This window comes from Bacillus sp. AFS029637, assembly GCF_002584985.1.
Taxonomy (GTDB): Bacteria; Bacillota; Bacilli; order Bacillales; family Bacillaceae_G; genus Bacillus_A.
Genome location: NZ_NUPZ01000033.1, coordinates 1 through 57,671, shown reverse-complemented (window position 1 = coordinate 57,671; position 57,671 = coordinate 1). Strand labels below are relative to the sequence as shown.

General features: G+C 35.8%; 58 protein-coding genes and 1 pseudogene (1 of these 59 running past the window's edge). 40 read left to right on the top strand and 19 right to left on the bottom strand.

All coding sequences use genetic code 11. The features are described 5' to 3' along the window. A protein-coding gene (locus COE49_RS17545; RefSeq protein WP_000550210.1) for a pyridoxamine 5'-phosphate oxidase family protein crosses the window boundary here: on the bottom strand, window positions 1-135 show its 5' portion. It extends 282 nt beyond the left edge of the window; 135 of the gene's 417 nt are visible here — the first part of the coding sequence; it begins with the start codon at window positions 133-135; its stop codon lies beyond the left edge, outside the window. A gap of 179 nt (window positions 136-314) precedes the next feature. Between COE49_RS17545 and cax the strand changes: the two genes are divergently transcribed. Together cax and COE49_RS17535 are read left to right on the top strand one after the other, a co-directional pair. Continuing rightward, a complete protein-coding gene (gene cax, locus COE49_RS17540; RefSeq protein ID WP_140417424.1) occupies window positions 315-1,370 on the top strand; it encodes a calcium/proton exchanger in 1,056 nt (351 codons plus the stop codon). An 81-nt stretch (window positions 1,371-1,451) separates the two neighbouring features. Next, window positions 1,452-2,249, top strand: a complete 798-nt coding sequence (locus COE49_RS17535; protein ID WP_088231737.1) for a YfkD famly protein — start codon at window positions 1,452-1,454, stop codon at window positions 2,247-2,249. Window positions 2,250-2,285: 36 nt separating this feature from the next. Here COE49_RS17535 and yfkAB read toward each other — a convergent pair whose 3' ends face one another. Further along, complete coding sequence (yfkAB, locus tag COE49_RS17530; RefSeq protein ID WP_088231736.1) at window positions 2,286-3,413, bottom strand: radical SAM/CxCxxxxC motif protein YfkAB; 1,128 nt, start codon at window positions 3,411-3,413, stop codon at window positions 2,286-2,288. Window positions 3,414-3,626: 213 nt separating this feature from the next. On the opposite strand from yfkAB, the gene COE49_RS17525 reads away from it, so the two are divergent. From COE49_RS17525 to truA, 6 genes are all read left to right on the top strand, one after another. Then, window positions 3,627-3,809: an SE1561 family protein gene (locus COE49_RS17525; RefSeq protein ID WP_000513558.1), complete on the top strand. Its 183-nt coding sequence runs from the start codon at window positions 3,627-3,629 to the stop codon at window positions 3,807-3,809. A 204-nt stretch (window positions 3,810-4,013) separates the two neighbouring features. Beyond that, window positions 4,014-5,534 carry a class I fumarate hydratase gene (fumA, locus tag COE49_RS17520; protein ID WP_088231735.1) on the top strand — a complete coding sequence of 507 codons (1,521 nt, stop codon included), beginning with the start codon at window positions 4,014-4,016 and terminating at the stop codon, window positions 5,532-5,534. A gap of 126 nt (window positions 5,535-5,660) precedes the next feature. Beyond that, window positions 5,661-6,443, top strand: a complete 783-nt coding sequence (pdaA, locus tag COE49_RS17515; protein ID WP_088231734.1) for a delta-lactam-biosynthetic de-N-acetylase — start codon at window positions 5,661-5,663, stop codon at window positions 6,441-6,443. 60 nt (window positions 6,444-6,503) lie between these two features. After that, on the top strand, window positions 6,504-7,367 hold the full coding sequence (locus tag COE49_RS17510) for a DNA-3-methyladenine glycosylase family protein (RefSeq protein ID WP_088231733.1): 864 nt from the start codon (window positions 6,504-6,506) through the stop codon (window positions 7,365-7,367). A gap of 10 nt (window positions 7,368-7,377) precedes the next feature. Beyond that, window positions 7,378-8,757: a 23S rRNA (uracil(1939)-C(5))-methyltransferase RlmD gene (gene rlmD, locus COE49_RS17505; RefSeq protein WP_048563996.1), complete on the top strand. Its 1,380-nt coding sequence runs from the start codon at window positions 7,378-7,380 to the stop codon at window positions 8,755-8,757. Between the two features lie 56 nt (window positions 8,758-8,813). Further along, window positions 8,814-9,551, top strand: coding sequence for a tRNA pseudouridine(38-40) synthase TruA (gene truA, locus COE49_RS17500; RefSeq protein ID WP_088231732.1), 738 nt, complete (start codon window positions 8,814-8,816; stop codon window positions 9,549-9,551). A gap of 52 nt (window positions 9,552-9,603) precedes the next feature. Here truA and COE49_RS17495 read toward each other — a convergent pair whose 3' ends face one another. Next, window positions 9,604-9,807: a hypothetical protein gene (locus COE49_RS17495; protein ID WP_088231731.1), complete on the bottom strand. Its 204-nt coding sequence runs from the start codon at window positions 9,805-9,807 to the stop codon at window positions 9,604-9,606. An 80-nt stretch (window positions 9,808-9,887) separates the two neighbouring features. Beyond that, the gene (locus tag COE49_RS17490; protein ID WP_098945977.1) at window positions 9,888-11,291 is read right to left on the bottom strand and encodes a sigma-54 interaction domain-containing protein; all 1,404 of its coding nucleotides are present in this window, start codon (window positions 11,289-11,291) and stop codon (window positions 9,888-9,890) included. Window positions 11,292-11,573: 282 nt separating this feature from the next. Here COE49_RS17490 and COE49_RS17485 point away from each other — a divergent pair, with 282 nt between their 5' ends. The 3 genes from COE49_RS17485 to COE49_RS17475 all read left to right on the top strand — a co-directional run bounded on the left by COE49_RS17485 (window position 11,574) and on the right by COE49_RS17475 (window position 14,737). Beyond that, window positions 11,574-11,828, top strand: a complete 255-nt coding sequence (locus COE49_RS17485; protein WP_088231729.1) for a biotin/lipoyl attachment domain-containing protein — start codon at window positions 11,574-11,576, stop codon at window positions 11,826-11,828. A 103-nt stretch (window positions 11,829-11,931) separates the two neighbouring features. Further along, complete coding sequence (locus tag COE49_RS17480) at window positions 11,932-13,353, top strand: amino acid permease (RefSeq protein ID WP_088231728.1); 1,422 nt, start codon at window positions 11,932-11,934, stop codon at window positions 13,351-13,353. A gap of 109 nt (window positions 13,354-13,462) precedes the next feature. Continuing rightward, window positions 13,463-14,737 carry an acetylornithine deacetylase gene (locus COE49_RS17475; RefSeq protein WP_098357434.1) on the top strand — a complete coding sequence of 425 codons (1,275 nt, stop codon included), beginning with the start codon at window positions 13,463-13,465 and terminating at the stop codon, window positions 14,735-14,737. Between the two features lie 70 nt (window positions 14,738-14,807). Here the strand turns inward: COE49_RS17475 and COE49_RS17470 are convergent, their stop codons facing one another. Then, window positions 14,808-15,461 (bottom strand): DUF1232 domain-containing protein, encoded by a 654-nt coding sequence (locus COE49_RS17470; protein WP_088231726.1) that lies wholly within the window; start codon window positions 15,459-15,461, stop codon window positions 14,808-14,810. 129 nt (window positions 15,462-15,590) lie between these two features. Here COE49_RS17470 and COE49_RS17465 point away from each other — a divergent pair, with 129 nt between their 5' ends. Further along, a complete protein-coding gene (locus tag COE49_RS17465) occupies window positions 15,591-16,202 on the top strand; it encodes a manganese efflux pump (RefSeq protein WP_088231725.1) in 612 nt (203 codons plus the stop codon). A gap of 109 nt (window positions 16,203-16,311) precedes the next feature. Here the strand turns inward: COE49_RS17465 and COE49_RS17460 are convergent, their stop codons facing one another. Together COE49_RS17460 and glsA are read right to left on the bottom strand one after the other, a co-directional pair. Further along, the gene (locus COE49_RS17460; protein ID WP_000766602.1) at window positions 16,312-16,653 is read right to left on the bottom strand and encodes a DUF3969 family protein; all 342 of its coding nucleotides are present in this window, start codon (window positions 16,651-16,653) and stop codon (window positions 16,312-16,314) included. 171 nt (window positions 16,654-16,824) lie between these two features. Beyond that, entirely contained in the window at window positions 16,825-17,754 is a 930-nt protein-coding gene (gene glsA, locus COE49_RS17450; RefSeq protein ID WP_088231724.1) for a glutaminase A, read from the bottom strand. Window positions 17,755-18,075: 321 nt separating this feature from the next. On the opposite strand from glsA, the gene nagE reads away from it, so the two are divergent. From nagE to COE49_RS17380, 13 genes and pseudogenes are all read left to right on the top strand, one after another. After that, window positions 18,076-19,569, top strand: a complete 1,494-nt coding sequence (nagE, locus tag COE49_RS17440; protein ID WP_088231723.1) for an N-acetylglucosamine-specific PTS transporter subunit IIBC — start codon at window positions 18,076-18,078, stop codon at window positions 19,567-19,569. Between the two features lie 264 nt (window positions 19,570-19,833). After that, on the top strand, window positions 19,834-21,078 hold the full coding sequence (locus COE49_RS17435; protein ID WP_088231722.1) for a serine hydrolase domain-containing protein: 1,245 nt from the start codon (window positions 19,834-19,836) through the stop codon (window positions 21,076-21,078). An 86-nt stretch (window positions 21,079-21,164) separates the two neighbouring features. Then, a complete protein-coding gene (locus COE49_RS17430; protein WP_088231721.1) occupies window positions 21,165-21,980 on the top strand; it encodes a sugar ABC transporter ATP-binding protein in 816 nt (271 codons plus the stop codon). 166 nt (window positions 21,981-22,146) lie between these two features. Then, entirely contained in the window at window positions 22,147-22,548 is a 402-nt protein-coding gene (locus tag COE49_RS17425) for a DUF2642 domain-containing protein (protein ID WP_098357398.1), read from the top strand. A gap of 16 nt (window positions 22,549-22,564) precedes the next feature. Further along, window positions 22,565-22,759 carry a hypothetical protein gene (locus COE49_RS17420; RefSeq protein ID WP_088231719.1) on the top strand — a complete coding sequence of 65 codons (195 nt, stop codon included), beginning with the start codon at window positions 22,565-22,567 and terminating at the stop codon, window positions 22,757-22,759. Beyond that, a complete protein-coding gene (locus tag COE49_RS17415; RefSeq protein ID WP_098252944.1) occupies window positions 22,740-24,320 on the top strand; it encodes a glycosyltransferase family 2 protein in 1,581 nt (526 codons plus the stop codon). Before COE49_RS17420 ends, COE49_RS17415 begins: the two co-directional genes overlap by 20 nt. Further along, complete coding sequence (locus COE49_RS17410; protein WP_088231717.1) at window positions 24,310-25,554, top strand: nucleotide sugar dehydrogenase; 1,245 nt, start codon at window positions 24,310-24,312, stop codon at window positions 25,552-25,554. Before COE49_RS17415 ends, COE49_RS17410 begins: the two co-directional genes overlap by 11 nt. Next, on the top strand, window positions 25,551-26,516 hold the full coding sequence (locus COE49_RS17405; protein ID WP_088231716.1) for an NAD-dependent epimerase/dehydratase family protein: 966 nt from the start codon (window positions 25,551-25,553) through the stop codon (window positions 26,514-26,516). Before COE49_RS17410 ends, COE49_RS17405 begins: the two co-directional genes overlap by 4 nt. Next, on the top strand, window positions 26,509-28,053 hold the full coding sequence (locus tag COE49_RS17400; protein ID WP_140417432.1) for a glycosyltransferase family 2 protein: 1,545 nt from the start codon (window positions 26,509-26,511) through the stop codon (window positions 28,051-28,053). The genes COE49_RS17405 and COE49_RS17400 overlap by 8 nt, the downstream gene beginning before the upstream one ends. Beyond that, window positions 28,022-28,242, top strand: a pseudogene (locus tag COE49_RS28070) (hypothetical protein). Before COE49_RS17400 ends, COE49_RS28070 begins: the two are co-directional and overlap by 32 nt. Window positions 28,243-28,395: 153 nt before the next feature. Then, window positions 28,396-30,645, top strand: a complete 2,250-nt coding sequence (gene pflB / locus COE49_RS17390) for a formate C-acetyltransferase (RefSeq protein ID WP_088231713.1) — start codon at window positions 28,396-28,398, stop codon at window positions 30,643-30,645. A gap of 68 nt (window positions 30,646-30,713) precedes the next feature. Continuing rightward, a complete protein-coding gene (gene pflA, locus COE49_RS17385) occupies window positions 30,714-31,445 on the top strand; it encodes a pyruvate formate-lyase-activating protein (RefSeq protein WP_098252945.1) in 732 nt (243 codons plus the stop codon). A 412-nt stretch (window positions 31,446-31,857) separates the two neighbouring features. Next, the gene (locus COE49_RS17380; protein ID WP_088231711.1) at window positions 31,858-33,024 is read left to right on the top strand and encodes a diglucosyl diacylglycerol synthase; all 1,167 of its coding nucleotides are present in this window, start codon (window positions 31,858-31,860) and stop codon (window positions 33,022-33,024) included. 365 nt (window positions 33,025-33,389) lie between these two features. On the opposite strand, the gene COE49_RS17375 is transcribed toward COE49_RS17380, so the two are convergent. The 4 genes from COE49_RS17375 to COE49_RS17360 all read right to left on the bottom strand — a co-directional run bounded on the left by COE49_RS17375 (window position 33,390) and on the right by COE49_RS17360 (window position 36,566). Beyond that, window positions 33,390-33,509: a YfhE family protein gene (locus COE49_RS17375; RefSeq protein WP_002174739.1), complete on the bottom strand. Its 120-nt coding sequence runs from the start codon at window positions 33,507-33,509 to the stop codon at window positions 33,390-33,392. Between the two features lie 110 nt (window positions 33,510-33,619). Further along, a complete protein-coding gene (locus COE49_RS17370) occupies window positions 33,620-34,177 on the bottom strand; it encodes a GNAT family N-acetyltransferase (RefSeq protein ID WP_000914736.1) in 558 nt (185 codons plus the stop codon). Between the two features lie 241 nt (window positions 34,178-34,418). Further along, window positions 34,419-35,549, bottom strand: coding sequence for an amidohydrolase (locus tag COE49_RS17365; protein ID WP_088231710.1), 1,131 nt, complete (start codon window positions 35,547-35,549; stop codon window positions 34,419-34,421). A gap of 111 nt (window positions 35,550-35,660) precedes the next feature. Beyond that, a complete protein-coding gene (locus tag COE49_RS17360; protein WP_088231709.1) occupies window positions 35,661-36,566 on the bottom strand; it encodes a TIGR01777 family oxidoreductase in 906 nt (301 codons plus the stop codon). Between the two features lie 81 nt (window positions 36,567-36,647). On the opposite strand from COE49_RS17360, the gene recX reads away from it, so the two are divergent. Beyond that, window positions 36,648-37,460, top strand: a complete 813-nt coding sequence (gene recX, locus COE49_RS17355; protein ID WP_088231708.1) for a recombination regulator RecX — start codon at window positions 36,648-36,650, stop codon at window positions 37,458-37,460. A 9-nt stretch (window positions 37,461-37,469) separates the two neighbouring features. Next, on the top strand, window positions 37,470-37,787 hold the full coding sequence (locus COE49_RS17350) for a YfhH family protein (RefSeq protein ID WP_088231707.1): 318 nt from the start codon (window positions 37,470-37,472) through the stop codon (window positions 37,785-37,787). Window positions 37,788-37,850: 63 nt separating this feature from the next. Here COE49_RS17350 and COE49_RS17345 read toward each other — a convergent pair whose 3' ends face one another. Both COE49_RS17345 and COE49_RS17340 read right to left on the bottom strand, forming a co-directional pair. Further along, entirely contained in the window at window positions 37,851-38,003 is a 153-nt protein-coding gene (locus COE49_RS17345; protein WP_000122093.1) for a YpzG family protein, read from the bottom strand. Between the two features lie 37 nt (window positions 38,004-38,040). After that, window positions 38,041-38,199 (bottom strand): small, acid-soluble spore protein K, encoded by a 159-nt coding sequence (locus COE49_RS17340; protein ID WP_000517891.1) that lies wholly within the window; start codon window positions 38,197-38,199, stop codon window positions 38,041-38,043. Window positions 38,200-38,321: 122 nt separating this feature from the next. Here COE49_RS17340 and COE49_RS17335 point away from each other — a divergent pair, with 122 nt between their 5' ends. Beyond that, entirely contained in the window at window positions 38,322-38,588 is a 267-nt protein-coding gene (locus COE49_RS17335) for a YfhJ family protein (RefSeq protein ID WP_060629438.1), read from the top strand. A gap of 24 nt (window positions 38,589-38,612) precedes the next feature. On the opposite strand, the gene COE49_RS17330 is transcribed toward COE49_RS17335, so the two are convergent. After that, window positions 38,613-39,593: a metal-dependent hydrolase gene (locus tag COE49_RS17330; protein ID WP_088231706.1), complete on the bottom strand. Its 981-nt coding sequence runs from the start codon at window positions 39,591-39,593 to the stop codon at window positions 38,613-38,615. Between the two features lie 149 nt (window positions 39,594-39,742). Between COE49_RS17330 and mutY the strand changes: the two genes are divergently transcribed. Next, entirely contained in the window at window positions 39,743-40,840 is a 1,098-nt protein-coding gene (gene mutY, locus COE49_RS17325) for an A/G-specific adenine glycosylase (RefSeq protein ID WP_098945976.1), read from the top strand. A 34-nt stretch (window positions 40,841-40,874) separates the two neighbouring features. Here mutY and COE49_RS17320 read toward each other — a convergent pair whose 3' ends face one another. Then, complete coding sequence (locus tag COE49_RS17320) at window positions 40,875-41,099, bottom strand: hypothetical protein (RefSeq protein WP_140417422.1); 225 nt, start codon at window positions 41,097-41,099, stop codon at window positions 40,875-40,877. Window positions 41,100-41,224: 125 nt separating this feature from the next. On the opposite strand from COE49_RS17320, the gene COE49_RS17315 reads away from it, so the two are divergent. From COE49_RS17315 to COE49_RS17300, 4 genes are all read left to right on the top strand, one after another. Then, window positions 41,225-41,506 (top strand): gamma-type small acid-soluble spore protein, encoded by a 282-nt coding sequence (locus COE49_RS17315; protein ID WP_088231703.1) that lies wholly within the window; start codon window positions 41,225-41,227, stop codon window positions 41,504-41,506. A gap of 169 nt (window positions 41,507-41,675) precedes the next feature. After that, window positions 41,676-41,936 (top strand): YgaB family protein, encoded by a 261-nt coding sequence (locus tag COE49_RS17310; protein WP_000997587.1) that lies wholly within the window; start codon window positions 41,676-41,678, stop codon window positions 41,934-41,936. A 290-nt stretch (window positions 41,937-42,226) separates the two neighbouring features. Next, window positions 42,227-42,757 carry a nucleoside tri-diphosphate phosphatase gene (gene ntdP, locus COE49_RS17305; RefSeq protein WP_000506628.1) on the top strand — a complete coding sequence of 177 codons (531 nt, stop codon included), beginning with the start codon at window positions 42,227-42,229 and terminating at the stop codon, window positions 42,755-42,757. Window positions 42,758-42,812: 55 nt separating this feature from the next. Continuing rightward, window positions 42,813-44,573 (top strand): ABC transporter ATP-binding protein, encoded by a 1,761-nt coding sequence (locus COE49_RS17300; protein ID WP_098945975.1) that lies wholly within the window; start codon window positions 42,813-42,815, stop codon window positions 44,571-44,573. Between the two features lie 14 nt (window positions 44,574-44,587). On the opposite strand, the gene COE49_RS17295 is transcribed toward COE49_RS17300, so the two are convergent. The 3 genes from COE49_RS17295 to hemL all read right to left on the bottom strand — a co-directional run bounded on the left by COE49_RS17295 (window position 44,588) and on the right by hemL (window position 51,875). Further along, window positions 44,588-45,676, bottom strand: a complete 1,089-nt coding sequence (locus COE49_RS17295; protein ID WP_088231701.1) for an aromatic acid exporter family protein — start codon at window positions 45,674-45,676, stop codon at window positions 44,588-44,590. A gap of 258 nt (window positions 45,677-45,934) precedes the next feature. Further along, window positions 45,935-50,371 carry a glutamate synthase-related protein gene (locus COE49_RS17290; RefSeq protein ID WP_098945974.1) on the bottom strand — a complete coding sequence of 1,479 codons (4,437 nt, stop codon included), beginning with the start codon at window positions 50,369-50,371 and terminating at the stop codon, window positions 45,935-45,937. Window positions 50,372-50,570: 199 nt separating this feature from the next. Further along, entirely contained in the window at window positions 50,571-51,875 is a 1,305-nt protein-coding gene (hemL, locus tag COE49_RS17285) for a glutamate-1-semialdehyde-2,1-aminomutase (protein WP_088231699.1), read from the bottom strand. Between the two features lie 121 nt (window positions 51,876-51,996). On the opposite strand from hemL, the gene COE49_RS17280 reads away from it, so the two are divergent. From COE49_RS17280 to COE49_RS17250, 7 genes are all read left to right on the top strand, one after another. Then, window positions 51,997-53,010 carry an ABC transporter ATP-binding protein gene (locus COE49_RS17280; protein WP_088231698.1) on the top strand — a complete coding sequence of 338 codons (1,014 nt, stop codon included), beginning with the start codon at window positions 51,997-51,999 and terminating at the stop codon, window positions 53,008-53,010. Beyond that, the gene (locus COE49_RS17275; RefSeq protein WP_088231697.1) at window positions 53,003-53,794 is read left to right on the top strand and encodes an ABC transporter permease; all 792 of its coding nucleotides are present in this window, start codon (window positions 53,003-53,005) and stop codon (window positions 53,792-53,794) included. The genes COE49_RS17280 and COE49_RS17275 overlap by 8 nt, the downstream gene beginning before the upstream one ends. A 4-nt stretch (window positions 53,795-53,798) precedes the next feature. After that, window positions 53,799-54,584, top strand: coding sequence for an ABC transporter permease (locus COE49_RS17270; RefSeq protein ID WP_088231696.1), 786 nt, complete (start codon window positions 53,799-53,801; stop codon window positions 54,582-54,584). Between the two features lie 72 nt (window positions 54,585-54,656). Continuing rightward, window positions 54,657-55,061, top strand: a complete 405-nt coding sequence (locus COE49_RS17265) for a potassium channel family protein (protein WP_088231695.1) — start codon at window positions 54,657-54,659, stop codon at window positions 55,059-55,061. A gap of 43 nt (window positions 55,062-55,104) precedes the next feature. Beyond that, the gene (bcp, locus tag COE49_RS17260; RefSeq protein ID WP_088231857.1) at window positions 55,105-55,560 is read left to right on the top strand and encodes a thioredoxin-dependent thiol peroxidase; all 456 of its coding nucleotides are present in this window, start codon (window positions 55,105-55,107) and stop codon (window positions 55,558-55,560) included. Between the two features lie 298 nt (window positions 55,561-55,858). Next, the gene (gene perR / locus COE49_RS17255; protein ID WP_000237831.1) at window positions 55,859-56,287 is read left to right on the top strand and encodes a peroxide-responsive transcriptional repressor PerR; all 429 of its coding nucleotides are present in this window, start codon (window positions 55,859-55,861) and stop codon (window positions 56,285-56,287) included. 169 nt (window positions 56,288-56,456) lie between these two features. Next, the gene (locus COE49_RS17250; protein ID WP_088231694.1) at window positions 56,457-56,876 is read left to right on the top strand and encodes a GNAT family N-acetyltransferase; all 420 of its coding nucleotides are present in this window, start codon (window positions 56,457-56,459) and stop codon (window positions 56,874-56,876) included. Between the two features lie 192 nt (window positions 56,877-57,068). Here the strand turns inward: COE49_RS17250 and COE49_RS17245 are convergent, their stop codons facing one another. Then, window positions 57,069-57,425, bottom strand: coding sequence for a YgzB family protein (locus COE49_RS17245; protein WP_088231693.1), 357 nt, complete (start codon window positions 57,423-57,425; stop codon window positions 57,069-57,071). Between the last annotated feature and the right edge of the window lie 246 nt (window positions 57,426-57,671).

Sequence of the window (57,671 nt, the reverse complement as noted above, 5' to 3'; positions counted from 1 at the left end):
TGTTGCAACATACAGTACAAAATCTTCATGGAAAAACATCATAAATGCGCTATGAGGTTTATCATTTCGTACTGTAGATAATACACCAGTGCGTTGACCTTGAATAATAGTTGCGATTTTTTCTTTTAAGTGCATAATTTTAACCTCTTTTCAAAATTTATAATTCTGCCTGTTCAAACAAGAAAATTTAAATATCTTTCATACTGTTTTCTTCAATCCGATTTTTTAAACGTAATTGTGATGAAATCGGACAAGTTAGGAGAAGAATAATATTAATGATGAGGAGAAATACATACGATGGAAGGATGAAAAACATGTTTAATAAAATATTTCTGATAGTAGCGCTTATAGGTGTACCACTCTCTGTACTTGGGAAAACACTTCATTGGCCCCAAACGATTATGTTCGCTGTGTATTGTATTACTATTATCGCATTAGCCGGTTTTATGGGGAGAGCAACAGAAAGTTTGGCAATTGTTTCTGGGCCTAGAATAGGCGGATTATTAAATGCTACTTTCGGTAATGCTGTTGAATTGATTATTTCAATTTTTGCACTTCAGGCAGGATTAATTGAAGTTGTTTTAGCCTCTTTAACAGGTTCTGTACTTGGAAATTTATTACTAGTAGGAGGGCTATCCTTCTTTGTAGGAGGTCTTAAATATAAAAGACAAAGTTTTAATGTGTATGATGCAAGGCATAATTCAGCTTTATTAATATTTGCCGTTGTCGTAGCTTTTGTTATTCCGGAGATTTTTGCGATGAAGATGGATGCTGGAAAGACGTATCAATTAAGTATAGGAGTTTCTATTATTATGATTATTATGTACCTTGCTGCATTGCTATTTAAGTTAGTTACGCACCGTGGTGTATATCAACATAAGAGTGATGAAGTAGCTCATGAGGAAGAGCCTGAGTGGTCGAAAGGAAAAGCACTACTCATTTTAGCTATAGCGACAATTGCGGTAGCTTATGTGTCAGAGGCGCTTGTGCATACATTTGAGACGGTTGCAAAGTCGTTTGGCTGGTCAGAGTTATTTATAGGGGTTATTATCGTCGCAATTGTTGGGAATGCAGCAGAACACGCTTCTGCAATTCTTATGGCTTATAAAAATAAAGTAAATATTGCAGTTGAAATCGCAGTAGGTTCGACTTTACAGATTGCGATGTTTGTTGCTCCTGTATTAGTACTTCTGTCTATGTTTTTTGTACAAAAGATGCCTTTAGTATTTACGATACCAGAACTTGTTTCTATGATTACAGCTGTTTTCTTAACGATTGCGATTTCGAATGATGGAGATACAAACTGGTTTGAAGGAGGCACTTTATTAGCGGCATACGTCATTATGGGAATTGGTTTTTATTTATTATGAAAAATAGGCATAACAATTGTACCCAGAGAAAACAATAAACAAAGTAGTATATATACCTTTACGTAGGAAGGAGCCAGACAGGTGAAAAGAGTATACAGCATATGTCTTTCAACTATGGTCTCGTTTATTTTATTATTTCCTAACAGTAGTTTTGCAAAGACGACAGTAGAAGTAAAAGTGCCTTCATCTGTTTTAAATATTTCAAAAGATAATACATTTCCAAATGACGCACAAGATTTGCCGCGTTTACAGCCAAGTAAATTCGCTCAAGAATTATTGAAAACGGCAAACATTACAATTGAAAATCCAGACTTAATTCGGATGTTTAATGAAACGACAATTTCAAATGCGCCACTTGCTGTGGGATACAGGGCAAAAATTTATTTAGGACAATGGGCATTAAATTATGAATCGATAGATACATCAATTAATTGGGAGTATAAGCAAGTGAATCGCAATGTGTATGATAACCGCGGGGGAGATCGCTTATACCCACTTCGTTATAAGCAAGAAACGCAAAAGACAGTTGAGGGTGATTTAACGGCAGATATGAGAGATGCTGCTGATGTGAAAAAAATGATGCTTCTAAAAGCGCTTGAAAAGGTACAATTGCCCCTTTCATTTAAAACAACGATTGGTTATGGAACGGGACATGAGCGTGTGTATAATATTAGTCCGAGTCAACTTGGGTATTTATACGCTTATACACCAGCTGTAAATGAAAAAGGAAAAGTAACATTCGGAGAAGTGTATCTTGTGTTAAAGGGAAATCAAAAAAGGCTTGTTGTGAAAAATATTACCTCGCAGGGAATTGGAGCAGCGATTCCGATTCATGATCATTTATATTTTAAATTCATTTCTTCTTCCCACTCGCAATAACGTAAAAACGTCAGCTTATAAGCTGACGTTTTTTGTTTATAATGTAATATTTGCTGTTTTTGATAAGAAATCTTCTGTTGGATAGTAGCTGTTTTTTACAAGAACGTTCGGTCCAAGGCATTTTACTGCAGGACAGTGACAGCTTAATGATTTTGCTGTTTTTGAAGCACTCCATTTGTCATAAGCCTCTTGTAGTGTGTTTGTTTGTACGTTACCTAGAAGTGGTACGTCACCGAAATCAGTTACGATAATATTTCCATCAAAAATATTGACGTTTAAACGAGAACGGCCATCAGGGTCATTACGGACTGTTACATTTTTGCTTTCTTGTAATTTTTTAAATGTGGCGATGTCCCGCTCGTCATCGCTACAAGCGTAGAAAGGTAAAGTCCCAAATAACATCCATACATTTTCGTCGCGAATTTCTAGTAAATGTTCAATTGCATCACGAATTTCAGCTTTTGTTAAAATTTCTAGATTGCTCGCGAAATCACTTGGATACATTGGATGTACTTCGTGACGTTTACAGCCCATTTCTTCGACAATTTGACGATGAATATGTTCAATATGTGGTAGAGTTCTTTTGTTTAACATCGTTTCGGCTGATACGAGTACACCTGCATCTGATAGAGCTTTACTATTTGTAATCATTCGTTCAAATAATTTTGCACGCTGTTCATAAGTAGGTTTACGCTCCATCATTGCAAATCCACCTTCAACGAAATCATCAATTGTTCCCCAGTTATGAGAAATGTGCAGTACGTCTAAATAAGGAATAATTTGTTCGTAACGTGCTAAATCTATAGTTAAGTTTGAGTTGATTTGAGTGCGAACGCCTCGTTCATGGGCGTATTTTAAGAGTGGTGTTACATAGTTGTCGACGGATTTCTTTGAAAGCATAGGTTCTCCGCCAGTAATACTTAAAGAACGTAAATGAGGAATCTCATCTAATCGTTTTAATAAAAGCTCCATCGGAAGCGGATTTGGATCTTTCGGCTGTAATGTGTAACCAACAGCGCAATGCTCGCAACGCATATTGCATAACGTTGTCGTTGTAAACTCAACGTTTGTTAATAGTAGTTTGCCGTACTCTTCAAGGTCCATATACGCTTCCCATGGATCGTAAGAAGGAGTAATCGGCTTCATTTTTTGTGATATCGTCATATGAAATACTCCTTTGACTATTGAAATAACAATTTGTCCATTCTCTATAATAGAAGAATATGTGCTTTTTATAAAGTGAAACTTTTCAGGAGAAAAAGAGAGAGGGCTTACATTATCATGAATGACTGTGACAAAATTGATGAAATTTTATGTCCATAGTAATCATTTTTGCGGTATAATAAAAGCAACTCGAATTAAAAGGAGAGTGCCTTCATGGGAAAAGCAATTCAAGATAAAGATACACAATTAGTATATTTAAAAGAACGTTTAAATATGTTCATTGAAGTAATTGATACAATTGAACCTGAAGAAGTAGAGTTAGAAGATGTAGATCGTCTTCTTGCGATGTTAGATGAATTAGAATTAAAATGTGAGCAATTTAAAAAAGACGAATAATATATTAAAAAGGCTGCCAATACAAAATTGGTAGCCTTTTTCTGTACGGATAATAGAAGGACGGTAGAAAAAGAGGTATAATCAAGTTGTGAAAAATTTCATTTATCCTTTAATAGCATGAAATATATATAGCTGAAGAGTATAACAATGGAATTTTCATCTCATAACGTTTTGGTAGCGTTCACAATTGAGGGGGAAGTAACAATGGAAAAGCTTCAAGAAAGCATGTATCAACTAATTGTTGAAACGTCAACGAATTTACCGAAAGATGTTCGTCGTGCGATTCAACAAGCGAAAGAACGAGAAAATGCAGGGACTCGTTCAGCGATGGCACTTGGCACAATTACGAATAACATTAAAATGGCTGATGATAATATCTCGCCTATTTGCCAAGATACAGGTATGCCAACATTTAAAATTTATACACCAGTTGGTGTGAATCAATTAAAACTGAAGGAAGCTATCTATAGTGCGCTTGAGCGGGCGACAAAAGATGGTAAACTTCGTCCAAACTCTGTTGATTCTCTGTTTGGGGACAACAGCGGAAATAACTTAGGACCAGGTACACCTGTTATTAAGTTTGAACAATGGGAAAAAGATTATATTGATGCACGTTTAATTTTAAAGGGTGGCGGCTGTGAGAATAAAAATATTCAATATAGCTTACCATGTGAATTAGAAGGACTCGGACGCGCAGGACGCGATTTAGAAGGGATTCGTAAATGTCTTCTTCATGCAGTATATCAAGCGCAAGGTCAAGGATGTAGCGCAGGTGTAATCGGCGTCGGTATCGGGGGAGACCGTACATCAGGTTACGAATTAGCAAAAAATCAATTATTCCGTACATTAGATGACATCAATCCAGTACCAGAGCTAAAACAACTTGAAGAGTACGTGTTAGAAAATGCAAATAAGCTTGGTATTGGTACAATGGGATTCGGCGGAGAAACAACTTTACTTGGTTGTAAAATTGGCGTATATAACCGTCTGCCAGCTAGCTTCTATGTATCTGTTGCATATAATTGCTGGGCATATCGTCGCCTAGGTGTGAAAATCCATCCTGAAACAGGAGAAATTATGGATTGGCTATATCAAGAAGGTGAAGATACACTTCAGCAAGAAGCACAAGAAAAAACAGAGCAACGTGAGATTGTATTGCAAGCACCAATTACAGAAGAGCAAATTCGTGAACTTCGCGTTGGTGATGTTGTAACGATTAATGGCATGATGTATACAGGTCGTGATGCAATTCATAAGCATTTAATGGATAACGATTGTCCTGTAGATTTAAATGGACAAATTATTTATCATTGTGGTCCAGTTGTAGTAAAAGATGAAAATGACAAATGGCAAATTAAAGCGGCAGGTCCAACGACAAGTATTCGTGAGGAGCCATACCAAGGCGATATTATGAAAAAGTTCGGTATTCGTGCTGTAATTGGTAAAGGTGGTATGGGTGCAAAAACATTAGCTGCATTAGAAGAACACGGTGGTGTTTACTTAAATGCAATTGGTGGTGCAGCACAATATTACGCTGAATGTATTAAAGAAGTGAAAGATGTTGATTTCTTACAGTTCGGTATTCCAGAAGCAATGTGGCATTTACGTATCGATGGGTTTAAAGCAGTTGTAACGATGGACTCTCATGGTAATAGCTTACATGCAGATGTTGATAAAACATCACTTGAAAAATTAGCAAGCTTTAAAGAACCGGTATTTAAGTAAATAAAAATGCATCTCGAATCATTCGAGATGCATTTTTTTGGTATATATAGCAAAACATGTTCGGCATGAAAGAATGCACAGCAACAGAAACTACAGGTACGATTATATATGGAAAGGAGACTATTTATGAAATATAAATGGTTATATATAGGTCTCATTTTTTCAATTATGATGGCACTTGTTCCAGTTTCGGCATTGGCTTATACAAATACTCCACATAACTGGGGAATCCCACGTCCTAAAGATGAAACAGTACCAGATGCAGGGAAATTATATACAGATTTACTACAAAAGAATGGCGGATTTTATTTAGGGGATACAAAGAAAAAAGATATTTATTTAACGTTCGATAATGGATATGAGAATGGATACACAGGCCAAATTTTAGATGTATTAAAAGAGAAAAAAGTACCGGCAACTTTCTTTGTAACAGGGCATTACATTAAAACGCAAAAAGATTTGCTATTAAGAATGAAGGATGAAGGACATATCATTGGGAATCATTCGTGGAGTCATCCTGATTTCACAGCTGTAAATGATGAGAAACTTCGTGAAGAATTAACGAGTGTAACGGAAGAAATCAAAAAAGTAACTGGACAAAAAGAAGTGAAATATGTACGCCCTCCGCGCGGCGTATTTAGTGAAAGAACATTAGCTCTTACGAAAGAAATGGGCTATTATAATGTGTTTTGGTCACTCGCATTTCTAGATTGGAAAGTGGATCAGCAAAGAGGATGGCAATATGCGCATAATAATGTAATGACGATGATTCATCCAGGATCTATTTTATTACTTCATGCAATATCAAAAGATAATGCAGAAGCACTTGCAAAAATCATTGATGATTTGCGCGAGAAAGGGTATCATTTTAAAAGTCTAGATGACTTAGTAAAAGGCAATCAACCGTAAGCATGTATGCTTGCGGTTTTCTCATGCTATAATGATGTGTAAAAAGGATGGGGAAAACGTATGTGGAGCGAACATGTTACGTTAGAGTATCCGTACCATTTTGAAGAAGTGTTAAAGCGTTTATCTTTTGATCCACTAAACGTCATTCAATTAGATGAGAAAGTCATGTATGTCCCGCTTTGTATAGACGAGGAACAGATTGTTGTCCGTTTGCAAGGGATTGGTACTGTTCAAAATCCACAATTTTGGATTTCTAGTCAGGCAGGAGATTCGGAGAAAGTAATGAAACGAATGAAGGCCATTTTTCATTGGAATGATTCGTTTCAAGATATACAAAATCATTTTTTAAACACATCATTACGTCCACTATTTGAAACATATGCTTATACTCCAATTATTTTAGAATTCGATTATTTTGCGTGTTTACTTCGCTGTATTATTCATCAACAAATAAATTTGAAATTTGCTACTGTGCTGACAGAGCAATTTGTAAAACGATATGGAACAGAGAAGAACGGTGTATTCTTTTTCCCTACTCCAGAAATAGTAGCAAATATTTCAATTGAAGAATTGAGAGAGCAAAAATTTAGTCAGCGAAAAGCTGAATATATGGTAGGATTAGCAAAGTGTATTATAGGTGGTAAGTTAGATTTAACTAGAATAGAAAACGAAACAGAAGAAGGGGTTGCAGCACAATTGTTACCAATTAGGGGGATTGGTGCATGGACAGTGCAAAACTTTTTAATGTTTGGGCTTGGACGGAAAAATATGTTTCCAAAAGCAGACATCGGGATTCAGCGTGCAGTACAAGGTGTATTTCAATTAGAGGATAAACCGAGTGATGCGTTTTTAGAAAACGTGAAACAAGAATGTGAACCATACTGCAGTTATGCAGCGTTATATTTATGGAAAAGTATAGAGTAGAGGTGTAATAATGATACAAAAACAACATGAGAGTAAGTTGGAAGTTGGTCAAACATTTCCTGTGACAATTAAACGTCTGGGGATTAACGGAGAAGGCGTTGGTTATTTTAAGAGACAGGTTGTTTTCATTCCAGGAGCATTACCAGGAGAAGAAGTTGTTGCTGAAACAACGAAAATTCAGCGTGGCTTCGCTGAAGCGAAAGTGAAAAAAGTTCGTAAAGCTTCACCACATCGTGTGAAAGCACCGTGTCCAGTATATGAGGAGTGTGGTGGCTGTCAGCTGCAGCATTTAGATTATAAAGAACAATTAAATCAAAAGCGTGATATCGTTGTACAAGCATTTGAGAAGTATATGAACAACAGTTTAGAAGAGAAAATTCGTCCAACGCTTGGTATGGAAAATCCATGGCATTATCGTAATAAGAGTCAATTACAAGTAGGGCGTAAAGACGAAAAGGTTATTACAGGGCTATATAAACAAAATTCACATCAGTTAATTGATATCGCTCACTGTATGATTCAACATAAAGCAACGAATGAAGCGACAAAAGTTGTAAGACGTATATTAGAAAAATTAAACGTTTCTATTTACAATGAGAAAAAACAAAAAGGTTTAGTACGTACAATTGTAACACGTACTGCAGTTCAAACAGGGGAAGTACAAGTTACACTTATTACAACAAAAGAAGAGTTGCCAAATAAAGAACAATTTATTGCAGAAGTACAAAAACAGATGCCAGCTGTTAAATCAATTATGCAAAATGTAAACTGGCGTAAAACATCTGTTATTTTTGGCGATAAAACATTTAAATTAGCTGGAAAAGAAGTAATTCAAGAAACGCTTGGTGATTTATCATTTGAATTATCAGCACGTGCATTCTTCCAGCTAAATCCAGAACAAACAGTTGTGTTATATGATGAAGCGAAAAAAGCAGCTGCTTTAACAGGAAACGAGAAAATCGTGGATGCGTATTGTGGTGTTGGTACAATTGGGCTTTGGCTTGCGAATGATGCAGCGGAAGTACGTGGTATGGATGTAATTCCAGAAGCAATTGCAGACGCAAGAAAAAATGCGAAGCGTCACGGATTTACAAATACGAAATATGAAGCAGGTAAAGCTGAACAATGGTTACCGAAATGGGTAAAAGAAGGATGGCGTCCAGATGTAATTGTTGTCGATCCACCTCGTACAGGTTGCGATGATAAATTACTGGAAACAATTTTAAAAGTGAAGCCGAAACAAGTTGTTTACGTATCTTGTAATCCTTCTTCATTAGCACGTGATGTACAAGCATTAATGAAGAGTTATGAAGTGGAGTATGTGCAACCAGTTGATATGTTCCCACATACAGCTCATGTAGAAAATGTAGTGAAGCTTGTTAGAAAGTAAAGTGTATTCATATTCCCTCACGATACGAGGGAATATTTTCTATGAAGGAGAATAAAATGAACAATTATAAATTAACGATTCAGTACGATGGCGCACGTTTTAAAGGATGGCAACGTCTCGGTAATAACGATAATACGATTCAAGGAAAAATCGAAAGCGTTATATCTGAAATGGTCGGAAAAGAAATTGAAATTATCGGTTGTAGTAGAACAGACGCTGGTGTACATGCTTTGAATCAAGTTGCTAACTTTCAAAGTGATGAGAAGTTAGTAGAACATAAAGTGAAAAAGTATTTAAATCAATATTTACCCAACGATATTAGCATTACGAGTGTAGAAGAAGTACAAGATCGCTTCCATGCTCGTTACAATTCAAAAGCAAAAACATATCTTTATAAGATTTGGAATGAAGAGCATACAAATCCATTTATGCGTAAATACAGCATGCATGTGAATAAAAAATTAAATGTGGCGAGTATGAAAGAAGCTGCGAAACATTTAGTTGGTTCACATGACTTTACTGCTTTTTCAAATGCGAAATCAAAGAAAAAGTCTATGGTTCGAGAAGTATATTCACTTGATGTGATGGAAGAGGCAGGATTTGTACAAATTAGAGTAAGTGGTAACGGATTCCTTCATAACATGGTACGAAAAATTGTTGGAGCATTAATTGAAGTTGGATTAGGTCAATTAGATGCGAAAGCAATTCCAAATATTTTAGAGGCGAAACAACGTAATCAAATTAATTGCCTTGCTGAGGCGAGTGGTTTGTATTTGGAGAATGTTGAGTTTTAATAATAAGTAAAAAAATCGAGCTGTGTAGGCTCGATTTTTTTATATTTTGGCGTTAAGAAGATTTCTCTTTCTTCATACGTATCTTCAAATTCCAAAAAGCAGCAAGCATAATAGCTGCAAAGGAGCCGCTAATTGTTCCTAAAAGTTTTGCGTAAGGAAAGCTACTCATATCAGTACTAATGAATAACATCATACATAGCATGGCAGGGAAAAAGTATAAGTATTGTAATAGCTTTAATTTATTATTATTACTCATATATATCGCCCCATTCTAGCATGTTATATATTCATCATAACATATTTTACCAAATGGTAACGCTACGAGAAAGGTTCATTTTAAATGTGTAAATGCAGTTTTTTAATTCGATATTGTAAATTTTGTCTACTTAATCCCAAAAATTTTGCAGCTTGTGAGATGTTGCCATCATTCTCTTTAAGAATTTGATTGATATAGTTCTTTTCCATTTCTGCTATTGTGTGCTTTAACGTTTTAGGTGCATCAGTATCGTTATTAGTTAGTGAAGGGTGTATATTGAATTCTTTTTTTATTCGTTCGCGAAAGCGAGTGGGAAGATGAAACGCTGTAATAATATTTTCATCTTCAACTAAATTCATTGAACCTTCAATGATATGTTCCAATTCTCGTACGTTTCCAGGCCAATCATATGCATACAAGAAATCCCTTACATGTACATCTACATCTGTTACATCGAGTCCAAATTGAATGTTGTACTTTTCGATAAAGTGCTGAACAAGAGCTGGAATATCTTCTTTTCGTTCCCGTAAAGGCGGAAGGCATAAAGTAACGACGCTTAATCGGTAATATAAGTCTTCTCTTAGTCGATCATGTGTAATGGCTGTGCAGGGATCTTCATTGATAGTTGCTATAATACGAACATCAATTTCCTTTTCTTGTGTACCTCCGATTCTTCGTATTGTTTTTTCTTGTATAGCCCGTAGCAATTTAGCCTGAAGGGTTGGACTTAATGAGTTGATTTCATCTAATAACAAAGTTCCTCCGTTTGCTTCTTCAAATAAACCAGGTTTATCTATTGCTCCTGTAAAGGCACCTTTATTCGTACCAAATAATAGGCTTTCCATTAGAGTATCAGGTATAGCGGCACAGTTTTGTGAAATAAACGGTTTTGTTGAACGTTGACTTTCATTATGAATGCTTTGTGCAAATAGCTCTTTACCAGTCCCTGTTTCTCCTACGAGAAGTATAGATGAGGATGTACGAATTACTCTCTTTCCTTCCGCAATGATTGATTGAATGGCTCCAGAATCACCAATTATGTGATCAAAGGTAAATTTAGTATTTTGTTTTCGTGAAGGGTTCATTCTTGTTGTTTGCTTTAAGTGACTCATCTCTTTTGATATTTCAATAGCGCCTTTAATTTTTCCATTTTCTATTATAGGGAAAGTATCATTAATCGTCGTAATTTCTTGCCCTTTATTGTTAAAATACGTTTGTTTTATATTTTTGTTTGTTTTTCCAAATTTTAATGCTTCTATAAGAGTACTATTTTCATTTTCTTCAAATGCAAAAACCTCTAAAGGACTCTTATGTAGCACATCTAAGCGGTCCATTGATTCAATTTCCATCATTTTGCGGTTATAGATAATTGTTTTACTTTCCTCATTAATAATATGAATCCCGATATCGAGTTCATTGAGTAAAGTTTCATATAGCATATTCATTTCAATAATCTGTTTAAAATTAATTTCTTCTGTATGCATGTATCATCTTCTCCTCGTTTCACCCTATGAAGACTGACTTTTTATAATTTTATTAAAATTCTTATAAAATCGCAAAATTTTTTTGCTATTTTTCTTTTAAAACGATAGAAAATTTTGCAGTTAGGCAGATTTTTTTGTGCAAAACTCTTATTTTATATGCGAATTAGAGATTGGTACGTATTTTGCATAAATAATATTCAAAATCTCTAGAGGGGAGAATATGGATCTTTACAGGATATGCAACGTTCCAATGGCAATTAATAAGAAGGAGGAGTTTATAAAGTGAAGACGGTTATAGAAGGCGTGTATAGTCCTTGTTACGGGAAAGTAGAGAAGTTATTCGTTACGGAAAATTCTTACGTATACGAGTGGGAGAAATTAGCGCTAATTGAAACAATAGATAAACAGAAAGTAGAAATTAAGATAGGAATCAGTGGTTATATCGAATCATTAGAAGTAGTAGAGGGACAAGCTATCGCTGATCAAAAATTATTAATAACAGTGAGGGACGATCTTTTAGTAACAGGCAGTGATTAATATAAGTGATATGTATTTTTGCTCGTTTAAATCATTATTTTTACTACAAAAAATAAAAACGCTTACATGAAATGGGTTTACAAAGTGAAAAGGGGGGATTTATATGATGGATCAAAATCAAGGATTAAAAAGAGAATTGAAAAGCAGACACATATTTATGATTGCACTTGGAGGAGTTATTGGTACTGGTCTTTTTTTAGGATCTGGTTATACAATTCATGAAGCTGGACCTGGAGGAGCGATTGTAGCATATCTTGTCGGAGGATTTGTTATGTATTTAACGATGCTCTGTCTTGGTGAGCTAGCTGTTGCGATGCCTGACGCAGGATCTTATCAAACGTATGCTACAAAGCACATTTCCCCTGCAGCGGGTTATGTAGTCGGATGGATGTCGTGGCTAAACTGGTCTGCTACGATAGGTATTGAATTAATTGCAGTTAGTATTTTGATGAAACGCTGGTTTCCTGATGTACCGTCATGGATTTGGTGTGTAGTGTTCGCAGTACTGCTCTTTGCTATTAATGCGTTATCTTCAAGAAGCTTTGCGGAAGTTGAATTCTGGTTTGCAAGTATTAAAGTAATTACAATTATTGCATTTATTATCTTGGGCGGGGCAGCAATGTTTGGTTTTCTAGATATGAAAGGAAATGAACCGGCACCGATGTTCTCTAGCTTTACTGATTACGGTGGATTGTTCCCAAATGGATTATCAGCCATTTTAGTTACGATGATTGCAGTCAATTTCTCCTTTCAAGGAACGGAACTAGTTGGTATTGCGGCTGGTGAGAGTGAAAATCCAGAGAAAACAATCCCGAAGGCAATTAATAATACTGTTTGGCGCATACTTGTTTTCTTTGTACTATCTATTTTTATTCTTGCTGGACTATTTCCTTGGCAGCAGGCAGGCGTGATAGAAAGTCCGTTTGTTGTTGTATTTGATAAAATTGGTATTCCTTATGCGGCAGATATTATAAATTTTGTTATTATTACAGCGGTATTATCCGTTGCGAATTCAGGATTATATGCAACTTCTCGTATGCTATGGTCTATGTCTAATCAAGGAATGATTAGCCCGATTTTTGGGAAGTTATCTAAAAACGGCGTTCCTATTTATGCTTTGATTGTAAGTACGTTTGTAGGGTGTCTTTCATTACTATCAGGTATTTATGCGGAAGATACAGTTTATTTATGGCTACTTTCTATTGCTGGGTTTGGAGCGATATTAGTTTGGGCATCTATTGCATTATCTAACTTATTAGCTAGAAGGTCGTACATTAAACAGGGCGGGGATGTTAAGGACTTGAAATTTAAAACACCATTGTATCCATTTGTACCGCTTCTTGCACTAGTATTAAATTTAACGGTAATCGTTGGTATGGCCTTTATTCCAGAACAAAGAATGGCATTGTATTGTGGTATCCCATTTATGATTGTTTGTTTACTGTTTTATCGCGCGACAAAAAATAAGAACAGAAAAATAGAACAAATTGAAAAAGTAAATACAACTGAAGTAGAGAGTTTATAAACATATTAGAAACTTGCAAGTAATTTAGAGACTGTAAAATTGTAAACAGTCTCTTTTTTTGTGAAAATAAAGCTGGAAACATACTACGTATGCAAAGGGGAATTTAGTGATGAATCCAGAAGTTTCGCAGTTGTTAAAACAAATAGATTTAAGGAAAGAGGAATTGCTAGAACTTACAAAAACATTAATCCGTTTTGAAACACCTGCACCGCCGGCGAGAAATACAAATGAAGCGCAAGAATTTGTTGCAGAGTTTTTAAGAAAACGAAATTTTAGTATTGATAAATGGGATGTATATCCGAATGACCCGAACGTTGTTGGGGTAAAAAAAGGAAAAGAAAGTGACACACATAAAAGTCTCATTATTAATGGGCATATGGATGTAGCTGAAGTGTCAGCAGATGAGGCGTGGGAAACAAATCCATTTGATCCATTTACAAAAGATGGCTGGTTAGTTGGCCGCGGTGCAGCTGATATGAAAGGTGGGTTAGCTGGAGCGCTATTTGCTATTCAGCTTTTACAAGAAGCTGGTATTGAACTGCCTGGAGATTTAATCTTTCAATCAGTAATTGGGGAAGAAGTTGGAGAAGCAGGCACGCTTCAATGCTGTAAAAGAGGTTACGATGCTGACTTTGCAGTAGTAGTGGATACAAGTGATTTACATATGCAAGGACAGGGGGGCGTAATCACTGGATGGATTACTGTGAAAAGCCCGCAAACATTTCATGATGCAACACGTAGACAAATGATTCATGCCGGTGGACGTTTATTTGGTGCGAGTGCGATTGAAAAAATGATGAAAATTGTGCAAAGCTTACAAGAATTAGAGCGTCATTGGGCAGTCATGAAAACATATGAAGGCTATCCATCTGGAACAACGACAATTAACCCGGCTGTTATTGAAGGAGGACGTCATGCAGCATTTATTGCGGATGAGTGCCGTTTATGGATAACTGTGCACTTCTATCCAAATGAAACGCATGAAAAAATAATAAAAGAAATTGAAGAATATATTGGGAAAGTAGCAGCTGCCGATCCATGGCTAAGTGAAAATCCACCGCAATTTAAGTGGGGCGGAGAATCGATGATTGTAGATCGTGGTGAAATTTTCCCTTCTTTAGAAGTAGATTGTGAACATGTAGCTGTGAAAACTCTTAGTTCAGTGCACGAATCTATTTTATGTAAAAATGCAATTTTAGATATGTCTGCAACGGTAACGGATGGTGGTTGGTTTAGTGAATTTCATATTCCAGCAGTTATTTACGGACCAGGCACATTAGAAGAGGCTCATTCTGTAAATGAAAAAGTTGAAGTGGAGCAGTTAATCGAATTTACAAAAGTGATAACAGCATTCATATATGAATGGTGTCATACAAAAAAATAGGCTAGTACGTTTTTTTATGGAACTATTTCAGAGTTGAACAGAAATAACAACTGAAATAGTTCTTTATTTTTTATGTCTTTCGTTTTAGTTCGATTAACTTCTCTTTCGCTAATTCAACAGCAATTGCATCATCTAAATAGCCAATTGGAAAGAGATAATCGGGAATAATGTCTGTTGATAAAATGAAATACAGTAATGCGCCTCCAAGCACTGCACGCTCTTCTTTTGGAATGGTTTCATTGCAAAATTGTTGATACATATCTGTTAATTGTTCAATAAAAGGACCGGCACTATCAATCTGTTCTAATTTGCTTGCGAAACTTTCATGAATACGTTTTTCACCTTCTGTTGTTTGCGCATAGCGTTCGTAATTTTCAAGTTCTTGTTTTACGCGAGTTGTTGTGTAATTGAAATCGAATAAGTTAGAGGATTGCAGGGTTTGCTGAATTGTATCAAGAGATGTGTACATATCCGTCTTCTCTTTATTTATATGAGGAGAATCAGGATACATCTCATCAAATAACAATTGGGGTGGAACTTGCAGACATTCTGCAAATTTTTGTAGATGTTTTTGTTTTGGTTGTTGTTTGCCATTCATAATTCTTGAGATTGTTGCAGGATCAATATTTGTAAGTATTCCTAGTTGGCGCATGGATAAGGCACGTTCTTTTAAAAGTTTTTTTATTAATGTACTAAGCCGATTATTTTGATCTTCTTTAGGCACAGTATAGACACTCCTTTTTATTGTTGAAAAAATGTTGAGCATTTATTACAAGTATATGAAACAGACAGGCACAGTTGCTCAACATTTTCATAAGATGCATGGAAAAGTGAGAAAAAGGGGTGATTGTTTATGAGTACAGCAGGTTTATTTTCAATTTTTTTAATCGGGATTGCTTCTAATTTAGATAATGCGGGTGTTGGGATTGCATATGGCATTCGTAAAATTCGAATTTCGTGGTTTAACAATTGTATCATTGCATTTTTTGGTTTTTTATTTACTTTACTTGCTGGATTTTTTGGGAACTGGATCGCATTATTTATTTCAGATTTTACAGCAAACTTGATTGGAGCAATCGTTTTAGGAGTAATCGGAGTGTTTATTTTATGCCAGCCATTTTTAAATCAAAAAGATACTGTGGGCTCTAAAGATGGTAATATACTTATGGGAATTTTACGTGATCCAGAAAAAGCAGATTTTGATGGATCCAAAATAATTAGTTTTTCAGAAGCTATTGTTTTAGGAGTGGCATTATCTATTAATAATATCGCAGGTGGTTTTGATGCAGGAGTAACAAATTTAAATCTTTGGCTTACGGCATGTATCTCTGGGGTGTTTAGTTTTATTTGCATTAGTGGTTTTTCGTATGTTGGAAAACGATTTTTAGCCGAATACTTAGGGAACTGGGCGACGATAATTGCAGGAGTGTTATTAATTCTTATTGGGATCGATCAGTTGTTGTGAAAATAAAAGCAATGTTCGAGCATTTCCTCGGAAATACTCGAATAAATTGCACATATCGACATCGGATAGTTACTTCTTAATAAATAAAAAGCACCTACATAGGTGCTTTTTAGCGTATATCTTCAATTAATTGTTCTGATTCTTCATGCATACTGTATTCACTTAACACTTGGATGCAAAGCCATTTTAATTCCTCGATAGTATGCTCAAGTTCTTCAGGAAGTACATGATGAATGTCTTCAAGTCCCATTCCAAAATGAATAAGTTCAAGCACTTGATCATCGATGTTTCGATCCATTAATAATTCAAGTACTTCTAAATTGAATATGTATCGGTGAGCTTCGTCGAGTGAAACAACTTTTAGCTTCAAGCTTTCTACAATACTCAATATAAAAAGAAGAATTGTTTTTTCAAGAACAGGTTGTTTCTCCATTTGAAATATCAGTTTCATCTTTTACACCTCCACATATAGCGTTAGGTTGTACTATATTATTCAGGAGGGGGGAGCAAATATGCATAATAAAGCGAAACTTTCAGTACTGTTTTTATAAGGTTATTGATGAGCAGTAACAATGAATTTTTCGTAAAAAAAATCCTGCTATATGAGCAGGATAACGTCGGATTAAAAAATACTCCAACCTTCTTGAGCAGAAAGAAGTTCAAGAATTTTAAAACCAGCGATACTATTTCCGTTTGCATCTAGAGCTGGTCCGAAAATACCAATCCCCATTTCTCCTTTTACACAGCCGAAAATGCCACCCGCTACACCGCTTTTTGCAGGGATACCAACACGAATTGCAAATTCACCAGATTCGTTATACATACCACACGTAACCATAAATGTTTTGCAGATTTTTGTAATATGTTTAGGGATAATTTGTTTTTTCTTATATGGATCATATCCATCCATTGCAAAAATTAAGCCAATACGTGCTAAATCGATGCAGTTTACTTCAACTGCACATTGACGAGTATATAAGTCCATCAGTTCTTCAATATCACAATCGATAATGCCATTTTGTTTCATATAATAACAAAGTGAACGGTTTAGATAAGCTGTCTCTAATTCTGAATTGGCAACTTTAGAAGAATAATGAATAGTAGGGTTATCTGTTATTTCACGTACAAAATGAAGGATACGCTCCATTTTTTCTTCATTATCTTTTCCTTCTAACATGCTTGTAATAGCTAGTGCCCCTGCATTAATCATTGGATTAAGTGGTTTAGAGGGACTTGTCGTTTCTAACTTAATAATAGAATTAAATGGATCACCAGTTGGTTCCATTCCAACTTTAGAAAATACATATTCTTCGCCACGATCTAAAAGGGCAAGTGCAAGTGTAATTACTTTGGAGATGCTTTGAAGAGTAAATAGTGTTTGTGAGTTACCAGCATGGATATATTCTGTTTCTTTATGGAAAATGGCAATCCCTAAATCATTTGGATTTGCATTTCCTAGTTCGGGGATGTAAGTAGCAAGCTTTCCTTTTTTCGTATATGGTTTTACTTGTTCTAACAACTGTTGTAAGTTGTTTGTTTCAACGCACTGCATAGTACCAACGCTCCTATTTCGAATTAACTAAGTTTACTTTTCCCGATATGCTCGGAAATAAATAATAACATGAAAAAGTGGAATGATAAAACGAAAGTTACGTGTCCTATAGTGGATTTTTTGTTGCGAAAATTCCGCATTAAAAAGGAGAATTTTCCTTTTATATAACAGTTTGGAAATAGAAAAGTTATCCATAAAAAACTCAAAATAAAAACTACACATCTATACAACTATATGTTATTATGGTTATGTGATAGAAAGCGTTTTCTAAGGCGTACTTATAATGATAACGATTTCATAAACTTGATAGGGGGAATTGAAATGTTGCAGTTTCTACAACGTATTGGTAAAGCATTAATGCTTCCAATCGCCGTACTACCAGCAGCAGGATTATTGCTTCGTTTAGGACAAGATGATGTGTTTAACATTCCTGTTATGGCACAGGCCGGTGCAGCAATTTTTGATAATTTAGCACTTATTTTTGCAATTGGTGTTGCAATCGGTTTGTCTGTTGACGGTAGTGGAGCAGCTGGACTTGCTGGGGCAATCGGTTATCTTGTTTTACAAAATACAACGAATGCTCTAAGTAAGACGTACTCAGCAGCAGAGCTAAATGATAAATTAAAAAGTGTTCAAGATTTAGTCGGTTCAGTAGATCCAACTAAATTAGCGGATACAATGACAAAGGTTTCAAAAGCAGCGGCGTTAACGCCGAAAATTAATATGGCCATACTCGGTGGGATTATCGCTGGGGTTGTTGCTGGTTTATTATACAACAAATTCCATAAGATTAAATTACCAGAATGGTTAGGATTCTTTGCAGGAAAACGTTTCGTACCAATCATTACTTCAATTGTAATGCTTCTTTTAGGATTAGTATTCGGTCAAATTTGGCCAACAATTCAAAGTGGTATTGATGCAGTAGCACACGGTATCGTGAACTTAGGTTCAGTTGGTGCGGGGTTATTCGGATTATTAAACCGTTTATTAATTCCAATTGGTTTACACCACGTAATGAACACATACTTCTGGTTCGTACTTGGTGACTTTACAAACGCAGCTGGCGATATCGTTCATGGTGATATTGCACGCTTCTTTGCAAAAGATCCATCAGCGGGTATGTTTATGACTGGTTTCTTCCCAATCATGATGTTCGGTTTACCAGCAGCGTGTTTCGCAATGATTGCGGCTGCTAAACCAGAAAAACGTAAAATGGTTACAGGTATGTTAGGTGGTCTAGCATTAACTTCATTCTTAACTGGTATTACAGAACCAATTGAATTCTCATTCATGTTCTTATCACCAGTATTATATGGAATTCATGCTGTATTAACAGGTCTGTCTCTATTTATTACAACAACACTTGGCATTCACGATGGTTTCTCATTTAGTGCTGGGGCAATCGATTACTTCTTAAACTTCGGTATTGCAACAAAACCATTGTTACTAGCGGGAATCGGTTTCATATACGCAGCAATTTACTTTGTAGTATTCTACTTCTTAATTAAGAAGTTCGATCTAAAAACTCCTGGTCGTGAAGATGAAGAGGAAGTAGTTGAAGGCGAAGAAGCTCCAGTTGCAGGTTCAATTGGTGAAACTTACGTAGCAGCTTTAGGTGGAAAAGAAAACTTAACAGTTATTGATAACTGTGCAACACGTCTACGCTTACAAGTGAAAGATGCTGATCAAGTAAACGAAGCAGCATTAAAACGTGCGGGTGCAAAAGGTGTTATGAAATTAAGTAATACAAGTGTACAAGTTATCGTAGGTACAAATGTTGAATCTGTTGCCGATGATATGAAAAAACACGTATAAATAGTGAGATAAGAGGATATCCCAAAAGATTGATAACATCAGTTTTTTAGAGGGTATCCTCTTTTTTTATGTTAAAAATTTAATAGGAATCTTACTTTTGTAAATTTTCTTTTTCTTTTTTGTGAATATAGGTTGGTAATATGTGTAGTGCGTGATAAAGTAGGGATGACATAGAATGGAATGTCAAAAATCTATGAAAAAGATCCGGAATGAATCTTGTGTAATGGAATTAAATTATCGGTAAATAAGGGGAAAAAAGCAATTATGGATCAGGAAAAAAATAATACGAATGGGAAAGCACGTCGGCCGATTGTATACATAAAAAGAACAATCATTCTCGTCTTACTATTTTCACTTGTATATTTCATGTATACAAAAATTGTTGCGCATAATAAGAAAGAAGAAGCTTTAAAAGTTGCAGCAAAAATGAAAAAACAAGAAGAGCTAAAAAAGAAAGAAGAAGAAAAAAAGAAGCAAGAAGCACAAAAACAAAAAGAGCAGGAAGAACAAGTGAAGCAAGTGCAAGCTTTGGAAAAGCCTGCTGAGGGACCTCCTCAAGAAATTAATGAAAACGCTCAATTGGATCAATATTTACAAAATGCAGGATTTAGCGGGACAGCAGTTATTGTGAAGAACGGAAAAGTTCTTTTGAATAAAGGATACGGGATGGCGAACAAAGAGAAGCAAGTACCGAATAATTCGGAAACAACTTTCTATATTGGTTCTATTTCGAAGGCATTTGTAGCGACTGCTATTATGCAGCTGAAAGATCAAAATAAATTAAACGTAGAGGATACGGTTGCGAAGTATATTCCAGATTTCCCTCAAGGTAATGGTATTCAGTTAAAACATTTACTAACACATACATCAGGAATTCCAGAGTATGAACAGGGAACAGAGGATATTTCTCATGAAGAATTGATAAAGCGAATAGGAAAGCAAAAGCGTATTGGGAGTCCAGGAGAAAAATGGAAGTATTCTGATTCGAACTATTCGATACTTGCCTATATCGCTGAGAAGGTAAGTGGACAACCGTTAGAAGAATATATTAAACAACATATTTTTGCTACTGCTGGTATGAAACATTCTGGTTTCGGCAAAGCGTTAGAGCAAACAAGGTTCCCATCAACGGGTTATAAAATCGTAAATAACAATATGACAACACCAAATATTCCAAGTATGTCACAACTATATGGTTGTGGTGATATATATACGAGTGCACATGATTTATATTTATTTAATGAAGCACTATTCTCTGGAAAATTAATTTCGAAAGAGAGTTATGATCAAATGTTTACAGCCGTCAAAAAAGATTACGGATTTGGCTGGTATGTAGACCCGGGAAGTTATTCGAATCACGGTGTAATGCCAGGATGGAATTGCTTAAATGGATTTAGTAAAAACGGAAGTGTATATGTTGTTTTGTTATCTAACATTCAAAATAACATTAAATCATTTGGTAAAGTGAATAACGACATTTATACGATGTTGCGAAATATTGAAGTGTAGAAGGCTGTCCTTTCGGATAGTCTTTTTTGTATTGAGGAAGTGTATGTACAATGCGATAATGAAATAAATGGAAAAGGGGGAGGGATATGGGGATACATAAGCATCACGCACGTAATGCGAAACGAATTTTTTTTGTATCTATTATTGTATGGGTTATCGTTGCAATTGGATTAGTGATGGAATATAAAAAAGGGACGTTATTCACTTCGGAGAAAGAAAGCCTGAAATTAATAAGTGTTGTACTTCCAGCATTTGGATTGTTACTATATAGCTTTATAGAAAAGCAAAGATCAAAAAAGCTTAAACAGGACAATTATAATATAGAGACTTTTGAATTATTTGAGCAACAAAAATTTGTTGTTCGCAAAGAGATAGGGGTATTTCAAGTAATAACATACTTTGGTTTAGATGGAAATGCAGTAGGATTTTTAAAAGAAGAGTATGATTCTGTTATTCAAAGTGTGTGGCAAGCTGTACTTTCTTTTCTTTTTAAGGGATTACATAAGCAACAATTTTATTTATATAATCACTCGGGAGAAAGATTGTTACGTGTCCAAAAGAAGATGGGAGTACGCAACTTCTATATTTTTTCTAGTGTAGATGGAAAGAAAATTGGAGAGTTGAAACAAGTACTAAGTTTAACAAAATGGGAATGGATCTTTTTAGGGGTGGAAGGTAAAGAAATTGGTAAAGTGACTGGGGACTTTTCAGCAACAATGCAGAAAATAGACTGGCGAGATGGAACGCAGATTGATGTGAAAGAAGATGGAATTCCGTTAGAAGCAGCTAAATATTTTTCGGCGAGTGGTGGATCTCTTGTTACAGCTTCTATAAGTGAACAGACAGAATTACCACGAGCGGTTTATTACAGTGCAGCTGCCATTGTTACAATTAAAAATTAAAATGTATATAAAGATAGATGGGATACCATCTATCTTTTTTATGTTCTGAGACAAATATTTCTTTTAGAAAATGTATGCCTTACCTATCACAAAAAAAGCCTGCTTTGTATACATTAAGATGTATGAATGTGAATTTTATATTTTAAAATAATAGGAGGAGAAGTGTATGTGTCTGTTCAGAAAATATTGGCATAAATTATCTCGATTGTTTAATAGACAATTAAATTATTTTTTAGATGATAAGTTAATGCCTGCTGTGGAACGGCTTTTATTTTCGCAAAACTTTGCGAGGTTTATTCAAAGAAATTCTAAGCAAGCCACGGAAGAATTTATAGAATCAAGTCAATTTCAAGCTATTATTTGTAACATTTTAAAAGAATGCAGTGCATCACCATTTAAAGAAATTGCACAGCAGTATTTAAATAAAAACGTAGAAATTACTGTGACAGTTGGACAGTTAACGGGTGTGATTGTAGCAGTTGGTGACGATTTTTTAACACTGCAAGAAGGAATAAGAACAAAAGTTTTATTACCATTTACAAGTATTATATCAATTAAAGAAGTGTAAGAAAGGAGACTTATATATGTTATTTACTGATGAGTTGCGTGACCATGTTGGTGAGTTAGTGCAAGTTGTGACAGCTGTAGAAATCGTTGCAGGCATTCTTTTATCTGTGACGGATGGGGCAGTAAGTGTTCGTACTTCTCCTTCTTATGGACCACCGGAAGATGTAATTGTGCGTACTCCTATTATCGCTTATGTTCGCTTGGAAGGGTAAGAGGGATACAAATATGAGAGTATCAGTTGTTATCCCAGCGCATAATGAAGCAAGTACTTTATATCAAGTCCTAGTAGAAGTGAGGAAGCTTGAGCCTTATGAAATTATCGTAGTCGATAACGGATCAACAGATGAAACGAAAGAAATAGCGTTACAACATCATTGCCGTGTGATTCATTATAAACACTCTCTTGGTAATGATGTTGGACGTGCGATTGGAGCTAGAGAAGCAAAAGGAGAAATTGTATTATTTTTAGATGGTGACATCGTCATTGATAGTAAAGAGCTACAACGTTTCGTGAAAGGAATTCAGCAAGGCCACCAAATTATTGTGAATAATTTAACATGGTCGGTTTATTTAAAGATGAGACCACATTATACGACAGTGGGAAAATGTATGTTGAATCGTTATTTGAATAAAAAAGAGCTTGTTGTAGGATCTTTGATCGCAATTCCACATGCGATGAGTAGGGAAGTTATTCAGAAACTTGGATGGTGGAATTTAGCAGATCCAGCATTATTTCAAGCGATGGCGATGTCTAGAGGAGTAGATATTGTCGATATGGCTTCGGTCGATGTAATTCACACAAATAAAGTTCGTCCTGTTCATACTGGTACATCACCTGGTTCTCCTTATCCGAAAGCGACTAGTCGTATTATGGGGGATCATTTACGTGCTCTGCAATACGTAATCGAAACATACGGTGAACGCGGTGGTTTTTCGGAGGGAAACAGGGATAGAGAGTTTATAGGGAAGTATAAACCAGTTGTATTACAAAAGGGAAAAGCGAAATATAGTGCGATTATACCAGTATCAGAAGAGAAAATGACGATAAGATCTGTTATACAAGAAGTGAAAAAAGCAGGAGTAGATGAAATTATAGTTGTTGCGAATGGAGCGGATAGTGAGACAATTAAACAAGCGAAGTTAGAGAATATTATCGTTCTTGAATTTACGAAGGCGCTTGGACATAATGTAGCACGAGCGATAGGTGCCATGCACGCTACGGCAGATATTTGTTTATTCGTTGATGGTGATTTTGCTATTCCGGCAAAAAAAATAGTTCCATTTTTGCGTGCTATTGAAGATGGAAGTGATGTGGCATTAAATGATTTGCAATGTTTATTAGATATATTTCATCCCGCAGACCCAATTAGTATGGGAAAATATTTTGTGAATTTGGTAGCGAAACGACCAGATTTATGGAATAACTCACTAACAGCGGTGCCGCACGCTGTGCATAAGAAGGTAATAGAGAAAATTGGATATGACTCTCTCGTTATCCCACCATTAGCTCAAATGAAAGCTATTTTGGAGGGATTCTCTATTACAGCAGTAGAATTTGTAGATGTTATAAAAACAAATCGAGTACGCCCAGAGCAACATGGATTTGTAAATGGACGTATTCCAGCATTTGACCGTATTTTCGGTGATCAACTTGAGGCGATTGCTTATCTATTACAATATACAGACGAACGCGGGAGTTTTACAGATGGAGAGCGGGATAGAGATAGTATTCAACAATTGAGAAAGGAAGAAAAGAATATAAATGAATGTTAGTAGTAAAGTAGCTATTATTGGATTAGGATATGTTGGCCTACCTTTAGCGGTCCATTTTGCAGAAAAAGGATATACAGTGCTTGGACTAGATAAAGATATTAGAAAAGTAGAATCGATTATAAAAGGAGAAAGTTATATTCCAGATGTTTCTTCTAAAGAGTTACAAAGTTTATTAGCGAAAAAAAGCTTACTAGTAAATACACCAGATAAAGGTGTTACTGAATTCCAAACTAGTGATTATGTTATTATCACTGTTCCAACTCCAATTAATGAACATAGAGAACCGGATTTAAGCGCCCTCATTTCAGCTTCACATTATATACAACAAAACCTTCAAAAAGGACAAACCTTCATTTTCGAAAGCTCCACATACCCAGGTACACTTGAAGAAGTTATCATTCCTATTATTTCTAAAGCAGGCCAAAAAGTAGGAGAAGATTTCTATATCGGATATTCCCCAGAGAGAATTGATCCAGCCAATAGTCAATATTCAGTTCAGACGATTCCAAAAGTTATTAGTGGGCAAACAGAAAAGTGTAAGCAAAAAGTACAGGATTTGTATAGCACTATATTTGATGTAGTTGTTCCGGTTAGCTCTCCAAAGGTGGCGGAAATGTGTAAGCTATTTGAAAATATTCAACGCTTAGTCAACATTTCTTTAGTAAATGAGTTAAATACACTATGTGAAAGTTTAGAAATTGATTTTTATGAGGCACTTGAGGCTGCCTCTACAAAACCGTTTGGATTTACCTCATATTGGCCAGGACCAGGGATAGGAGGGCATTGCATTCCAGTAGACCCTTTATATTTTCAATGGAGAATAAAAAAGAATGGGGAAATTAGTCAATTAATTGAGGCTGCACATGTAATTAATGAAGAAATGCCAGAGAAAATAGCCCGGAAAGTAAAAGGCATGGTGCAATCACCTGCAACAGTTTTAATTGTAGGCATTGCGTATAAGAAAGATGTAAATGATTTGAGAGAATCACCGGCGTTGCCAATTATTCAATTATTAATAAAAGAAGGATACGAGATAAAATACCATGATCCATATATTTCTTCTGCGGAAATTGCAGATAAGGTGTATCAATCCGTTTCTTTGGATGAACAAACCGTTAAAGAGGCGGATTGTATTTTAATTTTAACGGACCACTCTAATATCGATTGGAAGCTTTTTAAAGGAATGAAGCGAGTAATAGATACACGTGGGATTGTAAAGAAGGTGAGTGTATGAATAAGAAATGTTTAATTACAGGTGGAGCCGGATTTATTGGATCTCATTTAGCGGAAGAGTTGGTGAAAAGAGGTTATGAAGTCACGATTGTGGATAACTTCTATAAAGGGAAAAATAAGTATCATAATGAGCTAATAAAAGAGATTCCAGTTATTCCAATCAGTATTTTAGATAAAAACTCTATTTATGAATTAGTAAATCAACATGATGTAGTGTTTCACTTAGCGGCAATTTTAGGTGTGAAAACAACAATGGAAAAGAGTATAGAGCTCATTGAAACAAATTTTGATGGAACGAGAAATATTTTACAAGCAGCGCTAAAAGGAAAGAAGAAAGTAGTCTTTGCGTCTACTTCAGAAGTATATGGTAAGGGCAAGCCACCTTTCTCTGAAGAAGGAGATCGATTATATGGGGCAACTTCTAAAATACGTTGGAGTTATGCAGTTTGTAAAACGTTAGAAGAAACATTATGTTTAGGATACGCATTAGAAGGCTTACCTGTAACAATCATTCGTTATTTTAATATTTATGGTCCAAGAGCGAAAGATGGTCCATACGCAGGGGTAATCCCGCGATTTATCTATGCGGCTTTGCAAGGTGAAGATATTCTTGTATATGGGGATGGGAAACAGACACGTTGCTTTACGTATGTAAGTGATGCGGTAGAGGCAACGATTCGGGCAATGGATGAGAAGGTAAATGGTGAGATTATTAATATAGGTTCTGAGAATGAAAAGAGTATAAAAGAAGTAGCAAAAGTAATTAAAAAACTAACGAAATCTTCCTCGGACATTGTACAAGTTCCTTTTGAAGAAGTATATCCACATGGCTTTGAAGAAATTCCAAATAGAAGACCAGATGTAACGAAGTTAAGAGAACTTGTTCAATTTCAAGCGACAGTAACGTGGGAACAAGGATTGAAAGAAACTATTAAATGGTTTCGTGAAGAAAACAATGGGTAAGTCGCTATCGGTTATTATACCTGTATGTAATGAAGGGGAAACAATTTCGGACGTTATTCAATCGGTAAAACCATTAAATCCAGTAGAAATTATTGTAGTAGTAAATGGTTGTGATGATAGTACAGAAGAGGTTGCTAATCGTTTAGGGTGTAAAGTAATCAAGTATACAGAGTTACTTGGAAACGACGTTGGACGTGCAGTCGGTGCAAAACACGCGATAGGTGATGTATTACTATTTATAGATGGAGATTTTGTTATTCCAACTTCAAAATTACAATTATTTCTTAACCCCATTTTATATGATCAGGCCGACATCGTTTTAAATAATTTGGACGCATTGTTTTTAAAGAAACAAAAACCACATTCCATTACAGTATGGCGGCAAATATTAAATGCGCTGTTAGAGCGTGAAGAATTAAAAATTGATTCTGTACTATCTGTACCTCATGCACTGACGAAAGAAGTCGTTCAAAGTATTGGATATGAATGCTTAGCTAATCCTATTGTGGCTCATTTGCGCATAGCACAAAGTACATGGAGAATTAGTCGCCATTGTGCAATTGATGTTATTACGCCGAATAAATTTCGGCCGACTGAGCATGCTGCGTATGGCACCAGTCTTTCTCAATCTGAGAAACGAATGATAGGTGATCATATAGAAGCTGTAGCAGAGCGGATAGCGGGCAGTGATGAGCGCGGAGGATATTATGATGGGAATAGGAAAAGGGATAGCGTCTATCACACTTTAGATTTTGAAGATTTTTATCAAGGATGGGGCGTTGCATCTAAGTTGTATAAAGGGAAACAATTATCTGTAATTATTCCTGTACAAGATGAAGAGAAAACAATTGGAAACGTTATAGAAGAGCTGCGAAAAATAGAACCTTTTGAAATCATCGTTGTTGTAAATGGTTCGTCAGATAAAACGGCAACCATTGCAAAAGACAAGGGAGCAACGACAATTGTATATAAAGAAGCACTTGGAAACGATGTGGGGCGCTCACTTGGAACGTATTTTGCTAAAGGAGAAATTGTGTTATTTATAGACGGTGATTTTATTATTCCAGCGAGTGAGCTATATCCTTTTGCGAAAGCTATTGCAGATGGAACAGATGTCGCATTAAATGACCTAAATCATTATTTAGATTTAAGAGTACCTCTTCATCTTGTAACTGCATTTAAATATGCATTAAATTTAGCTTGCGATAGAAAAGATTTAGGCGTAGGCTCGCTTATTGCAGTGCCTAATGCGTTTAGCCGGACTTGTTTGAAAGCAATTGGGTATAGGTCTTTACTGGCACCGTGCGCGGCGCAGGTGAAAGCTATTCTTTCAGGATTCGAGATTGCATGTGTAAGTCGTGTTGAGGTCGATAAGATGAACCGCATTCGCCTTAGTGAACATTTTGCAAAAATAGGTCATCCTCCAGCTGTAATCCGAATTATTGGAGACCATATAGAAGGGTTAGAACAATTAATTGTATCAACAGATAGTCGTGGTGGATTCTATGATGGAAATAGAAAAAGAGATGTTTTATAGGATAACAAAAAAAGTGTACAACATATGTACACTTTTTTGCTCTGTTACAAAAATTATAACAGATTAGGAGATAAGGGTATTACAGCTCTACAATGGGTATTGTTCTTATATTACAAAATAGGACTCGTATATAAGGGTACCAAAAAAATACAATTAAGGAAAGGGTTAATTCTAAAGGCTTCTAAATGAAGTTAACACTATGTATATAGTAGTTTGCTCAACGTTTCACAAACATGTCACAACTATTTCGTTCACTTTCGCAAAAAAGTAGTATTCTAAGTGTGTAAGCTGTTATATAAAAAATCTTAGTCCTGTACTAATCAAAAAATGGAGGAGATTAGGATGACTCAAGTATTAGAAAATGTTAAAAACGCATGGGAAAACTTTAAAGGTGAAAAATGGAAAGCAGAGATTGATGTTCGCGATTTCATTTTAAATAATGTAAACGTTTATGAAGGAGAGGAATCTTTCTTAGCGGGAGCAACTGAAGCAACGAAACAACTTTGGGATCAAGTAATGGATTTAACAACAAAAGAGCGTGAAAACGGTGGCGTTCTTGATATGGATACAAAAATTGTTTCTTCTATTACATCACATGATCCAGGATATTTAAATAAAGATATTGAAAAAGTAGTCGGTTTCCAAACTGACAAGCCATTTAAACGTTCTTTACAACCATATGGTGGTATTCGTATGGCGGAACAAGCTTGTGAAGCGTATGGATATGAAATGGATAAAGAACTTAGCAGTATTTTCAGAGACTGGCGTAAAACTCATAATCAAGGTGTATTCGATGCATACACACCAGAAATGAAAGCTGCTCGTAAATCAGGTGTTATTACTGGCCTTCCAGATGCATATGGACGTGGACGTATTATTGGTGACTATCGCCGCGTAGCGTTATATGGTATAGATCATTTAATTGAAGCGAAAAAAGCTGATTTTAATTTAACAGGCGGTGTAATGAGCGAAGAGACAATGCGTTTACGCGAAGAGTTATCTGAGCAAATGCGTGCACTTCAAGAGTTAAAACAGATGGCTGCTTCTCATGGATTCGATATTTCTAAGCCAGCTACAAATGCACAAGAGGCGTTCCAGTGGTTATACTTTGCGTATCTTGCAGCGATTAAAGAGCAAAACGGGGCAGCAATGAGCCTTGGACGTACTTCTACATTCTTAGATATTTACATTGAAAGAGATTTAGCAAATGGTACTTTAACAGAAGAAGCAGCGCAAGAAATTGTTGACCATTTCATTATGAAATTACGTCTTGTGAAATTCGCAAGAACACCTGATTATAATGAACTATTCTCTGGTGACCCAACTTGGGTAACTGAATCTATCGGTGGTATTGCTTTAGACGGTCGTCCGTTAGTAACAAAGAACTCATTCCGTTTCTTGCATACATTAGATAATTTAGGACCAGCTCCAGAACCAAACTTAACGGTTCTTTGGTCTAAACAATTACCACAGAACTTTAAAAACTACTGTGCGAAAATGTCTATTAAAACATCAGCGATTCAATACGAAAATGATGACATTATGCGTCCTGATTACGGCGATGACTACGGTATTGCATGTTGTGTATCTGCAATGAGAATTGGTAAACAAATGCAGTTCTTCGGCGCACGTGCAAACTTAGCGAAAGCATTACTATATGCGATTAACGGCGGTAAAGATGAAAAATCTAAAGCGCAAGTTGGCCCTGAGTACGCATCAATTACTTCTGAAGTATTAGATTATGAAGAAGTTATGCATAAGTTTGATATGACAATGGAATGGTTAGCGGGTCTATATTTAAACACATTAAATGTTATCCACTACATGCATGATAAATATAGCTACGAGCGTATTGAAATGGCGCTTCATGATACAAATGTTCTTCGTACAATGGCAACAGGTATCGCGGGTCTATCTGTAGTAGCAGACTCTTTAAGTGCGATTAAATATGCAAAAGTAAAACCAATTCGTGATGAAAATGGTATCGCAGTTGACTTCGAGATCGAAGGAGATTTCCCTAAATACGGTAACAATGATGACCGTGTAGATGAAATTGCTGTAAACCTTGTGAAAACATTTATGAACAAGCTTCGTAAACATAAAACATACAGAAATTCTGTTCATACAATGTCAATCTTAACAATCACATCTAACGTTGTATACGGTAAGAAAACTGGTAACACTCCAGATGGTCGCCGTACTGGAGAACCATTTGCACCAGGTGCAAACCCAATGCATGGTCGTGATACAAAAGGTGCATTAGCTTCATTATTATCTGTAGCTAAATTACCATATGAAGATGCACAAGATGGTATTTCTAATACATTCTCTATTATTCCAAAAGCACTTGGTAAAGAAGATGATGTACAAGTACGTAACTTAGTATCTATGCTTGATGGATACGCAATAAAAGAAGGACACCATTTAAATATTAACGTATTTAATCGTGAAACATTAATGGATGCGATGGAGCACCCTGAAAAATATCCACAATTAACAATTCGTGTATCTGGTTACGCTGTTAACTTTATTAAATTAACTCGTGAACAACAAATTGATGTAATTAACCGTACAATGCATGAAAGCATGTAAGTGAAAAAAGCGTCCCTCTGCTTTTGGTAAATAGCAGAGGGGGCTGTTTCAATAAAGGAGGAAGTAACATGGTAAAAGGAAGAATACATTCTGTAGAGTCTTGTGGTACTGTTGATGGCCCAGGGATTCGTTATGTCATATTTACACAAGGGTGTTTATTACGTTGTCAATATTGTCATAATGCTGATACATGGGAAATCGGTAAAGGTAAAGAAATAACAGTTGAAGAAGTGATGCAGGATGTGACATGTTACCTTCCATTTATTGAAGCTTCTGGAGGCGGTATAACAGTTAGCGGTGGAGAGCCACTATTACAGCTAGATTTCTTAATTGAGTTGTTTAAAAAGTGCAAAGAAGCTGGTATCCATACAACAATCGATTCTTCTGGTGGTTGTTATTCTGAGGAACCAGAATTCCAAAATAAGCTAGATATTTTAATGGGTTATACAGATTTAGTTTTATTGGATTTGAAACATATCGATTCCAAAAAGCATCGTAAATTAACAGGAAAACCAAATGAACATATTTTACAATTTGCTCGTTATTTATCGGATAAAAACAAACCGATTTGGGTACGACACGTATTAGTTCCTGGTATTACTGATAACGAAGAGGATCTACAAAAATTATCTAGCTTTATTCAAAGTCTGTCTAATGTTCAGAAAGTTGAAGTGCTACCATATCATAAGCTTGGTGTATACAAATGGGAGGCGCTTGGACATAAATATCCACTTGCAAATGTAGAACCACCTACTGAAAAAAATGTAGAAGAAGCGAAACGTATTTTACAAGCAGTCTAATCCAAATATTGGATTAGGCTTTTTGCTTTCTTTACAATAAAACCTAGAGTATATATATTGAAAAGAGTATACTGAAAATAGAATATCCATATTTTTGTAAGGAATAAGTGGAGAAATTTACATAATTGTAAAGGGAAATCAAAATAGTAAAAAGAATTAAGAAGTAAAAGAGTGAGTATCATGGAATAGAGAACACTTGTAAGTTATTGCGAAAGCTCTTATAGGAAAGTATAATGTAAAGATATGAGCACAGATAGGATTAAGGGGTCAATCTTATATGCTTTGCATATCCACGACAGGTACATAGCTGAAAGTGAAATATTAGAATCTGTTTATGTAGTTTTTAAGGAAAATGTTTTTCCTATTGTCGTATATGCAATATGGAGAAACAATAAGCTAGGAGTGGATTTGTTTGATAAAAAACCCCAAGGTTTTAATATTAACTGCACATTACGGTAACGGTCATGTGCAAGTAGCGAAAACATTAGAACAAACATTTCGCCAAAAAGGAATCGAAGATGTAATTGTATGCGATTTGTTTGGAGAATCACATCCAGTTATAACCGATATTACAAAATACTTATATTTAAAAAGTTATACAATAGGAAAAGAATTATATCGCTTGTTTTATTACGGTGTAGAAAAAATTTATGATAAGAAAATAGCATCTTGGTATGCGAATTTTGGAAGAAAACGTTTGAAATTACTTTTACAAGCAGAGAAACCGGATATCGTAATTAATACCTTTCCAATCATAGCTGTACCAGAATTGAAAAAGCAAACAGGTATTTCAATTCCTGTCTATAACGTATTAACGGATTTTTGTGTGCACAAAATATGGATTCACCGGGAAGTAGATCGTTATTTTGTAGCAACTGATCATGTGAAAAAAGTTATGATTGATATTGGTGTGCCTGCAGAGCAAATTGTTGAGACTGGCATTCCGATCCGTAGTAGTTTTGAGTTAAAGATAAATCCAGACATTATATATAATAAATATCAGTTATGTAAAAATAAAAAGATTTTACTAATTGTAGCAGGTGCTCATGGGGTATTAGGGAGTGTTAAAGAACTATGCCAGTCATTTATGTCAGTACCTAATTTACAAGTAGTTGTCGTTTGTGGGAAAAATGAAGCTTTAAAACAAGATTTATTAGAGCTACAGGCAAAAAATTCTGATGCATTAAAAGTATTTGGTTATGTTGAAAACATTGATGAGTTATTCCGTGTTACTTCTTGTATGATTACGAAGCCAGGCGGTATTACGTTAAGCGAAGCAGCAGCGTTGCAAGTACCTGTCATTTTATTTAAGCCTGTTCCAGGACAAGAAAATGAAAATGCAATGTACTTTGAAAGAAAAGGAGCTGCCGTTGTCATTCGTGATGATAGCGAAGTTTTTGCAAAAACAGAGGCTTTAATACAAGACGATATGAAGCTTCTCAAAATGAAAGAAGCAATGAAAAGTATTTATCGTCCGGAGCCAGCCAGCCATATTGTAGATGCAATTTTGGCAGAAAATCATGCAGAACCGAATCATATACCTATTAAATCACCTGCTCTTGCAGAGTCGTTTACTTAATATGAAACCCTCTTTTATATGTTTAAAGAGGGTTTTTTTGTTTTTAGATGGAATAGTAACTTATCCACAATGGGGATTGCGCTTTTATTTAACAGTAAAGTCGGAATATTAACAACTATATCCACATTGTCCACAGTTTTCAGAAAAATATCCACAATTATAACGTTCGATATCCATTACAATACATGAACTTGTGGAGGATTTACAGAATTTATTAACAATTCTATAAAGTATGTGGATAACTTTATCCACATAAAAAGGTTCCTTATAAATAAGGAACCTTTTTGTCTATCCTATTAATTAGACAAAATATGTAATGAGAATGAAGAATTAGGGGGGAAAACTTCTAATTCTTCATTCTCACTTTAAATACCTTTCGAACGATACCCAGCTGCACGATCTGCTTTTCGAAATTCTCGTTGGTAGAGAACTTCTTGTGTACTAGATAATGTGTTTTTTGCTTTATCACGTTTCTTTTTATCCATTACAAATCACCTCGTGTCTTAAAGTCACTATCTATCGTTTCCAAAGACATGGGGAGATATACGTATATGATAAAATGTTAATGGTTGATTATTATTTCAAAAAATTTAGATTATGCTTCTTTTAAATGGTGAGCATCTTGGAATGTTGTATCTCGCATTGTAGCAAGTGTATATTGATCTTTTGGAATTTCGTATAAGTTATATACTTCTTCATTCGCGTTAATTTCATCGTAAACGGCTTTTCGTGTTTCGTTTGCTAGATTTACATATTGTAGTTTTTCTGCAGCTTTAATAGAACGAATATTTATTTTACGAATACGCATAAAGATTGTTTCAATATCTAACTCATAGAAAAGTTCGCTGAAAAATGAATCTTTTGCCAATTTATTATAGCCTTTTCCATGATAAGGTTTGCCAAGCCATGTTCCGAGGAATCCGGCTTTTTCTTGCACATCAAATAAAGTAATTGTTCCGATGGGGTTACCCCATTCATCTAAAATTGTGCGTGAAATTAATTCCCCGCGTTCTTCAGCTTCGATTGTTTGTTTCGTTAAAAATAAATATTCCTCATAAGAATAAGCCTTTTGACGCACAAAAGGGAAGACAGCTGGATCCACCATTAACTCGTATAGAACGTGGCTGTCGTGTAAGTCGCGTTTTTTCAACATACTAACTCCTCCTCACACGAGGGTAGCATGACGAAAAAACACCCCACCCTCGAAATTTTTATATCAATCTTTAAAAAATTTCGGGGTGGGAATCGAACCCACTAGAACCAGTTTCTAACGCTGGTGGCGCACCATTTGCCTTCCCCATTCATCAATTTGAAAATGATAATCACGACACAAATTGATTATGGTTTCATTCAGTTTATAATCGTATAATACTTTATCTAGTCAAAAAAATAAACTAGTTTTTTTTATTTTTTTTGTAAATTATTTTTCCATCAATCATAGTTAGTACAGGCTTGGCTAAATAATGGAAAGGATGGTGAGTCCATAGCACGAGATCAGCGTCTTTTCCAACTTCAATGCTTCCAATTCTATCCTCTAAACGCAAATTTCGCGCTGGGAATATAGTGATGCCCTCCAATGCAGTTTTTTCGTCTAACCCTTCCCTTACTGCGACAGCGGCACAAACATTTAAGTATTGAATGGGTGTATAAGGGTGATCTGTTGTTATAGAAACTTCCACTCCATTTTTTGATAATATGTGGTAAGTATCCCATGTTTTGTTTTTTAATTCGATTTTAGAACGGCGTGTAAGAGTGGGGCCAACCGAAACTTTCAAGTTGTGTTTCGAAAGCTCTTCAACAATAAAGTGTCCTTCTGTACAATGTTCAAGACGTAAATCAAGATTGAATTCTGTTGCAAAGCGTAGAGCAGAACTAATATCATCTGCCCGGTGAGCGTGGATACGTACGGGTATTTCGCGGCGTAATGCTTTTAAAATAGGGAGCATCCGAAAATCCGCTTCATGCCCGTAGTGTTGTGCTTCATAAAATGATTCCCGAAGTAGCCCCATAATCCCCATGCGTGTTATGGATTCTTTTGTTCCATTACTATGGACCTTTTTAGGGTTTTCTCCAAAGGCAATCTTTAAACCAGCAGGTTCTTGAATAATCATATGATCAATACAAGTTCCAGCTGTTTTTATTACACAAGTAGTGCCCCCAATAATATTTTGACTTCCCGGCATAACGTGAACAGTTGTAATTCCATTTCGTACAGCGTCTTGAAAGGCAATATCAAAAGGGTGGATTCCGTCTAAAGAACGGATATGTGGTGTTGAAACTTCAGATGTTTCATTTGCATCATTTCCAGCCCAACCAGTGCCTTCATCATAGAGACCAAGGTGAGTGTGGACATCAATAAATCCAGGTAAGAGATGAAGAGCTCGCGCATCTATAATGGTCATATCTTGAGTAGGCTGAATAAAAGGTTTTACCTCGGTAATTCGTTCTCCTGTAACGAGTACATCCCCTTGGAATTTTTGGGATGTAATGGGGTATACAATGGCCTGTTTGAGCAATATTTTCATAGGTACCTCGTTTCTGTTACTTTGAAATACTAATGGAATTTAAGACAAAGCAACTGAAAGGTTATTCGTATAGCGATGCTCCGGATCCTATAAATTTGTATTTTGGAAGTACTACATTGTATGCGAAAGTATATTTTGTAATGCATGGTTTACTGTTGGAAATGTGTATTGATACCCGTGTTCAATCGCTTTACTAGGTAATACGTGTTGCCCTTCTAGTACAAGTATACTCATTTCACCAAATAAAGCTTGAAGCATAAATGAAGGGACAGGTAGCCAATGAGGTTTTCCTATTACAGTGGCAATGGTTTCACCGAACTCCTTCATTCTTATAGGTAGGGGAGCTGTAATATTAAAAGGCCCGTCAATTTCCTCTTTGTGTATGATGAAATCAATCATACGAACGACGTCGTCTATATGAATCCATGATAACCATTGGTTTCCAGATCCAACGGTACCTCCGATATAAAATTGATAGGGAATTAGCATTTTTGGGAGAGCTCCTCCGTCTGCACCTAATACGACTCCAAGTCTTGTGTAGATTGTGCGGATTCCAAGAGAACGAGCTTTAGATGCTTCTTGCTCCCACAAATATACTGTATTCGCTAAAAAGTCATTTCCAGGAGTCTCATGCTGTTCTGTAAAAGTTTCGGTTTCAGACGTTCCATAGTATCCAATAGCGCTTGCGTTAATGAATGTGTGTGGTTTTGTAGTGAGTGTTTGCAATTGTTTAATGAGCCCTTTTGTTGTTTGGATTCTACTGTTTAAAATGGCTTCCTTTTGTTTCTTTGTCCATCTACTATTAATAGACTCTCCAGTTAGATTAATAACTACATCGATAGAGGAGAGTGGGAAAGTGTGTAACTCCGGCGTCCATTGAACATAGTGAAGGTTAGGCGATGAAGTTTCAGTAGTTTTTTTTCGCGTGAGAATGTAAACAGTATGTCCTTTTTGAATAAAAAAAGTAGAAAGGTATTTACCGATAAAGCCTGTGCCACCAGCAATTGCGATTTTCACAATTATTTCCTCCTCATTATATATATTCTTGAAAAGCAAAAACGTTCCTTGACTATGTTAAAATAATAGAGAGGTGAGAGTATGGCTGTCATTACAAAAATAGAAGTGCAAAAACGATTGAAAGAACGGTTTAATATTTATATTGATAAAGGTCAAGGTGAAGAGTACGGATTCAGTGTAAATGAAGTAATCTTAATAAAACATGGATTACAAAAGGGCTTAGAAATTGATGAAATAGAGTTAGGGAATATTTTGTACAATGAAGAGGTACAAAAAGCTTATTTACAAGCAATCTCCTATTTATCCTATCAAATGAGAACAAAACAAGAAATAGAAGATTTTTTACGAAAAAAAGAAGTGGGACAGGCCATCATCTCTGAAGTCGTTTCAAAATTATTACATGATCGATATATTAATGATAAAGAGTACGCCATTTTATATACGCGAACGCAAAGTAATGTGAACAGAAAAGGTCCAACTGTTATTAAAAGAGAGTTGTTAAATAAAGGTGTTCAGGATCTAATTATTACGCACAGTTTACAAGAGTATCCAAAAGAGAAGCAAATTGATAATGCTTTATCTCTTATAGAAAAGAAGAAAAAATCTTATCAAAAGCATTCATTTTTACAAATGAAGCTAAAGTTAGATGAAATGCTGGTTCGTAAAGGATATTCTAGAGATGTAATTCAAATTTGTTTGGAAGAATTGAAAGACGAAAAAGATGACGAACAGCAACAAGAAGCGTTACACTATCATGGGAATAAATATTATGAGAAATATAAGAAGTATGATGGATGGACATTTGAAAATAAGATGAAACAAGCGTTATATCGAAAAGGATTCTCTATTGATGAGATAGAGATATTTTTGCAATTGAAACGTGAAGAGGGATGAGGGAATAAGATGAATATGCCAAAACGCTACAGTGAAATGACACAACATGAGCTAAGGGAAGAAATTGGGGTTTTGAAGGAGCAAGCAATAAAGGCCGAGCAACTTGGAATTGTGAATGAATTCGATGTATTAATGAGAAAGATGGCAATGGCTCGTGCTTACATGACTGATATAAACAAATTCCATATTGGTGAGACATATGAATTAGTAGAAGAACCTGGTATATTATTTGAAATTACGTATTTCAATGGGGTATTTGCTTGGGGACATAAGCAAAATGATAATGAAGAGATTGGAATACCAATTTCTTTATTGCAAGAAAAATAAAAACCAGAGAGCGAATATCTCTCTGGTTTTCATCTTGGTAGGCGTTAAAGGAGATAGGAGAATCTAAAATTGGCGTTTTTTACATTCGTTTGCCAATATAATGAGAGACTGGGTCTGTTGCGTCTGTCCGTTAACTTGCGCTTTTGCATGTTTCGGACGAGTCCACGTATGGTTAAATAATTCAGAACGACTATCTAAACGATCACGGTAGCTCATCTTTATCACCTCGTGTAGGAAGTTAATTTAATTTGTACTACTCTTCCTGCTGATTTGCAGCACGCATACGTTCTTGTGGGTGCGTGTTAATTGTGCCGTTAGGTCGTTTCGAAGCGAAGCGTGATTTCGCTTTCGGTTGACCATCGATTTTGCTGTTGTTTTTTGACTCAGACCAAAATTCGGCTTGTTTACCCATTGCGAACGCCCTCCTCATCATCAGTTGATACCTCTTTAAGAAGTATCACTTATAGAATGTGCAAAACAGAAGAAACTATCCTTTAGAAATGAAGGGATAAATAGGTAAAAGGAGATTAGAACATGAATGATATTTATGAAGCATTAACGAAAGAACTATTAGATAAAAATGATAAGCTTTCTTACGCACAAGCTCGTGCATGGGTGGAATTACTGTGGGAAGATTTTCAAACAACTTATGCGAAATCAGGTCGTTACCAAGGTGATGAAATGACGGAACAAGTGGTACGAACATGGATTAATAATCATGGAGCGCGTCTTCATGAAATGCGTACAAATAATCCGAAGTATAGCCATTTAATTAATCAAGAAGATCATTTGAAGCATTAAAAAAAGCGACTTAAGTCGCTTTTTTTAATGTGGAAGTAAATCCAGCTTCTTTCGAAGTTTTTCTTCACTAAAAATCCATCCTGTATAGGAACTAATAATATTCAAATTGTGATCGAGTTGAACGATTGCGACGAATGGATAATAATCTTTACTTCGATATCGCAAATCAATGAATCGCACTTCGTAATAATGATCGTAATCGAAAATATCCCAGCGATATACAGGGGAGAAAGATAAAAACGCTGATATGTTTTCATCTTGTTTAGCGGCGCGCATAATAGCATTATCTGGGAACGGTACTCGATCGAACTTATCGTATATCATGATATTACCACGATGCCATCTAGCAACGTAGTAAGAATCGTTTGTAACGATTGCTAAATGATAATGATAAAAACGGTAAGAAGGAGAAATGATTATCTTCTCGACGTGATTGAAACGTTTGTATACGACGCTACGTATATTTCTGTGCATCATAATTCGTCCAATGTAGTAAACAATCATCAATATATATGCTGCTAAGGCAGTATACCCTTTATGGGAACCTACGAGCATGCAAGCAATCGCTAGCATATGGATAAAGAAAATGACAGTATCAAACGTATTGATTATGCCGAGCGCTACCCATTTTTTTGTAAATGGCCGTAATGCTTGTGTACCATAAGCATTGAAAATATCTACAAAGACATGAAGAAAGACGGCGATAAATGACCAAAGTAGTAGATGAAGATAGGGAGCGTCTGAAAAGAAGGCGAAAGAGATGCCACTTATAAGGAATGACCAAAGAATTACTGCTGGAATGGAATGAGTAATCCCACGATGATTTCTTATATATTTAGCGTTATTACGTAATTTTAAAACTGTATCGATGTCGGGAATATTGGAACCTGCAATTGTAGCAAGCATAACTGCTTGTGGTCCAATATCACTTTGTGCTATGGCTGGATCTAATGTTGCCAAACTGCCTAGAGTAACGCCCATAACAAGGTGAGTGGCTGTGTCCATAGAAATCCACCTCCGTTTTTTATTAATGTAACTCTTTTTATTCGATACCTCAAGTCCTTTGCCTTCTATTTCCTATGTCGTCTTACTTAAATTTTTTCCTAAAATCTTTATAATAGTACTTATATGCAAAAAAATGAGGGGGATCAAGTTTGACACTTGAAATATTAAATAAGTTTAACATAGAGCAGTTCCAAAATGATTTAATTGGTTGGTTTGAAGAAGAGCAACGCGATTTACCGTGGCGAAAAAATAAAGATCCATACCGCGTTTGGGTTTCGGAAATTATGTTACAACAAACAAGAGTAGAAGCTGTAAAACCATATTACGCAAATTTTATGGGGAAGTTTCCTACGCTGGAAGCTTTAGCAAATGCTGATGATGAAGAAGTATTAAAAGCATGGGAAGGTTTAGGATATTATTCTAGAGCACGGAATTTACATGCGGCCGTAAAAGAGGTAAAAGAAGTATACGGCGGGATAGTACCGAGCGATGTAAAGAAAATTGAAAAGCTAAAAGGAGTAGGACCATATACAAAAGGTGCTATTTTAAGTATTGCATATGGTATACCAGAGCCCGCGGTTGACGGGAATGTTATGCGTGTGTTATCTCGTATTTTATCTGTATGGGATGACATTGCAAAGCAAAAGACTAGAAAAGTGTTTGAAGAGATTGTACGTGAAATTATTTCGGTAGAAAACCCTTCTTATTTTAATCAAGGATTAATGGAGCTAGGCGCATTGATTTGTATCCCAAAAAATCCATCTTGTTTACTTTGTCCTGTACGTGAGCATTGTAGGGGATATGCTGAAGGTGTTCAAAAAGAATTGCCAGTAAAAAGTAAAGCGAAAGCTCCTACAATGGTACCGCTCGTTGCAGGAGTACTTCAAACTGAAGATGGTCGTTACGTAATTAATAAGCGTCCGGGTACCGGATTATTAGCTAATATGTGGGAATTTCCGAATATTGAACTTGGTGAAGGAATTCGAAATCAGAAGGAACAGCTTATAGATTATATGAAAGAAAAATTTGAGCTCTCAATTTCTATTGAGGAGTACGCAATGAATGTACAACATACGTTTACACATCGTACTTGGGATATATTCGTATTTTACGGAAAAGTAACTGGTGATATTGTTGAAACAGATACATTGAAATTTGTATCGAAAGAAGCGTTTGAACAGTTACCTTTCTCAAAATCGCATCGTACAATTTATGAAAATTGCGTTGAGAAAATTACAATGCAATAAATAAAAAAGTGTTCCCTAGATTGGGAACACTTTTTTAATCGTAAGAAATTTTTGTCCCATGAGTCCAACTAGCCTCATCTTCTTGTAAGCCGCCTCTTGTTTCAATTTCTATTACAATTTCTTTGTAAATACTTTGACCCTCAGCATTTAAATAAGGCAGAATCTGTTGTAATGAATGATGAAAATAAGCTAATTCATCTTCTTTCCATTCACTTTTTGAAACCATCGTTAGTTCAGTCATATCGCGTCCTATATACATATTTCCACCTCCATTTTCTATAGTTTGAATGAGTGATGAGAGATATATGCAGAATTTTTTTAAAAGAAAATTACGGATAGCTTCTAAGTGAATTGGTTACATTATTGATTGTGGAGGTGAGAAAGATGAGTAAAAAACAACAAGGTTATAATAAAGCAACTTCTGGTGCAAGCATTCAAAGTACAAATGCTAGCTATGGTACAGAATTTGCAACTGAAACAAATGTACAAGCAGTAAAACAAGCAAACGCACAATCAGCTGCAAAGAAAGCACAAGCTTCTGGTGCTCAAGCTGCGAATGCTAGTTATGGTACTGAGTTTGCAACTGAAACAGATGTGCATGCTGTGCAAAAACAAAATGCGAAAGCAGCTGCAAAAAAATCACAATCTTCTAGTTCAAATCAGTAACGAAAGAAAAACACTTCTCTAATTCGAGAGAAGTGTTTTCTTTGTGAGTGGGTCATTGTAATGAAAAGAACGTGAACGACATAACTTCTAATAAGTCAACAAATGTAGTCAAAGGAGAAATAAGTTCACGATTAGAAATATGTAATAGGAATTTAAAAGGGGGTAAGTAATGAACGATTTTGATAAGTTGGTGGGAGAACAGTTGGAAACGATGGATGAGCTGTTAAAATTGCAATCACATTTAGAGAAATATCAGCAAATCGAAATGAGTGAAAAGGATACGTGCGATAAAAAAGACTTACATTTTATTCGCCAAGAAATATATAGAACAGAGGTAGCATTAAAGCTATTACATGAAAAATTCGAAAAGCAAACGAATAGTGTGATTAAATCTTTTGAAACTGAAAAAATGATTTCAAATTTAGGATAAGATATACTGTGTTTTCAGGTTAAAGGTCCTTCTTTACATGGAAATAAGGAAGGACTTTTTCTATTATCCTGATTGGTGAGTTCCAATAATCATTGCGGGGAGCTTGCTTTAATTAAAGCTTAACTTTATGAGTAATGCAGCGGAAGTCCACACCTCTTAAGAGGATTGGTGTATTCATTTTAAAAGTAAAGCTTTGTCGCTTTAGTTTTAAAATTTCGACAAAAAAGTTATAATAGAAAAAAAGTGAATGCAGTTCAAAGGGCATTTGCAGTTGAAAGAAGGGAGCATATATGGGATTTCCCAAAGAAGGAGAAAAAGTACAAATACATAGTTATAAACATAACGGCTCCATTCATAGAATGTGGGAAGAGACAACGATTTTAAAAGGGACACAGAGTCTTGTGATTGGAGCGAATGATCGTACAGTAGTGACAGAATCAGATGGCCGAACATGGATTACTCGTGAACCTGCGATTTGTTACTTTCATGCCAATTATTGGTTTAATGTGATTGGGATGCTAAGGGAAGAGGGAGTATACTATTATTGCAATTTAAGCTCACCTTTTGCATATGATTCTGAAGCATTAAAGTATATTGATTATGATTTAGATATTAAAGTGTATCCAGATATGACATATACGCTTTTAGATGAAGATGAGTATGAAAAACATAGTCAAATTATGCAGTATCCACCTGTTATTGACACCATTTTAAAACGAAATGTAGCACAATTAACGCAATGGATTCATCAAAGGAAAGGTCCATTCGCACCGGATTTCGTAGATATGTGGTATGAGAGATATTTAATGTACAGAAATTAAAACAAACCTGCAGGGAATTTCCCGGCAGGTTTGTCCTATTAGAGGGGGGGATTATGTGCAAGGAATAAAAAGATATTTACAATTTGTTAAACCATATCGGTGGCTTATTGCCGTTACGATTGTTATCGGTCTAGTTAAATTCGGTATCCCGCTTATCATGCCGTGGTTATTAAAGTATATTATCGATGATGTAATTCAAGGCGGAGGGTCACTTCAAGACAAAACGTCCCAATTAATAACAGCAATTGGGATTGCCTTTTTTATTTTTGCAGTATTAAGACCGCCGATTGAATATTATCGCCAATATTTCGCGCAGCGTATTGCGAATACAATATTATATGATTTACGGAAACATATTTTTGGTCACTTACAAAAGTTGAGTTTACGCTATTATTCGAATACAAAAACAGGAGAGATTATTTCACGTGTCATTCATGATGTAGAACAAACAAAGGATTTTGTAATTACTGGTTTGATGAATGTTTGGTTAGATACTGCGACAATTGCTATTGCCGTTATCGTAATGTTTTCTATGAATATAAAATTAACATTTGTTGCGCTATTAATTTTACCTATTTATGTAGTTGCAGTGAAATATTTTTTTGGACGTCTTCGAAAATTGACGAAAGAGCGTTCGCAAGCATTAGCAACGATGCAAGGATATTTACATGAACGTATTCAAGGGATGCAAGTGACACGTAGTTTTGCCTTAGAAGAGTATGAGGGCAAGCAGTTTGAAAAAAGAAACAATGAATTTTTAACGAAAGCACTAACGCATACAAGTTGGACGGCAAGGACATTTTCAGCAGTGAATACGTTAACGGATTTAGGACCGTTACTTGTAATTGGTTTTGCGGCATATGAAGTAATTCAAGGCTCGTTAACACTAGGGACTATGGTTGCCTTTGTCGGATATATGGACAGTTTATATAGTCCGCTCCGCCGTCTTGTTAATTCATCTACAACATTAACTCAGTCTTTTGCATCGATGGATCGAGTTTTTGAGCTGTTAGATGAAAAGTACGATATTGTTAATGTACCAAGTGCGGTACAAACGAAAAGATTACATGGGGAAGTTATATTTGATAATGTTTCTTTTCATTACAATTCAGATGAAAAAGAGATATTACATAACCTTTCGCTAACTATGTCGCCAGGAGAGAAGGTAGCGCTTGTAGGAGCGAGTGGGGGAGGAAAGTCGTCTCTCGCTAGTTTAATCCCACGTTTCTATGATGTTTCTTCAGGTGCCGTTTATATAGATGGGATAGATGTAAGAAAGTATGATATGAGGAATTTACGTAGTCATATTGGAATTGTACTGCAAGATAATTTGCTATTTAGTGATACAATTGGAGCAAATATTTTATATGGAAATCCGAAAGCTACAGAGGCAGAAGTGATCGCCGCTGCCAAAGCTGCGCAAATTCATGACTTTATTATAGAGTTACCAGATGGTTATGGTACTGTCGTTGGAGAACGTGGTGTGAAGTTATCGGGCGGACAAAGGCAACGTGTAGCAATTGCGCGAGTGTTTCTAAAGAATCCATCGTTACTTATATTAGATGAAGCGACTTCCGCTTTAGATTTAGAAAACGAACGATATATTCAGCAGGCGCTTCAGACGTTAGCGGCTGATCGGACGACGATTATAATCGCACATCGATTGGCGACGATTACGCATGTGGATACAATTATTTACATTGAAGACGGTGAAATTAAAGAAACAGGTTCTCATGAAGAGTTAATGAAAAAAAGGGGATTTTATTACAATTTATATCAACTTCAACATATAACAGAAACAGCTCCCTTAGCGTAAAAGGAGCTGTTTTTTTATTCGTCTTCTTTTTTATCGTCGATTTGAAGTTCTGTTTCTGGTTTATGGTATGTGTAGAAGCTATCCACAAGTAAATCTAAATGCTCTACTTCTTCACTATAGTTAATAATTGCAGAAATAAGAGGGAAGAGATGTAGCCATGTTTTATATGCTTCTTCATCATCCTTGTTTTGATAATCCATAAAGATATCAATTAATTCTTGTTTACCCGTTTCAACTTCATCCAGCATTTCAACGGATTGTTGTTTCTTTGCTTTACCAATAAATTTTAATAAAACTTGTTCATGATAATGCGTTAATGAGTCAAGTTCGTTTTGAATAGATTCTTGAAATTCTTCTGGCATATAGCGCAGTTCATTTTCAGTACGATGTAATGACTTTAAAGTACTTAAAGCACGACTTGTTGTCGCTAACATTTGCCTGAATAAAACGAGCTTACGAATTTTTGCGAACTTTACTTTTTTCGTGTAGCTTCTTTCTTCTTTATACAGCAAATAGTAATGGTTTAGTTTGATCATTTTTTCTTTCATACGATCAATATCAGTTTTTAACGTTGTAAAGTCAGAAGCTTGCCTGCTATTCATTCGAATCCATTTCACAATTTCTTCTGTATTATCAACGATACGATGATAAAGTTTTGTTTCGTATTTTGGCGGCATAAATACTAAATTTACAAGTGAAGCCGCAATAATTCCGATCATAATCGTCGCGAAGCGAAGTAAGGCGAAACTAAAGAAATCTTCACCTTGATACTCCATAATGGCGATAACTGTTACTAAAGCGATTGATATTGTGTTTTCTAATCGTAATTGTAATGTAAGAGCAATTACTAATATACATGTTAATCCAATAATAAAAGGATTATGTCCAAAAGCAGTAGCAAATACGATAGCGAATACCGCACCAATGACGTTTGCTTGAATTTGTTCAAGAGCAGTTAAATACGAACGGTATACAGACGGTTGAACAGCGAAGATAGCTGAGATTCCCGCAAATACCGGACTCGGTAAGTGAAGTAAAATACAAGCAAATAAAGCTAATGTGATGGCAATACCCGTTTTTAAAATGCGAGCACCAAGTTTCATACCCTAAATAAGATCCTTTCTCTTGTCATAATGAATGTACAACATGATACTATACATTCATTACAATATGTTAGCAAGTGATATTTTAGTGACGTTAAAAGAAATTAAGATTCATTTTATAATTTTTCCTAATTCTTTTTAAACATCAATTTTTAGTAAAAAAACCTGCTGAATTTCAGCAGGTTTCAAATTGTTACTATAGATTACTATGAGAAGTGTACTTCGTCAATTTTTTATTGAAAGTGAAAAGGGTGTATATCACTCTGTTGAGATAGACGGATCAGCCTGTTCTTTTTTCGGGATAATTTCAAAAAACTGATGCTGAATATCATCTAATAATGGTGTTAATAAAGCAACTTCTTCGTATTGCTCGTGCTCGTTTAGTACACGAATATAGTCTAGCAATAATTCATTCACATCTTGCACACCATGTTTACTAATTGCTTGTAATGTAACATTAGCCCCTTTTGCGATTCTTCTTTTTAAGGTCTGTTCTGTTAAACCTAAGTTTGAATCATGACGTAAATAAACAACACCGCCAGTCATACCAGCACAAATCCACGGACCAGGGTCTCCTAAAACAAGTGCTCGCCCATTTGTCATATATTCAAAAGCAAAACCTTTAATATTCGAATATACTCCAATGTTTCCTTGTTCTTTTTCGCGGAGTGGTTTTGTCATTCTGCCGCCAATAATCATATCTGCTCCAGAAAGGCGAATACCAGCGCGAGCGTCGGCGTTACCTTGCACATAAAGTGCCCCTTTTTGTGCGCCATATCCAAATCCTTTTCCGACAGAACCGTTATAATATACGCCATCTTTTCCTTTTGCTTTCGTGATATAAATACCACCGCCAAAGGACGTTTTGCCAATGCCATCTTGCGCACCGCCATTTACGTGTATAAATAAGTTCTCGCTATTGTAAGCACCTAATCCATTTCCTGGAATGGAGCCGTTTGTATACTTTAATGTAAGTGGTTCAAGTTGAGTAGCTTCATATAGTTTACTACGAACGCGATAACAAGATTCTAGACCACCCATAACGCGTTGTTCTACGCCAACGCCTACTAATTCTTTTGAGTGAAGAGAATGGACTGTTTCAAATTGTTTTTCCGGTACGGCTTCTGTTTTTGTAACAGATGGATATTCTATCGTTTGCAGTAAATTACATAGGTCTAATAAATCTTTGCCACGAGCTTGCTTTAATAAATCGGAACGCCCGACAATTTCTTGTAAATTTGTATAACCAAGCTGCCCTGTTAAACGTTTTAGTTCTACGCCAAAAGTGGTGAATAAATGTATTAAACCAGTAACTGCACCTTCTAATTCCCTTGGGACGAAACGGCGTAGCCCATGTTCTTTCGCTTGCGCTTCAGATTCAATTTGTGTTGCAATTCCAACATGACAAGTATCTAAATGACATCCGCGGCAAGTTGTACAGCCAATTGCAATCATTGATAATGTGCCAAACCCAATACGGTTTGCTCCAAGGAGTATAATTTTCAAGGCATCACTTACACTTCGAATACCACCATCTGCCCAAATTTCTACTTTATGTCTCATCCCTGCTTCTAGTAGAGCGTTGTGAGCAGCTTTCACACCAATTTCTACTGGAAGACCCACATGTTGCAATGCATGAATACGCGCAGCACCTGTTCCGCCATCAAACCCGCTAATGTTAATGAAATCAGCACCAGCTTTTGCGATGCCAACAGCAATTGTTCCGATGTTAGGAACGACAGGAACTTTTACGGCTACTTTTGCAAGTTGATTAGCCGTTTTAATTTCGGTAATCATTTGAGCTAAGTCTTCAATTGAATAAATATCATGGTTGTTAGAAGGTGAAATTAAATCTGATCCAATTGTAGCATTACGTGCTTCGGCGATTTTGGCTGTTACTTTTGAACCAGGCAAATGTCCACCTTCACCAGGCTTTGCTCCTTGACCAATTTTTATTTCAATTAAATTTGATGAATTTAGTAGTTCGGCGTTTACTCCAAATCGGCCAGATGCAACTTGTTGTCCGCGTGTATGTGGGTATTTACCGATCATATCTTTAATTTCGCCGCCTTCACCGTTCAAACTAATCATATTTAGTTGATCGGCAGCTTCTGCATACGCACGAAAGGCAATTTCATTTTGAGAACCAAATGACATGGAACTAATAATAAATGGTAGATCATGATTTTGGATTCTAATGGATACGTCTTCAGTTGGAACGATATGTTCTGCTTGTTTCGTTTGAACAAGGTGTCTGATTGCGATTGGATTATTGTTTTCTAATTCACTTAACTTTTCGCGGTAATCATCATAAGGATTTCCCTTTGCAACATCGCCAATGGCTTTCCAAATCCGCGGGAATATGTGAAATGATTTTCGCATTCTAACTTTCGGATTGTTATAATCATCTGCGCGCATTCTTGCATCTTCAGCAAGTGATTCAAGTGAAAAAGCTAAATCATTTGAACCGAGGAAATTTGTAATTTGTAATATATTTGCGATTTCCTCATGTAACCCAATAGATGAATAGAGACGTCCGTAACCACGTAACTCATGAATTCCGATTGTTGAAATGACTTTCTCTAGTCCTTTATTAAGGGCCGTATACAAATTCATAATTGGTGTTTTTGTTCCATCATTTACGGTTGCGAACAATAAATATGGATTAATACTGTCTGCTCCTAATCCGTATAGCGTGACGATGTCATGTAGGGAGCGCAGGGCACCAGAACGTATAACGAGAGAGCAGTTGCGGCGCAATTTATTTTCACTTAATGCTTGATGTACTTTCGCGGTAACTAAATGCGGATCAATCCACAATTGTTCATTTAGATGGGCTTTCGCGTCATCTAATACTAGTAGAGAAGCGCCGTTGTTAACGGCAGCTATCGCTTCAGAACTAATACGGTTTAATGCGCATTGCAAAGTTTCTGGCGAGCTGAATGTAGCAGAGATTGTAGTGATAGAGCTATGAGTCATGAATAGCTCTGTAAGTTGTTCGTACGTAATTGTGTGTAAATCTTCTGCAATGGATTGTGCCACGCTTCCTTCTAAAATAATGGGGGAAAGCATCTCAACTACAAATGGCTGTTTCACACCACTTAATAAACTTGGGCGTTCTCCAAGTACAGTACGTGTGGAGAAGTGTTCAATTTCACGGTCACGGTCAATTGCTGGGTTTGTAACGACAGCTACGCTTTCTTTAATAAAGTCAGCAATATTTCGTCTATCCGTATCAAGTGCGGCAAGTGGTGAATCGTGCCCCAGTGAGCGAATTGGCTCAACGCCTTTTGTTGCCATCTGTTCAAGGAGTTGGATATGTTCTCGATCCCATCCAAAAGCAACGTATTGTTTCGTTTCAACTTGAACAGAATCACATAATCCCTGGATTTTTTTCGTTTCAGGAGTAGATAAGTTTAAATGATAATCGGTAGTATTAACTCGCTTTTTAAAACGGTTATATACTTGAGTTTGGTATTTGTCATATTCATAAAGAACAAGTTCATCTTGTTCATTCCATTTTAATCCGATTTTTTCTCCAGGAGCGAGTGGTTTTGGTTCTGCTACATATTCAGTTGGTGATACAACGCCAGGCTCAGAAGAGAAAATATAAGAGCTCTCTGTCTCCACTTTCCATACCGGTCGTAGGCCAAGGGAATCAACGCTGAAAACAGCTTCATCTTTAAAACGAGAAATGATGCCAGCTGGTCCTTGTGCAAAATGTCCCCAAGCTTCACGTATATACGTATATAAATCTTGTAAATGTGTTTCATAAAGTTTAATTTCATTAATAATTGGTGGAAATAGTATTTCCATTGCTTCAAATAAACTGTAGTCGTATTGAACAAGTAGAGTTTCTAAGGTGCGGTTTAAATCTTGGGAGTCACTGCCCCCAGCGGTAAGTGGTACATCAATCATTTCAGCTTGATCGCGTAATTTTGCAATTGTGTTAATTTCACCATTATGTCCGAGAATGCTAAATGGTTGTACACGAAAAAAATTAGATAATGTATTAGTAGAATAGCGGTTATGTCCTAATGTCATAGTTGAAGCGACAAGTGGGTGTTGTAAATCATTGTAATAGGCAACAAGTGTATCGCCAGCACCTAGAACTTTATATACAACGTGATCACGACTTAATGAAGCAACATGAATCGCTTCGTTTTCCTCTATTTTTATTGTGACAGAAAATAATGTTTGCTCAATATTGGCAACTTCATTTTCGGCGATCAGGGCAACTTGCCAAAATAAAGGTTCTTCTTGTTTACCAAGTGGACCGAGTGCATCGGAGTTTATTACATCGTCACTTTCGAAAAGGATTGCAAAGTTTTCGTTGTTTAGTTGTGTGCGAATATGATTTTTTAAATTAACTATATTTGCGTTTTTATTTAGAAAAAAATGTCCAACGATAAAGTGGGGATGATCCACGATCGTTGGATTATATCCGCTACTTTTTAGTTTTTCATTCCAAAGAGCTTTTGGTACATCAATGTGAATACCGATGCCATCGCCTTCTCCATTAATGAAACCAGCTCTATGATTCATTTTGACGAGTGATCGTATGCAAAGATCAATGTTTTCTTTTGTAGGAATTTTTCGTTTCTCCATAACGGAAACGATTCCACACGCATCATGTTCTGCATTTCTATAATCTCGAAATAAAGACGGTGTCCATGTATTTTTTTTATTGAGCATCCGTCAATCCCCCCTCTTATGAAAGTTTGAATAATCTTACTATTTCAGGCGTGAGCAGCCTTGTATACAAGGATAGTAAGGATGTAAAAGGAAAACAAAACAGATAATTATGAATAATTATACTATTAATAAGGAATTTATGAAATAGAAAAAAGGAAAAAAGAAAGATGTGCTTTCTTTTTTCCTTTTAATGATGGGGTTATTTATTGTTTGCTAATGCAGCAAATGCTCTGCCAACAGCTTCAATTGTATATTCAATATCTTCTTTTGTATGTTCTGTCGTTAAGAACCATGCTTCATATTTAGAAGGGGCTAAGTTAATTCCTTCTTGAAGCATAAGTTTGAAGAATCTACCGAACATTTCACCATCTGTATCTTGTGCTGCATCGTAATCTTCGATTGTATTTGTTGTGAAGTATACAGTTAAAGCACCTTTTAGACGGTTTAATGTAATATCGATACTATGTTTAGTCGCTTGCTCTAAAATTCCTTTTTCAAGCATTGCACCAAGTTCATCTAATTTTTCGTATAAGCCTTCTTGTTGAAGAACTTCTAGACAAGCGATACCTGATGCCATAGAGGCAGGGTTTCCAGCCATTGTACCAGCTTGGTATGCAGGTCCAAGCGGGGCAACTTGTTCCATAATTTCTTTCTTACCTCCGTAAGCGCCAATTGGAAGTCCGCCGCCGATAACTTTACCAAGGGCTGTTAAGTCTGGTGTCACACCAAGTAAGTCTTGAGCACCACCATACATAAAGCGGAAAGCAGTAATAACTTCATCATAAATTACTAGTGCACCAGCTTCGTGAACGAGTTCATTTACTTTTTCAAGGAATCCTGGTTTCGGCTCTACAATACCGAAGTTTCCAACGATCGGTTCTACAAGGATAGCTGCTACTTCGTGTCCCCATTTATCTAATGCCTCTTTTAAAGTGTCTACATTATTAAATGGAACCGTAATAACTTCTTGAGCGATACTTTGTGGTACGCCAGCTGAGTCAGGAGTCCCTAGAGTTGAAGGGCCAGATCCAGCTGCTACAAGTACTAAATCAGAATGTCCGTGGTAACAACCTGCAAATTTCATAATTTTTGTGCGGCCTGTGTAAGCACGAGCGACACGAATTGTTGTCATTACTGCTTCAGTACCAGAGTTTACGAAGCGGACTTTATCTAAAGCGGGCATTGCTTCTTTTAACATTTTTGCAAATTTTACTTCTAGTGCTGTTGGTGTTCCGTAAAGTACCCCGTTTTCAGCAGCTGTTGTAATTGCTTTTGTAATGTGCGGGTGAGCATGTCCAGTAATAATAGGACCGTATGCTGCTAAATAATCGATATATTTATTTCCGTCTACATCCCAGAAATAAGCACCTTTTCCGCGTTCCATAGCAACAGGAGCGCCGCCGCCAACTGCTTTAAAAGAGCGAGAAGGACTATTAACACCGCCAACGATATGTTCTAAAGCTTCTTTATGTAATGCTTCTGACTTTGTGAATTTCACTACCATTCATCTCCTTACAAAAATCTATGTATTATTCTAACATGTTTTTCGAAAAGACGTATTGTTTGTGATAGCGCAGGCAGTTGGGTAAACTATTCGTTGTGACATTTAGGAAGGGGGTCCGATTATGAAATCGGTAATTGAGGTACAAGGGTTACGTAAAGAGTTTACAGCCTATTCAAGTCGTCCGGGCTTAAAGGGTGCATTTCGCGATTTATTAAATCGTAATTATAAAATAGTACCAGCAGTAAATGATGTGTCTTTTACTGTAAAGCAAGGTGAAATGGTTGGTTATATCGGTGAGAATGGTGCTGGTAAATCAACAACAATTAAAATGCTTACGGGGATTTTGACTCCGACATCAGGGCAAATCACAGTAAATGGAATGAATCCACATAAACAAAGAGAAGAATTTGTAAGAACAATTGGTGTTGTCTTTGGTCAACGCTCGCAGCTTTGGTGGGACATTGCGGTACAAGAATCGTTTCGTTTACTAAAAAAAGTGTACGGTGTATCGGACGCTCAGTATAAGGAACATATGGAGCACGTAATTGAAACGTTAGATATTGGTCCTTTATTAGATAAGCCGGTTCGAAAGTTATCACTTGGTCAAAGAATGCGTTGTGAATTAGCAGCGGCATTAATTCATAATCCACCGTTATTATTTTTAGATGAGCCAACAATTGGACTAGATGTTCTTGTGAAATTGAAAATACGTGAATTTTTAAAAGAGATGAATGAACGTTATAAAACAACAATTTTATTAACAACTCATGATATTACGGATATTGAAGCTTTATGTGAGCGCGTTATCATGCTTGATGAAGGGAACATTATGTATGACGGTTCTTTAAATGATCTTCGCACGCAGTGGGGAGCAGAGAAAGAAATACATTTCCAATTTGTTGCCCCGGTTTCATATCAGGAATTATCAATGGTTATGCCTGATAGCCATGTCGTTTGGTCAAAAGCGAAAGAAGAAAATGCGTGGATTGCAAAAATACCAAATGAAGAAGTTATTATTTCAATGCTTATTGCTAAAGTAGTACAAGCCTTTCAAATTAAAGATTTAAAAATTAATGAAGTGTCTACAGAGGAAATTATTCGTAACATTTATGAAGAAGGTATTAGGCATGGGTAAGTATATTGAAATGATTCGAATTCGCTTTTTAATGATGCTTGCCTACCGTACAAATTATTATAGCGGGATTTTAATTTATACAATTAATATCGGTGCATATTATTTTTTGTGGCAAGCAATTTATAGCGGAAAAGAGAATATTGAAAGTTTATCTATTTCGCAAATGACTACGTATATCGCAATCGCGTGGATGGCACGTGCTTTTTATTTTAATAATATAGATAGAGAAATTGCGATGGAAATTCAAGAAGGCCGTGTGGCTGTGGAATTAATTCGTCCTTATAACTATTTAGGTATGAAAGTTATGCAAGGTCTTGGCGAGGGGATATTCCGTTTTGCATTCTTTTCCATTCCGGGCATGGTTATCGTTACGTTATTGTTTTCGTTGCAAATTACAACGAATTTTCAAACGTGGTTATATTTCTTCTTATCTTTAATATTTAGTTTTATTATTAATACACAAATTAATTTAATGACGGGAATGCTTACGTTCTTCCTATTTAATAATAGTGGAATCATGTATGCAAAACGCGTTGTGATTGATTTATTTTCAGGTCTATTATTACCAATTAGTTTTTATCCGTTATGGGCCCAAAAAGCAATGATGTTTTTACCGTTTCAAGCCATTAGTTATATTCCGAGTATGATTTTTTCAGAAGGTATACAGGGAAGTGAGTTGTATGAGGCGTTAGTATTTCAAGTAGTTTGGGCAATCGTACTTATTATTCCAATTGTACTCATGTGGAGAACGGCGCGAAAACGTCTAATTGTACAAGGGGGATGATGGGATGCTATATATAAAATTATTTTTACAATATGCAAGTCAATATATAAAAACGAAATTGGAATATAGGGGCGATTTTATCGTTGGATTACTTTCTGATTTATCACTCCAAGCGGTTAATTTAATCTTTATTTTAGTTGTATTTGGGCATACACAAGCGTTAAAAGGATGGAGCCGAGAAGAGGTAATCTTTATTTATGGTTTCTTTTTAGTACCGTTTGCCATTTTTTCAGCCTTCTTTAATATATGGGATTTTAATGATCGATACATTATTAAAGGGGAGATGGATCGTGTGTTAACAAGACCAATTCATAGCTTATTTCAAATTATATTAGAAAGAATGGAACTTGAATCTTTAATTGGAGCCGTTACAGGAATTATTGTAATGGCATATGCAGCAATGGAGTTACAGTTATCTTTTTACTGGTATGATTTCTTCTTATTTTTACTGATGGTAGGCGGAGGAGCGCTTGTATACGGCGGGATATTTGTTACACTTGCGAGTCTTGGTTTTTGGTCGGATGCAAAAAGTTCCATTATGCCGCTTATGTATAACATAGGGAATTATGGGCGCTATCCTGTTGATATTTATAATCGTGTTATTCGTTTTATTTTAACGTTTGTTTTACCGTTTGCGTTTGTTGGAGTATATCCAGCAGCATACTTTTTAAGAAAAACAGAGTGGAATAGCTATGCATTTGCAACACCACTCGTTGGTGTGATCTGTTTTACGATTGCAATCACTCTTTGGAATCAAGGGGTAAAAAGGTACCGTGGTGCTGGGAATTAATTATAGAAGCTTGTTCGTTTCTATGGGATAAATCAGCCGCCTATCTCATACATATAAAATGAGGTGGAGGACATGTTATGGGGATTTATTCTATTAATTGCAGCAATAGCTATTTTAAGAAGTGTCCAATTATTATGGAGTTCATATTCGGATTCAACGCGTTTTTTTTCGCTGTATAATTTAGCCTCGTTATTTTTGATTTATACAACAGTACTAATTGCGTTTGGGTTAAGTTATGTTGTATTAGAGGAAATGGGTTTTACAGTTTTGAAAGAAGATGGAGAAAGATTGACTGCTCACTCTTTTCAGCTTGTTGAAATCTGTTTATATTTTAGTGCAGTCACTTTATTGTCCGTTGGATATGGTGATATAGCTCCGATTGGAATAGGGAGATGGATTGCAATCGGAGAAGCACTAATTGGATATACACTGCCGTTTGCTTTTGTGATGAGGTCAGTAATAGACAATGAAAAATAAGGTAGCATTTGTTATAGTAAGGGAAAGAGAAGGAGTGATAACAATGATTACAGTAGGAGAAATGGCACCGGAATTTACACTAGAGGGAAGTAACGGAGAACAAGTTCGCTTAGCTGACTTTCGTGGGAAAAATGTAGTTCTTTATTTTTATCCGAAAGATATGACTCCAGGATGTACAACTGAAGCATGTGATTTTCGCGATGCTTATGGAGTATTTCAAGAGAAGGATACGGTTATTCTTGGAGTAAGTCCAGATTCAGCGAACAGACATCTGAAATTCATTGAGAAGCATGAACTTCCATTTGTACTTTTAGTAGATGAAGATCATAAACTAGCTGAATTGTATGATGTTTGGAAATTGAAAAAAAACTTCGGGAAAGAATATATGGGAATTGAACGTTCTACATTCCTTATTAATCAAGATGGTGAGCTTGTAAAAGAGTGGCGTAAAGTGAAAGTAAAAGGACATATTGAGGACGTTCTTTCTTATATAAAATAAGTATGTAGTGAAGATAAAATATATAGAAGTAAGGCAAGTGTCTATACATATTTATCCATTTTACATAAAGTGAAGTGTAGGGCATACCTCCTCAGATGATAGTATTCCAAGTGCGATTATGTCGCACTTTTTTCTATGCAAAATGTATAAAAAATAGGGAAAGATACATAAGAATAAGGCTATATACAAAAATAAACCACATACTTATAGTAGAAATATTGACGATTTATAAGAAAAGGAGTACACTATTTATAAGAATTATAAAATAATAATCCGTATAGAATCGGGGTGCATGACGGTGGTCAAAGAAGAATTAAAAGAAGCGCTAGAAATGCTGAAAAATACGGGTGTACGCATTACTCCACAGCGTCATGCTATTTTAGAGTACCTTGTGGAATCTATGACGCACCCAACAGCGGATGACATTTATAAAGCATTAGAAGGTAAGTTTCCAAATATGAGTGTTGCAACTGTTTATAATAACCTACGTGTGTTTAAAGAAGTTGGGCTTGTAAAGGAATTAACTTATGGAGACGCTTCAAGTAGATTTGATTATGTTACAAGTCAACATTATCATGTAATTTGCGAAAAGTGTGGTAAGATTGTTGATTTTCCTTATGGGGGCTTGGAACAGCTTGAAGAGGAAGCTGCGAAAACGACAGGCTTCGTTATTAATAGTCATCGCTTAGAAATTTATGGCGTTTGTCCAGAGTGTCATAAGGCGTAATATATAATAAAGAAAGAGGCTGACGGCTTTACGTCGACCTCTTTCTTTATTATATAAGAGTAGCGCCAGGCTAATACGGGTTTACAGCACTTAAGTTAGTAAGAGGGTTATATAAAAATGTGTCGAATTTACTTTATATTGCTGAAAATGAAGTCTTGGAGGACACGTTTTGAAGAGATATGAGATTAAAAATAACATTCCAACATTGGAAGAATACAAATATTTATGTGACGCTGTGGGGTGGACTAATTATATGAATTTTGAAGTGGTGGAAACATCACTTCAAAACTCTATTTACTGCATCACAGTCAATGATAATAATCGAATTATCGGTATGGGGAGAATTGTTGGTGATGGGGCTATCTATTTCTATATTCAAGATATAGTAGTGCATCCAGATTATCAAAAGAATGGTATTGGAAAGAAAATAATGAATGCTTTAGTTGAATACTTAAATCGGAATGCTCCCGATAAAGCATTTATTGGTTTGTTTGCATCACAAGGTAAAACGTCATTCTACGAAAAGTATGATTTTAAAAATTATGCGCCTAACATGACAGGGATGTTTACTGTCATTTCGAAAGAATAGACATAATGGGTTTTAGGAGAAGACAGTAAGCGATAGAAAGGTCAATACCCTTCTGTTAATTTTCTCCTCAATAAGCTAGCGGGAGCTTTAATACGAACGATAAAAAGGGTTGATTTCTTAACAAAGAAATCAACCTTTTTTAATGAGTTGAAACTTCTGTAGTGTTGTAAACTCGTACGTTCCTTGATATACCTATGATTTATAGCTTTTCTTATTATACTTCTCATCAAATTCTTTTCCTTCTAGATTTCGATCCATTGTTAAAGGTTGATTGCAGTGCATACATGCATCGACACGACCGAGCATTTTCGTTGGTTTATCGCAGCTTGGACAAATAATTTGTACAGTCTTCGTAGATAACATACCAATCCAGAAGTAAACGACAGTACTAGCGATAACAGCTAAAAAGCCAACCATCATAAATGTTGTCATAATAATAATGCTGTCACGGAAAAAGACTCCTAAGTATGCAATGAAGAGGCCGATAAATACTAAACTTAATGCAAAGGTCCGGATTTTATTGATTTTGTTTGAATACTTAATACTCATTCTCACCAACTCCTATAACAATAATATAACATAAAATTTAGAATTTTCACTTATGTGTAGGCGTGATAAAGAGATAAGATATGAATAGGAGGGAGATCGATAAAGAAATGAATGGAAGATATAAAGATTTTTAAAATATGTTTTGAAGCTTTTAACGGGATGTGAAATTTTTTTGTGAAAAGTATTGACCCTGTATGTACTGCATGATATATTAATAACCGTCGCCGATGCGGAAACGCAGAAAAC

Bases quoted from the DNA above. Each gene is read 5' to 3' on its own strand.
- cax (WP_140417424.1), top strand. From the start codon at position 315: ATGTTTAATAAAATATTTCTGATAGTAGCGCTTATAGGTGTACCACTC.
- yfkAB (WP_088231736.1), bottom strand. From the start codon at position 3,413: ATGACGATATCACAAAAAATGAAGCCGATTACTCCTTCTTACGATCCA.
- COE49_RS17525 (WP_000513558.1), top strand. From the start codon at position 3,627: ATGGGAAAAGCAATTCAAGATAAAGATACACAATTAGTATATTTAAAA.
- fumA (WP_088231735.1), top strand. From the start codon at position 4,014: ATGGAAAAGCTTCAAGAAAGCATGTATCAACTAATTGTTGAAACGTCA.
- pdaA (WP_088231734.1), top strand. From the start codon at position 5,661: ATGAAATATAAATGGTTATATATAGGTCTCATTTTTTCAATTATGATG.
- COE49_RS17510 (WP_088231733.1), top strand. From the start codon at position 6,504: ATGTGGAGCGAACATGTTACGTTAGAGTATCCGTACCATTTTGAAGAA.
- rlmD (WP_048563996.1), top strand. From the start codon at position 7,378: ATGATACAAAAACAACATGAGAGTAAGTTGGAAGTTGGTCAAACATTT.
- truA (WP_088231732.1), top strand. From the start codon at position 8,814: ATGAACAATTATAAATTAACGATTCAGTACGATGGCGCACGTTTTAAA.
- COE49_RS17495 (WP_088231731.1), bottom strand. From the start codon at position 9,807: ATGAGTAATAATAATAAATTAAAGCTATTACAATACTTATACTTTTTC.
- COE49_RS17490 (WP_098945977.1), bottom strand. From the start codon at position 11,291: ATGCATACAGAAGAAATTAATTTTAAACAGATTATTGAAATGAATATG.
- COE49_RS17480 (WP_088231728.1), top strand. From the start codon at position 11,932: ATGATGGATCAAAATCAAGGATTAAAAAGAGAATTGAAAAGCAGACAC.
- COE49_RS17475 (WP_098357434.1), top strand. From the start codon at position 13,463: ATGAATCCAGAAGTTTCGCAGTTGTTAAAACAAATAGATTTAAGGAAA.
- COE49_RS17465 (WP_088231725.1), top strand. From the start codon at position 15,591: ATGAGTACAGCAGGTTTATTTTCAATTTTTTTAATCGGGATTGCTTCT.
- COE49_RS17460 (WP_000766602.1), bottom strand. From the start codon at position 16,653: ATGAAACTGATATTTCAAATGGAGAAACAACCTGTTCTTGAAAAAACA.
- glsA (WP_088231724.1), bottom strand. From the start codon at position 17,754: ATGCAGTGCGTTGAAACAAACAACTTACAACAGTTGTTAGAACAAGTA.
- nagE (WP_088231723.1), top strand. From the start codon at position 18,076: ATGTTGCAGTTTCTACAACGTATTGGTAAAGCATTAATGCTTCCAATC.
- COE49_RS17435 (WP_088231722.1), top strand. From the start codon at position 19,834: ATGGATCAGGAAAAAAATAATACGAATGGGAAAGCACGTCGGCCGATT.
- COE49_RS17430 (WP_088231721.1), top strand. From the start codon at position 21,165: ATGGGGATACATAAGCATCACGCACGTAATGCGAAACGAATTTTTTTT.
- COE49_RS17425 (WP_098357398.1), top strand. From the start codon at position 22,147: ATGTGTCTGTTCAGAAAATATTGGCATAAATTATCTCGATTGTTTAAT.
- COE49_RS17420 (WP_088231719.1), top strand. From the start codon at position 22,565: ATGTTATTTACTGATGAGTTGCGTGACCATGTTGGTGAGTTAGTGCAA.
- COE49_RS17415 (WP_098252944.1), top strand. From the start codon at position 22,740: ATGTTCGCTTGGAAGGGTAAGAGGGATACAAATATGAGAGTATCAGTT.
- COE49_RS17410 (WP_088231717.1), top strand. From the start codon at position 24,310: ATGAATGTTAGTAGTAAAGTAGCTATTATTGGATTAGGATATGTTGGC.
- COE49_RS17405 (WP_088231716.1), top strand. From the start codon at position 25,551: ATGAATAAGAAATGTTTAATTACAGGTGGAGCCGGATTTATTGGATCT.
- COE49_RS17400 (WP_140417432.1), top strand. From the start codon at position 26,509: ATGGGTAAGTCGCTATCGGTTATTATACCTGTATGTAATGAAGGGGAA.
- pflB (WP_088231713.1), top strand. From the start codon at position 28,396: ATGACTCAAGTATTAGAAAATGTTAAAAACGCATGGGAAAACTTTAAA.
- pflA (WP_098252945.1), top strand. From the start codon at position 30,714: ATGGTAAAAGGAAGAATACATTCTGTAGAGTCTTGTGGTACTGTTGAT.
- COE49_RS17375 (WP_002174739.1), bottom strand. From the start codon at position 33,509: ATGGATAAAAAGAAACGTGATAAAGCAAAAAACACATTATCTAGTACA.
- COE49_RS17370 (WP_000914736.1), bottom strand. From the start codon at position 34,177: ATGTTGAAAAAACGCGACTTACACGACAGCCACGTTCTATACGAGTTA.
- COE49_RS17365 (WP_088231710.1), bottom strand. From the start codon at position 35,549: ATGAAAATATTGCTCAAACAGGCCATTGTATACCCCATTACATCCCAA.
- recX (WP_088231708.1), top strand. From the start codon at position 36,648: ATGGCTGTCATTACAAAAATAGAAGTGCAAAAACGATTGAAAGAACGG.
- COE49_RS17350 (WP_088231707.1), top strand. From the start codon at position 37,470: ATGAATATGCCAAAACGCTACAGTGAAATGACACAACATGAGCTAAGG.
- COE49_RS17345 (WP_000122093.1), bottom strand. From the start codon at position 38,003: ATGAGCTACCGTGATCGTTTAGATAGTCGTTCTGAATTATTTAACCAT.
- COE49_RS17340 (WP_000517891.1), bottom strand. From the start codon at position 38,199: ATGGGTAAACAAGCCGAATTTTGGTCTGAGTCAAAAAACAACAGCAAA.
- COE49_RS17335 (WP_060629438.1), top strand. From the start codon at position 38,322: ATGAATGATATTTATGAAGCATTAACGAAAGAACTATTAGATAAAAAT.
- COE49_RS17330 (WP_088231706.1), bottom strand. From the start codon at position 39,593: ATGGACACAGCCACTCACCTTGTTATGGGCGTTACTCTAGGCAGTTTG.
- COE49_RS17320 (WP_140417422.1), bottom strand. From the start codon at position 41,099: ATGTATATAGGACGCGATATGACTGAACTAACGATGGTTTCAAAAAGT.
- COE49_RS17315 (WP_088231703.1), top strand. From the start codon at position 41,225: ATGAGTAAAAAACAACAAGGTTATAATAAAGCAACTTCTGGTGCAAGC.
- COE49_RS17310 (WP_000997587.1), top strand. From the start codon at position 41,676: ATGAACGATTTTGATAAGTTGGTGGGAGAACAGTTGGAAACGATGGAT.
- ntdP (WP_000506628.1), top strand. From the start codon at position 42,227: ATGGGATTTCCCAAAGAAGGAGAAAAAGTACAAATACATAGTTATAAA.
- COE49_RS17295 (WP_088231701.1), bottom strand. From the start codon at position 45,676: ATGAAACTTGGTGCTCGCATTTTAAAAACGGGTATTGCCATCACATTA.
- COE49_RS17290 (WP_098945974.1), bottom strand. From the start codon at position 50,371: ATGCTCAATAAAAAAAATACATGGACACCGTCTTTATTTCGAGATTAT.
- hemL (WP_088231699.1), bottom strand. From the start codon at position 51,875: ATGGTAGTGAAATTCACAAAGTCAGAAGCATTACATAAAGAAGCTTTA.
- COE49_RS17280 (WP_088231698.1), top strand. From the start codon at position 51,997: ATGAAATCGGTAATTGAGGTACAAGGGTTACGTAAAGAGTTTACAGCC.
- COE49_RS17275 (WP_088231697.1), top strand. From the start codon at position 53,003: ATGGGTAAGTATATTGAAATGATTCGAATTCGCTTTTTAATGATGCTT.
- COE49_RS17270 (WP_088231696.1), top strand. From the start codon at position 53,799: ATGCTATATATAAAATTATTTTTACAATATGCAAGTCAATATATAAAA.
- COE49_RS17265 (WP_088231695.1), top strand. From the start codon at position 54,657: ATGTTATGGGGATTTATTCTATTAATTGCAGCAATAGCTATTTTAAGA.
- bcp (WP_088231857.1), top strand. From the start codon at position 55,105: ATGATTACAGTAGGAGAAATGGCACCGGAATTTACACTAGAGGGAAGT.
- COE49_RS17245 (WP_088231693.1), bottom strand. From the start codon at position 57,425: ATGAGTATTAAGTATTCAAACAAAATCAATAAAATCCGGACCTTTGCA.